We start from the raw sequence: 56,661 nt of genomic DNA, 5'->3' as shown, positions 1-56,661 counted from the left end.
GCGCGCCACGCGCTCGGGATCGCGTGCCAGTTCGCGGCCGTAGCCTTCCCAGGTCTTCCCGGCGAGGCGACGGATGTGCGGCTCCAGCTCGTCCAGCGGGATGTCGCGCTCGAAGGTGTCCTCGGAGGAGATCTGCAACGTCGGGCGCTCGGGCTCGACCGGGTTGTGGTCGATGCCGAGCGAGAGCTCATGCAGGCGTCGGCCCCATCGGCCGAAGCGCAGTTCCAGTTCCGCCGCGCCGAGCTCGCGCAGATGCGCGACGGTCGCGATGCCGAGTTCCTCCAGCCTGCGCTCCATCACCTTGCCCACGCCGGGCAGGCGCCCAACGGGCAGCGGCGCGAGGAAGGCCTCAACCTGGTGCGGGCGGACCACGAACAGGCCGTCGGGCTTGCGCCAGTCGGAGGCGATCTTCGCCAGGAATTTGTTCGGCGCCACGCCGGCGGAGGCGGTGAGCTGCGTTTCCTCGCGGATGGCCTCGCGGATGGCCTGCGCGGTGGCGGTGGCGGTCGGCAGGCCGGTCTTGGTTTCACTGACGTCGAGGTAGGCCTCGTCCAGCGAGAGCGGTTCGATGAGGTCGGTGTGGCGCGAGAAGATCTCGCGCACCTGCCGCGACACCGCCTTGTAGCGGGTGAAATCCGGCGGCACGAACACCGCCTGCGGGCACAGGCGCTCGGCGCGGATCGCGGGCATCGCCGAGCGCACGCCGAACTTGCGCGCCTCGTAGCTGGCCGCGCACACCACCGACCGCGCGCCGCGCCAGGCGACCACGACGGGCCGCCCGCGCAGCGTGGGGTCGTCGCGCTGCTCCACGGACGCGTAGAACGCGTCCATGTCGACGTGCAGGATCTTGCGGGGCGGTGCGGACACGGGCGGTGGGCGGTCGCGGGTGCTTGTTAGTCAAAATGCTAACAAGCGCGGGCGGTGCGGTCACGTGTCGGAAGGTGCATGCCCTTGTAGCCCGGGTAAGCGAAGCGCACCCGGGGCTCCGTCACGCCCAACCCGGGTGCGCTTCGCTTACCCGGGCTACAAAAGCGTTCACAGGGGCTCAACGATCAGGCCGCATCCTCGCTTCTCGGCGCCGCCGCGCGCTTCGCCTCGTCGCGCACGCTGCGCACGTGGTCGGACACCTGCCGCTGCATCGCATCGAACGCATCGCGCACGGCGACGTAGGCGTCCTCGTGCGAATGATCCTTCGCCGGCGTGCGGCCCGCCTCGAACGTGGCGCCGCGCATCACCGCGTGCACGTGCACGATGTAGCGGTTGCCGTGCTGGTGGCGGTGTTCGGCGTGGCGGATCGCGACATCGCAGGATTGCAGCCGCGGGGCGATCTGCCACAGCTTGTGCGCGTGCCGCAGGATGTCCTCGCGCAGCGCTTCGGAAACGGGAAGGCCTTCGAAGCGGATCGTGACGTCGTGTTGCATGGGGGCTCCGTTACGGTGGGACTGGCGTTCCATATACGGAGCCCGCCGATGCGCTGTCAGCTTGAAACTTGCACATGGCCGCGGGCATCGTGGTGGCGCATGATGTCCGACTGGCAGCGCGCCCGATGAGCACCTGGTCCCTTCCATCGCTGTTCTCGCCCGCATCCGTCGCCGTGGTCGGCGGCAGTCCGCGTGAGCGCTCGATCGGGCGCGCGGTGCTGCGCAACCTGCAGTCCGGCGGGTTCGGCGGGCCCATCGGCCTGGTGAATCCCCGTCATCGCGAGATCGAAGGCGTCGCCGCCGTGGCGCGCCTGGCCGACCTGGCGTTCGTGCCCGAACTGGTCCTGATCGCCACGCCCGCCGCGATGGTGCCGCGCTACGCGAAGGCTGCCGCCGAACGCGGCACGTCCGCCGCGGTCGTGCTGAGCACCGGCCTGGAGCAGGGCGAAGGTTCCCTCGCCGCGGAACTGCAGGACATCGCGCGCACCCATGGCATGCGCCTGGCCGGGCCCAACAGCCTGGGCGTGATCGCGCCGCACGCGCGGCTCAATGCGAGCTTCGCCGCGCACTCGCCGCTGCCGGGCGACATCGCGCTGGTGTCGCAGTCGGCGGCCGTCGCCGCCGCGCTGGTGGAATGGGGCGCGGGACGCGACATCGGCTTTTCCGCCGTGGCTGCGCTCGGCGACGCCCTCGACGTCGATTTCGCCGACCTGCTCGACTACTTCGCGCGCGACCGCCATTCGCGCGCGATCCTGCTGTACGTCGAATCGATCCGCGATGCGCGCAAGTTCGTGTCGGCCGCGCGTGCCGCCGCGCGCCTGAAGCCGGTGGTCGTGGTGAAGTCGGGCCGGCACGCGCCGCGCGGCGTCGTGCCGCAAACGCACGCGGCGGCGCTCGCCTCGCCGGACGCGGTGTACGCGGCGGCGTTCCATCGCGCGGGCATGCTGCGCGTGCGCGCGCTCAACGAACTGTTCTCGGCCGCCGAAGCGCTCAGTCGCGTGGAAACGCTGCCCGGCCGGCGCCTGGCGATCTTCGCCAACGGCCGCGGCACCGGCACGCTCGCCGCCGATCGCCTGCTCGACATGGGCGGCACGCTGGCCTCGATCTCCGACGCCGCGCGCGAGCGCATCCGGCCGATCGCTCCGACCGCGTGGCCGGGCACGAATCCGGTGGATTTCTACGGCGACGTCGATCATGCCTCGTACACGGAGGCGTTCCGTGCGCTCGCGATGGACGACGGCAACGACGCGCTGCTCGTGCTCAACACGCCCACCGCGTTGATGGACGCGCACAGCCGCGCCGATGCGCTGGCCAAGGCGCGCGAATCGTTGCCGTGGCACACGCGGAAGAAGCCCGTGTTCGCCGTGTGGCTGGGCGCGGACGATGCGGCGGTGGATCGACTCAACGCGGCGCGCATTCCCAACTATCCGACCGAGGCCGACGCGGTGCGCGGCTTCATGTACCTGGTGCGGCATCGCGAAGCGCAGATGACGCTGATGGAAACGCCGCCGAGCCTGCCGGACGATTTCGTGGTCGATACCGACACCGCGCGCGGCATCGTCGATGCGGCGATCCGGTCGGGCCGGCGCTGGCTCGATCCCGTCGAGGTCACGCGCGTGCTCGGCGCCTATGGCATTCCGATCACGCCGGTGGCGCGTGCGGTCGATGCGGACGAGGCCGCACGCGGGGCGGCACCGTGGCTCGCGGACGGATTGCAGGTCGCGGTGAAGGTGCTGTCGCCTGACATCGAACACAAATCCGATGTCGACGGCGTGCGCCTGAATCTGTTCAGCGAACAGGCGGTGCGCGATGCGACCGCGTCGATCCTGCAACGCGCGCGCGACCTGCGGCCGGACGCGCGCATCGAAGGCGTGACGGTGCATCCGATGATCGTGCGGCCCAAGGCGCGCGAGTTGATTGCCGGCGTCGCGGACGATGAAACCTTCGGGCCCGTCATCGTGTTCGGCCGTGGCGGCACGGCGGTGGAAGTGATCGACGACAAGGTGCTGGCACTGCCGCCGCTCGACCTGCGCCTAGCCCACGAGATGATCGGCCGCACGCGCGTGTCGCGCATCCTCAAGGCCTATCGCGACGTCCCGGCGGCCGATGAGCGTGCCGTCGCGCTGGCGCTGGTGAAACTGGCGCAGCTGGTGGTCGATGTGCCGGACATCCGCGAGGTCGACATCAACCCACTGCTGGCCGACAAGGAGGGCCTGATCGCCGTGGACGCACGCATCGGCGTCTCGCGCTCGCGCCGGCTGCACAAGGGGCGTGGGCATCCGCGGCTGGCGATTCGTCCGTATCCGAAGGAATGGGAGCGCCAGATCGTGCTGTCGGACGGCGCGAACGCGTTCGTGCGACCCGTGCGGCCGGAAGACGACGCGATGTTCCGCGAGTTCTTCGGTCGCGTGTCCGATGAAGACCTGCGCATGCGCTTCTTCCAGACGGTGAAGCATTTCAGCCACGAGTTCATCGCGCAGCTGACGCAGCTGGATTACGCGCGCTCCATCGCCCTGGTCGCCATCGACCCGCCCACGGGCGACATGCTCGGCGCCGTGCGCCTGCTGGCGGACGCGAACTACGACAAGGGCGAATACGGCATCCTGGTGCGCTCCGACCTCAAGGGGCACGGCCTGGGCTGGCGGTTGATGCAGATCATGATCGAGTACGCGCGCTGGCTGGGCCTGCGTTCGATCGAAGGCGAAGTGCTGCAGGAGAACCGCACGATGATCGAGATGTGCCGCGCGCTGGGGTTCTCCGTCGTCACCAATCCGGAGGATGCGAGCCTGGTGACGGTGTCGCTGCGGATCGGGGACATGCCGACGTAAGTTCGATGCAACCGTCGAGCACGCGCAGGTAACGCCGGGTAGGGCACGTCGCGCGGCGGCGTCGGCACAGGATGTGGCATCGACGGCGCTTTCCGCGCAACGCGTGACGAAAGAAGCGCCACGCGAGGTGCCGGAAGTGCCGACGCTGACGAACCAGGCGTCATGCGCGACGCTTTTTTGATTGCCCCGAGGCGAAGAAGGCGTCATCGATGGCACGCAAAGTGCCGCGCGCCCCGCTTCAAGTGCCGAGGCTGGCGAAAAAAGCGCCACGCGTGCCCCTTTCTTGATTGTTTCCGAACCAAGAAAGCGCCATCGCAGGCACTTCAAGTGCCGACGTTGCCGGCCACAGTGCCGGCGCTGGCACTCCACGCGTCACGCGCAGCGCTTTTTGCGCCACGAGAAGCACTTTCCGCAGGTCGCACGGCACAAACCCGGCGTAACCCCGCATTTGTAGCTGTTGTAGCCCGGGTAAGCGAAGCGCACCCGGGACCGCCCGCCCACCACGGCGAGCGAAGCCCGCCCCAACCGTCGACGCACCCGTCCACGGGCCACCGGAAAGCCCTCCACCGGCCCTTCATTTCCCGGGCGCCCTGTCGCAAACTCGGGGCGGGGACATTGGGGGATGGGGTATGGATACTCGCGCGGCATGGCGGGCGCTGTGTGCGGCGGCCGCACTTTTCATCGGACTGGCGCAGGCGGCGGAGCCGGTGCCCGACCTTGCGGGTGCGCAAGCGGGAATGGCCATCGGGAAGGTCGAGGAGGCCACCCAGCGCGCCTACGACGACGCGCTCGCCACGTTGGATGCCGCCATCAGGCAGGCGCCCGGCGACATCGAGCTCGCCGTTTCGCGATGCCGCTTCCTTCGGTTCTATGGCGATCCGGACGTCGGCCGCTGGATTCCCGCAGCGGAAGATGCCCATGCGTCCTGCACCCAACAACTGCGCGAGCGCTGGCCAAACGCGCCGCAGGTGGCGTTGTTCGAGATGGAAACGCTCTTCGGCGAAGAAGCCGCCAAGCGCGGCGAAGCCATCCTGAAGACCGCCGACCACTGGCCGTCGTCGTCCCGGCGCGAGCTGCTGAGCCAGACGTCGATGGGCCACGAGTTCAGCGGCAACCCGGAACGCGCCGGCGAACTGGCCCTGTTGGCGGTACGCCTGGGCGATGCCTCCCGTACCGGCGCCGCGGCACAGTATCTGGCGAGCCAGAAGAAGTTGGACGAGGCGGCCGACCTGCTGGCAAAGGCCGCGCCGTCGGAAAATCCGATGGATGTGGCCGCGCGCGTCAAGGCCGCCCTCGCATTGCCCGACCCGAAGGCGGGCGTGGCGCAACTGCGCCGCCAGCCGAACCTGATGGAGTTCGTCGACCGTGAAGCGGCCGCGCGCGCCTACATGCGAGCCGGCGATTTCGCATCGGCGCAGCGCGTGCTCAAGGACGTCTGCATCAAGTGCGAAGCGACCCGGTCGCTCAAGTTCGAGGCCGCCATGGGCGCCCGCGACTACGCCGGCGCGGCGAAGCTGGTGGACCTGACCGATCGCCCGAACTTCGCCATGCACCTTTCGCGCTTCGCCACGCTGGCGATGGCCGCGCCGCTCACGCTGGTCAGCCCGACCATGCTGCCGGGCGTGGCGATATTCGTCGCCTACCTGTTCGTCCTGCTGCTGGCGCCCGGCGTGGTGCTGGTGCCCGCGCACTACCGCGGGCTGGCACGGCGCCTCAAGGGCCGGGTGAGCGAACCGTTGTTCCCGGCCATTGGCCTGTGGCGCGCGTGGTACGCCGGAGCCGTCGCGCTCATCGTCCCGATGCTGGTGATGCTGCTGGTGTGGCCGGAGGCGATGGCCGACATGTTCAGCGGCAATGCGGAGGCGTCGGCGACGATGTTCCAGGCCTTCCTCATCGCCGAAATCACCGCGCTGGTCTTCATCGCGCCGGCGCTGGCCGGCATGACCCGACGCCAGTTCATTGGCGACCGCGCCGTGCTGCGCACGTGGTGGGTCGTGCTGCTGATGTGGGGCGCGCTGATCGCGTTGGGCTGGGCGCTGGCCCTCATCAACGGCGCGCTGGGCGTGAACCTTGAAACCCACCAGACGCGCATGGTGGCCGCGATGGCGGAAGGCGGCGCGCAGCTCGGCGGCCCGATGCTGTCGCTGCTGATCCTGGCGCTGGTGGGCCCCGTGTTCGAAGAGCTCGTGTTCCGTGGCCTGTTGCTGGGCGGCCTGTCGCGCCACATCAGCTTCGGCTGGGCGAACACGTTGCAGGCACTCGGCTTCGCCGCCATGCACGACGACCCGCCGCGCTTTCTCTTTTACTTCGCCATGGGGTTGTTTGGTGGGTGGCTGGTGAAGCGCACCGGCTCGCTGGCGCCGGCTGTGGCGCTGCATGTTTTGAATAATGCAGTGGCGGTGGGGGTGTTGTTGTGGGTGGGGTGATGCGGCGAGCATCTTCGGACTCGATCCGGTGGTCCGCTTACCCAGGTTCCGCGCAGAATAAATTGCAAAGGAGGGGTTATGGGATTGCCGCGAACCTTTGTCAGCTTTAGCTCGACTGACATCAAATTTTATTGGCTCATGCAGGCTTGGAAAGCGCACGAGCACATCGACTTCAACTTCACAGATTGTCAGCTGCAGCAAGAGATCAAATCAGAAGATGAGGCGTATATAAAACGAAAATGCAGGGAGCGGATTGACATGGCTGGAACGCTCGCTGTCCTCATAGGCGCCGACACGCGATACAAGCACAAGTACGTGCGCTGGGAGATTGAGGTCGCTATCGAGAAGGGTTGCAGGGTCATCGGGGTCAATCTCGACGGAGCGAGGCGATCCGTTCCAGAGACCTGCCCGCCCGTTATGAGGAATATCGGTGCGATCTTTGTTCCCTTCTCGCCTAAGATTGTCGCGTATGCGTTGAGAAATTACTCGATGCAGCCTCCGGACGATGACTATTTCTACAAAGACAGGGTTTACATAAGTCTGGGCTACTGAGGATGATCATGCGTGACGCGAATTTTCCAGGGATCTATCGCTCAGCGGATCAACTTTCTGCTGACAGTCAGCGACATTTCTTCTTGGCTTTGGGCGCGCATTTGTCGATGCTGGTCATCGCAGCGGCGCTATCGCTGATCACGTCGTCGAGTCATTGGGTCAGCGGAGCGCAACTAATAGCTCTCCTCGCGGCTCTTGCGTGTTCAATCTACTTGTTCAGTAAGCGCCCTGATCGTTACTGGTATGGGGGGCGTGCAGTCGCTGAGTCTGTGAAGACGCTAACTTGGCGATATGTAGCGAGAGCGGAGCCGTTCTGCGTGGAGAACGCCGCTGCCGATATCGACTTTCGTGAGAAGCTGAGGGGGGTCGTTAACCAAAACAGGGAAGTTGCCTCAGCTTTGACAAAGTATCTCGATGAGCGGCAGATCACTGAGGAGATGAAGGCGCTGCGGTCCCTATCTTTGGATGAACGGAAGCGCGCGTATGAAAGTGGGAGAATCCTCAATCAGCTTACGTGGTATGCCGATAAAGCAAGAGCAAATCGCGACGCATCCACGCTGTTCTTTTGGTGCTTGGTCGGTGTGAACTCCCTGGCGGTCGTGTGCGCCATCTTTAAGTTTGGTTCTGCAGGCTTGGGAATTTGGCCGACAGATGTTTTCGTAGCTATCGCGGCAAGCTTGCTAGGCTGGATGCAGGCGAGGAGATTTTCTGAGCTTGCCTCTTCCTATGCGCTGACTGCTCACGAGATTGGCTTCATACGCGAGCAGGCGTTTGCGGCAGAGACCGATCAGGAATTCTCCGCTTTCGTCAGTGACGCAGAGAATGCGTTTTCGCGTGAGCATACACAGTGGATTGCTCGGAAAGACGCGTAACGAATCGGTCGCTCTTTTATACTTAGTTGGGGATGATATGGCTGCACGAAAGTCGAGAGTCCAGAAGCCCGCCGTAGAGGTGGCGACGCGTGATGAGGCACAAAGCGATGCGCAGAATCTGGGCGTGAGGCCGCGCTCACTTGTTTTTATTAGCCATGACACGCGCGACGCGGATTTGGCAGAACTCTTTGCGAATCTGCTGTCCGACGTTAGCGGCGGCACATTGAAGTCCTTTCGTTCGTCTGACCGAAAGAGTAATGCCGGGATTGAATTCGGAGCGGAGTGGTACGCGTCAATCATGTCGCAGCTCGGGGATGCGACAGATGTTGTGGCGTTGCTCACGGCGCGCAGTCTCGATCGTCCATGGATCCTGTATGAAGCGGGTGTCGCAAAGGGGCGGCTTGAGACGACGTTCTCGGCCTTGCGCTTGGCGTACAGCTTGAAAAGGTAAGTACAGGTCCTTTCGGGCAGTTTCAGAACTGCGGTGATGACGAGGACTCGTTGACGAAATTAGTTATTCAGCTCATGCAAAGGAATCCAGATGCTGCACCTCGAGAGGCTGCAGTGCGGATGCAGGTTCGGCTATTCATAGAGCAGATTAAAGCGCTTCCAGCGTCAAAGCAGGAGCGGAAGGCGCCCTCCGGTGACGAGCAGGGAGTGGCTAAACTCTTTGAAGAAGTCAAAGCGATGGTCCGCGAACTTCCAGACCGTGTCGACCATCGCGTTCAATCGCTGTCACGCCGGGGTGGTTCGCTGAAGGGGCGTCGGTTCCATCCGGCGATGTTGGATGAAATATTATCTCTTTCCCGCGGCTCGCTTGGGAATGCGAGAGGAGTTGGTTTGCTACTCATATTCTCGATGTTTCGAGACGAACTTCCCTGGCTGTATGAGGTAGGGATGGAATTGTATCGAGCGGTCGCGAAGCGCGATGCTAAAGGCGTGCATACCGCGAGGAGGCAGCTTGCGGTGGTCCTCGATGTCGCTCTAAGTGGCCCGCTAATGCATGACATGGTTGGGCGAGACGAAGAGTTGTTTTACGTGGTTCGACATCTCCCGAAGCTTATCGACGAACATTTGCGTGCCTCCGGAGTACCCGGAAAGGCGATTGCGGATAACCCTGTCGCGTAATGGTGCGATTTGTGGACGGGGCAGCATCGCAAGTTCGTGCGGAACAGCACTGCGACAAAAGCTGATTGCTCGCCGCTTACCGGCGCCAGCACACTCGCTCTCAAGGAGTGTAGAAGCTCCGCAAGTAGCGGTAACCCGCCACCGAATCACAGGCGGGTTTCTTATGTCCGAACCTTGGGCATATGTCCGACGCGATGACGTTCTGCGTCGGGAGGGCGGCTAATACAACACCTCGCAAGAGGAAATACGCCCGCCGACTACTTGCGGCTTCTAACCTCCCGACACCCTTGCGCCGAATCCCCGGCGCAAGCCCGGCTGGTTTGCTGGAGAACCCCCGCATGAGCAAGGACACGCGTTCCATCCCCGCCGCATTTCGCGGCTATCTGCTGCCCCGTTCCGCCCACGATTCGCTGGTCCAGACGCGCGATCAATTGCGCCTGCTGGCCCAACTCACCGAAGCCCGCCGGGAGCCGACCGAGTATGTCGTCCTCTCGCTGGATGCGCTGTCCGAACTCTTCGAGCGAACCGCGTCCTACGTGGACGACGCGTTGTCCCTCGTCATCCAGCACGGTCCCGAGCCCGAGCCCGAGCCGGGTTGATGACGTCGGCCGTTGTAGCCCGGGTAAGCGAAGCGCACCCGGGTTGGGCGTGACAGGTCCCGGGTGCGCTAGCGGGCTCATGAGCGTGACAGGTCCCCGGGTGTGCTTCGCTTACCCGGGCTACAAAAGCGGGGACCGTAGCGTTGTGCGGGGAGGGCGAGAGTTCAGCGCTGCCGCTTGGTTCGGCTGAAGCGGGCTCATGGGCGTGACAGCTCCCCGGGTGCGCTTCGCTTACCCGGGCTACAACGACATCGGCGCTGTGGGCGTCACACCCAACCCGTCGCATAGAACACGCCAATCACCACGAACACCGCGATCGTCTTGATCGCGGTGATCGCGAAGATGTCCTTGTACGCCTGGCGATGCGTCAGGCCGGTCACCGCCAGCAGCGTGATGACGGCGCCGTTGTGGGGCAGGGTGTCCATGCCGCCGGAGGCCATCGCGGCGACGCGGTGCAACACTTCCATCGGAATGCCGGCGGCGTTCGCGTTGGCGATGAAGGTTTCGGCCATCGCGGCCAATGCGATGCTCATGCCGCCCGACGCGGAACCGGTGATGCCCGCCAGTGCCGTCACGGTCACGGCCTGGTTGATCAGCGGGTTCGGAATGGCGCCCAGTGCGTTGGCGACGACCAGAAAGCCCGGCAGCGCCGCGATCACCGCGCCGAAACCGTATTCCGATGCGGTGTTCATGGCCGCCAGCAACGCGCCGCCGACGGCCGACTTCGTGCCTTCGGCAAAGCCCGCCATCACCGGTTTCCACGCGAACACCAGCACCGTGGCGATGCCCAGCAGCAGCGCGCCCTGCACGGCCCAGATCGCGGCGACCTTGGTGATTTCCTGCACCACCGGCGTGGCGTTGCCGATCACCGCCGGATCGAAGCTGTGGCTTTCGCCGTAGAAACGCGGGATCGCCGTCGTCAGCAGCTTGTTCGCCACGCCCACCAGCACGAGCGGCGCGATGGCGATGAGCGGGTGCGCGAGCGTCTGCCCGGCGAACGCTGCCGGTTCGTTGACCAGCGCGGTGCCATATCCCTCACCGCGCGAACGCGCGACGCGGCGGCGCCAGTCGAGGTACGCGAGGCCGACGATCAGGATGAACACGCCGCCGATCGTGCCCAGCACCGGCGCGGCCCAGGTGTTCGTGCCGAAGAACGTGGTGGGGATGATGTTCTGGATCTGCGGCGTGCCCGGCAGCGCGTCCATGGTGAAGGTGAAGGCGCCCAGCGCGATGGTGCCGGGGATCAGCCGCTTGGGGATGTCGCTCTGGCGGAACAGTTCCGCCGCGAACGGATACACCGCGAACACCACCACGAACAGCGACACGCCGCCGTAGGTCAGCAGCGCGCAGACGACGACGATCGACAGCATCGCGCGTTGCGCGCCGAACAGGCCGATGGTGGCGGTCACTATCGACTTGGAGAACCCCGACAGCTCGATCAGCTTCCCGAAGATCGCGCCGAGCAGGAACACGGGGAAGTACAGCTTCAGGAAGCCGACCATCTTGTCCATGAACAGGCCGGTGAACATCGGCGCGACCAGCGTCGGATCGGTCAACAGCACCGCGCCCAGCGCCGCCACCGGCGCGAACAGGATCACGCTGTAGCCGCGGTAGGCCACGAACATCAGGAAGCACAACGCGGCCAGCACGATCAGGAATGCCATGAACGTCCTCGAAGACGGGATCGGATGAAGGGGCCGTCGCCTGTGCCGCGTTCGCGCCAACGACGAAGCAGGGTGGCCGCCATCGTCCCGCTCCGCAGGACGACCGATGCAGTCTCATTGGCGCGGGGATGGCCCGGCATTGTCCGAAGGTACAGGAGCGATTCTTGGACCTTGCGCCCTAGTCTTGCGGCAGGACGGGGGAGGGCCCGTTGTCCATTCCGCGCCGGCCGCGTGCCGGCATGCGCACAACGTTGGGGAAGGAGCGTTCAGATGAACCATCGCAGCACCCGTAACGGCCTGAGTCTCGCGATTGCGCTGGCGCTCGTCGCGCCGCTGGCGCACGCGCAGGACGCCGGCGCCACGGCACCGGGCGAGGAAACCACCACGCTCGGCGGCGTCACCGTCACCGCGCGCAAGCGCGAGGAAACGCTGCAGGAAGTGCCGGTCGCGGTGACGGCGTTCACCGCCGACGCGCTCGATCAGTTGAACGTTGAAGACCTCGGCGACCTCGACGCCCAGGTGCCGAACCTGACCGTCTATGCCGCGCGCGGGTCGTCCAGCACGGTCACCGCCTACATCCGCGGCGTCGGCCAGTCCGATCCGCTGTGGGGCGTGGACCCCGGCGTGGGCATCTACATGGACGATGTCTACATCGCGCGTCCGCAGGGTGCGCTGCTGGACGTGTTCGACGTCGAGCGCGTGGAAGTGCTGCGCGGCCCGCAGGGCACGCTGTACGGCAAGAACACGATTGGCGGTGCGATCAAGTACATCTCGCGCGGCCTGGGCGTCGAACCCGATGGTCAGGCGTCGGTCACCGTCGGCAACTACAACCAGCTCGACGTGCGCGCCGCCGCCAGCGGTTCGGTTGGCGACGGCGCGCTGCGTGGGCGGCTGGCGCTGGCGAGCCTGAATCGCGACGGTTTCGGCGAGAACCTCACCAACGGCCAGCCGGTGAGCGACAAGGAAATCCTCGCCGCGCGGGGCCAGCTCGGCGCGTACGTCAGCGACAACCTCGACATCCAGTTCGCCTTCGACTGGATGGACGACCAGTCCGGTGTGCGCGGCGCGAAGATGCTCGCGCCGAACCGCTTCGCGCCCGGCTTCGCGCCGCTGGACGACCGCTACGACATCCGCAGCGGCATGCCCAACGTCAACGACACCGAGATGAAGGGCGCCTCGGCGACCGTCAACTGGCGCGTCAACGACGACTGGGCGGTGAAGTACATCCTCGCCAAGCGCGAGTCCGACACCGAGACCAACATCGACTTCGACACGCTGCCCAACAGGATCGCCGACGTGAAGGCGTTCTACAGCGACGAACAGGTCACCAACGAATTGCAGGTGAACTACGACGCCGGCGGTCGCAGTCGCGGCGTGGTCGGCCTGTACTTCTTCGACGGCTGGGCCGGCGGCCAGGTGCTCAACAACTTCTTCGACGTGTCGTTCGGCGACACGCAGGGCACGGTCTACACCGACCAGTGGGCGCTGTACGCGGACTGGACGTTCGACTTGACCGAGAAGTTGAAGCTCGACGTCGGCGCGCGCTACACCGACGAGCGCAAGCACGCGGTCGTGCTCAACCGCTGCTACACGGACGCGACGTTCACCACGCTGGCGCCCGCATGCACGGCGAGCAACCCGACGCCGATCGCGGCCGACTTCGACAAGCGCATCGACTTCCAGAACACCTCGCCGAAGATCTCGCTGGATTACCAGGTCACGCCGGACATCATGGTGTATGGCCTGGCGTCGCGCGGCTTCAAGTCGGGCGGCTACAACATCCGCGCGCAGGCCACCGCCGTGCCACGCTCGGCCGAGCCGTTCGACGACGAATCGGTGGACAGCTATGAAATCGGCACGAAGATGGCGTTCCTCGAGCAGACGCTGTTCCTGAACCTGGCGGCGTTCCACAACAAGTACGAGGACATCCAGCTGTCGGTGTTCACCGCCTACGACAGCAATGGCGACGGCGTGGACGATGCGTTCTTCGGCGACTTCACCAACGCCGGTTCCGGCACGGTGGAAGGCGTTGAAGTCGAGTACCAGTGGCTGCCGACGAGGCACTGGCTGATCAGCGGCAACCTGGCGTGGCTGGATGCGAAGTACGACGAGTTCATGTACGCCGGCGTCAACATCGCCGACGAGCAGGAATTCACCAATGCGCCGGAGTTCTCGGGTGCGTTGAACGTGGAGTGGCGCACGCCGCTGTCGGGCGGCGGCGATCTCTCGGCGCGCGTGGGCTACAGCTACCAGAGCGAGGTGGTGGCGACGACGGAAATCGTCCGCACCGGCGCGCTGCCGATCACGCAGGACGGCTACGGGCTGGTGAACGCGGGCGTGATCTGGCGCCTGGACGATCACTGGTCGTTCTCGCTGCAGGGCACGAACCTGGCCGACAAGGAGTACCGCACGACGGGTTACAACCTCAATGCGGCGCTGGGTGTGCTGACGGGGTTCTATGGAGCGCCGCGGCAGTACAGTCTGGCGGTGCGGTACGACTTCTGAGGTTGGCGCTCACGCGTGATCCCGGGGGGCACGCTTGATGCTCGCGTCGAGGCAAGCCCCGGGTGCGCTTCGCTTACCCGGGCTACAAGAGCCAACCCTCACCGTCATCCCGGCAAAGGTGGGATCGAGGCAGTCGCGGCATCTCGCTTGTCACCGTCATTCCAGCGGAAGCTGGAGCCCATCGTGATCTTCGCTTCGAGGCAAGCCCCGGGTGCGCTTCGCTTACCCAGGCTACAAGGGCCAACCCTCACCGTCATCCCGGCAAAGGTGGGATCGAGGCAGTCGCGGCATCTCGTTTGTCACTGTCATTCCGGCGGAAGCTGGAGCCCATCGTGATCTTCGCTTCGAGGCAAGCCCCGGGTGCGCTTCGCTTACCCGGGCTACAAGGGCCAACCCTCACCGTCATCGCGGCAAAGGTGGGGATCGAGGCGGTCGCGGCATCTCGTTTGTCACCGTCATTCCGGCGGAAGCTGGAGCCCATCGTGATCTTCGCTTCGAGGCAGGCCCCGGGTGCGCTTCGCTTACCCGGGCTACAAGGGCCAACGCTCACCGTCATCGCGGGCCAAGCCTCACCGTCATCCCGGCGAAGGCCGGGCCCGGGCTGTCACGCTCCATGCGGGTGGCGTCGTAAGGGCCGTCCGTCCAGCTATCCTCCGCCCATGAGCCCCGCCGCATGCCCATGCTGAGCTTCACCAACGTCGCCGTCGCCAGCCTCGCGTGGCTCGCGTTGATGTTCGGCACGGCGTTGTACGCCGAGCGGCGGCCGACAGTGCTCGCACGACAATGGCGCCACGTCTACGCGCTTTCGCTCGCGGTGCACTGCACGTCGTGGACGTTCTACGGCACCGTCACGCAGGCCGCGCGCTACGGCTGGCCGCTGCCGCCGACGTTCCTCGGCGCGATCCTGCTGTACGGCCTGGCGATCGCCTTCATGGTGAAACTCGTGCGGCTCTCGCGCGAGACCAATGCGACCTCGCTCGCCGACCTCATCGCCACGCGCCTGGGCAAGGATGCGTGGCTCGCGGCGACGGTGACGCTGATCGCCGCGCTCGGGCTCATTCCCTACATCGCGCTGCAGCTGAAAGCGGTCGCGATGAGCTTCGCGATGCTCACCACGCGCACCGCCGAAGGCACCGCCGCGCCGGCCTGGCAGGACAGCGCGCTTTACGTCGCCTTGGCGATGGCGCTGTTCGCGATGCTGTTCGGCACGCGCCGCGCGAGCGCTGCCGAGCACAACCGCGGCCTCGTGCTGGCGATGGCGTTCGAGTCGGTGTTCAAGCTGGCCGCGATGCTCGCACTGGGCGCGTTCGTGTGGTTCGGACTCGGCGATCTCCCGCAAACCACCGCACCACCGCCGCCCGCGCGTGGCGCCGACGGCTTCGCGCCGCTGGTGCTGCTGGGCGCGCTGGCGATGTTCGTGTTGCCGCACCAGTTCCACGTCGGCGTGGTCGAATGCCGCGACGAGCGCGACGTGCGCACCGCACGCTGGCAATTCCCGCTGTACCTGGTGCTGATCGCGCTGCCGGTGCTGCCGCTGGCGACGGCGGGGCAGTCGCTGCTGGCGGGCACGGGCGTGCCGTCGGACCTGTACGTGCTCGCGCTGCCGCTGTCGCAGGGGCAGGAAGGGCTGGCGCTGTTCGCCTTCCTTGGCGGCCTGAGCGCGGCCACCGGCATGGTCGTGGTCAGCACGCTCACCTTGAGCCTGATGATCGGCAACCACTGGTTCGCGCCAGGCCTGCTGCGCGGCGCGTGGTCGCGCAACGACGGCAGCGACCTGCGCGGCAGCGTGCTCGCGCTGCGCCGCAGCGGCATCGTCGCGATCATGCTGCTGGCGTGGGCGTACAGCCGCCTGCTCGCCGGCAGCGATGCGCTGGCCGACGTCGGTGCGGTGTCGTTCTCGGCATTGGCGACGCTGGCGCCCGCGCTGTTTTTCGCCGTGTGGCGTCCGCAGACGCCCCCGCGCGCGGCGGTGGCCGGCATCGTCGCGGGGTTCGTGGCGTGGGCGTGGGTGCTGTTGCTGCCGATGATGGTCGAAGCGCGCGGCGCGGCGCCGTCGTGGGTCGTCGCCGGTCCGTTCGACCAGCGCTGGCTCGCGCCCGACGGCCTGTTCGGCCTGACCGGCTGGAGCCGCCTGGGCCGGGCGGTCGGCGCGAGCCTGTTCGTCGGCACGCTCGCGACGGTCATCGCCGCATTGTGGCGACGCGAAGCGCCGCGCCGTGCGCAGCGCGGCCTCGACCTGCGCACGCTGCGCGACGCCGGCCTGCGCTTCCTTCCGCGCGAGCGCGTGACGCAGCTGCTGCACGGCGTCCAGGCCGAAGGCGCGGTGCCGCCGTCGGTGGAGGCGCGCATCGAACGCGAGCTCGCCGCCGTGCTCGGCTCGGCGTCGGCGCGCGTGCTGCTGGACGCGGCGCGACGCGCGAGCAGCCACGACCTCGACACCGTCGCCGCGATCGTCGGCGAAGCCTCCGCCGACCTGCGCTTCAACCAGCGCGTGCTGGAAGCGGCGCTGCACAACATGAGCCAGGGCATCAGCGTGGTCGACGCGCAGCTGCGCCTGGTCGCGTGGAATCGCCGCTACGCCGAGCTGTTCGGTTTCCCGCCGGAACTGCTGACGGTGGGCCGCCCGATCGCCGAACTCTCGCGCTGGGCCCTGCAACGCCTGCCCACGCGCGGCTGGAGCGAGCGCGACTTGGAACGTGCGCTGGAACGGCGCCTGGCGTTCATGCGCGCCGGCACGCCGCATCTGTCCGAGCGCGTGCTGCCCGACGGAAGCATCGTCGAGATCCGCGGCAACCCCATGCCCGGCGGCGGCTTCGTCGCCACCTTCACCGACGTGACCGCGTTCCGCCGTGCCGAAGCCGGGCTGATCATGGCGAACGAAACGCTGGAGCTGCGCGTCGCCGGGCGCACCGCGGACCTGGAAGTCGCCAAGCGCGAGGCCGAACGCGCGAACGAGGCCAAGAGCCGCTTCCTCGCAGCCATCGGCCACGACCTGATGCAGCCGCTGCATGCGGCGCAGCTGTTCGCCGATTCGCTCGCACGGCAACCGCTGGATGCGCGGCAGCGCGAGACGGTGGCGCAGATCGGCGGTGCGCTGGATTCGACCAGCGACCTGCTGACGGGCCTGCTCGACATGTCGCGGCTCGAAGCGGGCGGGCTGGTGCCGCAGCCGCGTGCGTTCCCGCTGGGCGACGTGCTCGAGCCGCTCGCCTCGGAGTTCCGCGCGATCGCAACGGCGCGCGGGTTGCGGTTCCGTTTCGTCGGCACGCGCGCGTGGACGCACAGCGATCCGCAACTGCTGCGCCGCGTGCTGCAGAACTTCCTCGCCAACGCCGTGCGTTACACGGCGCAGGGAAGCGTGCTGCTCGGTGTGCGTCGCGATGGCGACGGACTGCGCATCGAAGTGCACGACACCGGGCCGGGCATCGCGCCCGCGCAACAGGCGGCGATCTTCGAGGAATTCCGCCGTGGCGAGGACGCGCCGGGGCAGGGGCTGGGCCTGGGCCTGTCGATCGCCGAGCGCATCGCGCAGCTGCTCGATGCGCCGCTGGCGCTGCGAAGCGGGCTCGGCATCGGCACGGTGTTCTCGGTGCGCGTGGCACAGGTGCCACTGCCGGCAGCGACGACGCACGCGTTCGCGCACGACGGCCGATCGCTGCGCGTGCTGCTGGTCGACAACGATCCGCTGGCGATGGACGCGCTCGCCGGCGTGCTGCAGCGGTGGGGATACGAGGTCGTCACCGCGCTGGATGGCGTCGGGGCCGAGGCCGCGCTGCGGCAGGCGCCCGCCGCGCTGTGGCTGTTCGACTATCACCTCGATGATGGCGATACCGGCGTGCGCCTGGCCGATCGCCTGGCCGCACGGTTCGGTGCGCGCCCGACCTTGATCCTCAGCGCCGATCGCGGCGAGGACGTGCGCCGCGCCGTGCACGAAGCGGGGCTGTCGTTGCTCGCCAAGCCGGTGAAGCCGCTGGCGCTGAAGTCGATGCTCGACCGGGCGCTGGCCGCGCGGGAATTCGCGGTCTCCTGAAGCCATCGTGCGGCTGAGTCCGCTTCCGCGTGGGCGGAAAGGATGGCAGCGCCTTCGTCACACGACGGATCGGCTGCGCGGGCGGGGCGGGGCGAGCCACCGTGCGTGCACGCAGCTTCATTGATGCCGGAAGCAATTTCATCCGACGCCGCCCCGGCGTTGCCGTCGCATAGGCGCGCGCAATGGCATGGAAATTGCGCCTTCCTCAGTCGCAGGCCGCGCCTCGCGGGCTGCGCCCACCCCACACGAGGACGCAACGATGGCCAACGAGCACCCACAGGAGAGTCGACGCGGCAAGAGCGAACGCGGTTTCGCGTCCATGGATGCCGGCAGGCAGCGCGAGATCGCCAGCAAGGGCGGCAAGGCCGCGCACGAGAGCGGACGCGCCCACGAGTTCAGCTCCGCCGAAGCGCGCATCGCCGGACGCAAGGGCGGCGAAGCGGTGAGCCGCGATCGCGAACACATGTCCGCGATCGGCCGCAAGGGCGGCGAAGCCAGCGGCGGCAACCGCGCCGCCCGCAACGCCGGCGAGTGAGCGCCGGCCGCATCGGAAGGATCGCGGGCTACGCGAGCTGGCGCGCCGGATCGGCCAGTTCGAGCTCGCGCAGGACCACGCTGGCCTGCGTGCGGTTGCGCACGCCCAGGCGCTCGAAGATCGCCGACAAATGCGCCTTCACCGTGCGCTCCTGCACGTCCAGGCGATCGGCGATCTGCTTGTTGAGCAGCCCCTGCGCCACCAGCGTCAGCACACGGAACTGCTGCGGCGACAGGCTCGCCAGGCGCGCGGCGAGGTCGGCGTCGCCGCTGTCGCTCTGCGTGCGCGCCACGGCGGCACGCAGCGAAGCGGGCAGCCACTGCTCGCAGGCGAGCACCGCGCGGATCGCATCGCGCAGTTCGTCCAGCCCCGCGCTCTTGGGGAGATAGCCCGCCGCGCCGTGATCGAGCGCGCGGCGCACCACGCGCGGATCGTCGTTCGCCGACACCACCACCACGGCCACGCCGGGGTACTGCGCGCGGATCGCGGCGAGTCCCGCCAACCCGTGGTTGCCGGGCATGTGCAGGTCGAGCAGGACCAGGTCGATCCCGCCGTCGGCATCGAGCGCGGCGAGCACCGCATCGAGGCTGCCGGCTTCCCGGATGTCGGCGCCGGCCACGGCTTCCATCGCGGCCTGGCGCAGCGCGGCGCGGAACAGCGGGTGGTCATCGGCGATCAGCAGGGTCGGCATCGCGCAAGCCTAGCAAGCGGCCACGGCCTCCGGCGGCGCGCTGGTACGAAAGTACGATGGGCGCCGCGGACGGGATTGCTAGGCTCGGCGCATGAACCTGACGCCTGTCCGCATCGCGATCGTCCTCACCGTGTCAGGCGCCGCGCTCGCGCTGGCCGCCTGCGCCACCCGGAATCCACGCACCGCGACGGAGGCCGCGCCGGTGTTCCTGCAAGCGCGCACGACCGAACATCGCGGCGACGACGACCTGCTCACCGGCGGCCTGGGCCTGGCCGGCTTGCGCGCGATGACGCCGCCGGCCTTCGCCGATGCGGAACGTCCCACGCCCGCCGAACTGCGCCGCCGTGCGCTGTGGAGCAACTGGCGCGGCATCGCCGATCTCGCGCCGGGCGGTGGCTACGGCGACGTGTACGGACGCGTGGAGTCGGTGCCCGGTCGTGAATTCAGCGCCTTCGCCACCGTCCCCGGCGCGCGCGAGCCGCATCGCGTGCTGGTGCAGGTGCCCGATACGTTCGACGTGGCGCGTCGTTGCGTGGTCGTGACGGCGTCGTCGGGCTCGCGCGGCATCTACGGGTCGATCGCCGTCGCCGGCGCGTGGGGGCTGCCGAACGGATGCGCCGTCGCCTACACGGACAAGGGCGCGGGAACGGATTACGTCGACCTCGACGCGGGTCAGGGCGTGCGCGCGGACGGCACGATCGGTGCGCGCGGCGATGGCCAGGCCTTCGATCCGGCGACGACCGCCGCCCCGGGCGTGGCGTTCAAGCACGCGCATTCGAAGGACAACCCCGAAGCGGACTGGGGCCTGCACGTGAAGCAGGCGGCGCAGTTCGCGCTGCGATCGCTGGACGCGGCGTTCCCGGACGCCGCGCCTTTCACCTTCGACAACACGCGGGTGATCGCCGCCGGCATTTCCAACGGCGGTGGCGCGGTGCTGCGCGCGGCGGAACTGGAGGGCGACTGGCTCGACGCCGTGGTCGCGGGCGAGCCGAACGTGTACGTCGAAGGTGCGCGTCCGCTGTACGACTACACGACCGAAGCGGCGCTGCTCATGCCCTGCGCGCTGCTGCACCTGCAGGGCCTGCCGCAGCCGCCGCTCGCGGCGCAGTCGGTGCCGGCGTGGACGCAGCGCTGCGCCGCGCTGCAGGCCACGGGCGTGATCGGGGGCGCCGATACCGCGGCGCAGGCGCGCTACGCGTACGAGGCGATGAAGGCGTCCGGCTGGACCGACGCGTCGCTGCGCGCCGGGGCGCTGTCGGTCGGCTTCGATCTGTGGCGCGCGGTCGCGGTGGCGTATGCCTCGGCGTACGGGCGCTACGGTGTCGGCGAGATGCCGTGCGGAAACCGGTATTCCGCGCTGGGTCCGGACTTCGCGCCGCGTGCCGCCACTGCCGCCGAGCGCGCGGCGTGGTGGTCGGATGCGAGCGGCATCCCGCCGGGTGCCGGCGTCCACATCGTCGAGGAGAACCCCACCGCGCCACTCACCACGCTGCATTGCCTGCGCGCGTTGTGGACCGGCGGGGAGGCCGATGCGACGCGCGTGAAGCAGGGCGTGGCAGAGACGCGCGCCGGACTCCCGCGCGCGGGATTGCCGGTGGTGGTGATCCACGGCACGGACGATGGCCTGATCCCGCCGGCCTTCAGCAGCGCGCCATACGTACGTGCCGCGCAGGCGGCGGGTCGCGACGTGCGTTACTGGCAGGTGCGCAACGCGCAGCATTTCGATGCGTTCCTGGGATTGCCCGGGTACGGTGCGCGCTACCTGCCGCTGCTGCCCTACGTGTACGAGGCGCTGGACCGGGTGAGCGCGCACCTGGACGGCGTGGCGCCGCTGCCGGCGGATGCGGTGATCGAAACGACGGCGCGGGGGGCGGGGAAGGCGTTGCGGGCTTCGGATCTGCGGATGCCGAGGTAAGACGCACTGCACGCTCCATGTAACCCGGGTACGCGAAGCGCCCCCGGGTTGGCCGCCTTGGTCGCGCTGCCCCGGGTGCGCTTCGCTTACCCGGGCTACAAAGGCTGGTGGCGGCGCGGTACGGTCCACGCGCGCAGCGTTTGGAGAAATCAGGATGTCACGCCGTCCGCGCGCTCACAGCCAGCTTTCCCTCCGTCATTCCAGCGAAAGCTGGAGGCGTTACAGAGCCACCTCTTGCTGGCTTCACACCCCTTTTGGCACGCTGGCGGTCTTCCCGGACACGGAGCGCCGCATGACGCGTCGCCATTTCTCGATGCTGCGCGAGTTCCACCTCGCCGACTGGTTCACGCTGGCCAACGCCTTCTGCGGCACCGGCGCGATCTTCGCGGCGATGCGCTTCCTGCAGGACGGCGTGGTGCGCGATCTGCTCATCGGCATGGCGCTGATCCCGCTGGCCTTCGTCTTCGACGCGCTCGACGGCCGCGTCGCCCGCTGGCGCAAGTCGGCCTCCACGCTGGGGCGCGAACTGGATTCGCTGGCCGATGTCATCTCCTTCGGCGTGGCGCCCGCCGCGCTGGCCTACGCCTGCGGCCTGCAGGGCGGATGGGACTGGATCGTGCTGAGCTACTTCGTCGGCTGTGGCGTGAGCCGACTGGCGCGCTACAACGTCACCGCCGAAGCGCTCTCGGGCGGCGACGACAAGGTGAAGTATTTCGAAGGCACGCCGATCCCGACGAGCCTGGTGCTGGTGATCGTGCTGGCGATCGCCGCCTCGCAGGGCGCCATCGGCGCGAACCTGTGGCTGGGCATGGTGCAGCTGGGGCCGTGGCAGTTCCATCCGCTGGTGCTGATGTTCGCGCTTTCCGGCTCGCTGATGATCAGCAAGACGCTGCGCATCCCCAAGCCCTGAATCCGGCCGCCGCCTCGTCGCGGCGGCGAAACACCGCGTTGGTACCATGACCGCCTTCCCCGACGGTGGCGATGGCGATGCAGGGCGTGGACGACTTCGAAGCGTGGAACCGGCGGTACTGGAACGCCTGGGGTGATGCGCTGCGCGCGACGCAGCCGGCGGCTCCGGCCATGCCGGGCTGGAACGAAGCGGTGGACTGGTGGTCGCAGCTCGCGCGCGGCGGCATGCCGCAGGGCGATGAGGCGGTGTCGCGCTTCAATGCGCAGGCGCAGGGCTGGTTCGGGCAGATGCAGCAGCTGGCGGCGCAGTTCGCCGGGCGGCCCGCCAGCGCCGGCGACATCGCATCGGCGTGGAAGCAGGCGCTGGGCGGCGAGGGCGCGAATCCGTTCGCGCAGGTGTTCGCGAACATGCCCGGCAGCGCGCAGACCGATCCATCGAAATGGTTCGAAACCTTCGCGCCGTGGCTGCAATCGATGCAGCGCGAAGGACGCTCGTGGCTGGACCTGCCCGCGTTCGGTTTCGCGCGCGAACACCAGGAACGCTGGCAGCAGCTCGCGCAGGCGCAACTCGAGCTGCAGGAGCAGAGCCAGGCCTACCAGGCGTTGCTGGCCGAAGCCGGGCAGGACGCGTTCGCGCGCTTCGAACGCAAGCTGGAGGAACGCAGCGCGCCCGGCAAGCAACTCGATTCGGTGCGCGCGCTGTTCGACCTGTGGATCGATGCGGCGGAGGAAAGCTACGCCGAGATCGCGCTGTCGCCGCGCTTCCGCGATGCATACGCCGCGCTGGTCAACGCGCAGATGACGCTGCGCGGGCGCATGCAGAAGGAAGTGGAACAGATCAGCACGCAGTTCGGCATGCCGACGCGCACGGAAGTGGATGCGGCGCATCGCAAGATCGTGGCGCTCGAACGCGAACTGCGGCGGCTTCGCGATGCGCTGGATGGGTTGTCGCGGCCGGAGTCGCGCGAAACGCACGTGCGGGAAGCGTCGCCGCCAGTGGGAACGAAGAAGGCCGCGACGAAGAAAGCCGCAACGAAATCGACGACGAAACCCGCGAAACCGGCATCGCCCCGCAAGCCGGGGAGGGCGCGCTGATGGACGCCTTCGGACCGCTGGGCTTCACGCCCGATTCGCTCGCGCAGGAATCGCTGCGCCTGCAGGCCAAGTTGCGCGCCGGGTTCGACACGCTGCACCAGGTGCACGACGTCGACTACGGCGCGACCGCGCGCGAGGAAGTCTGGCGCGACGGCAAGGTCGTGCTGTACCGCTTCCGCGGCAACACGCTGCCCCACGGACGCGCGCCGACCGCGCGCGTGCCGCTGCTGATCGTCTACGCACTGGTCAATCGCCCCTACATGGTCGACCTGCAGGACGACAAGTCGATCGTGCGCGGCCTGCTGGAACGCGGCGAGGACGTGTACGTGCTCGACTGGGGCTATCCCGACCGTTCCGACCGTTACCTCGAACTGGAGGACTACATCCAGCGTTACATCGGCGGCGCGGTGGACCATCTTCGTCGCGAATACCGCATGGATGCGGTCAACGTGCTCGGCATCTGCCAGGGCGGCGCGTTCTCGCTGTGCTTCGCGGCGCTGAACCCGCGCAAGGTGCGGAACCTCGTCACGATGGTGACGCCGGTGGATTTCCACACCAGCGACAACATGCTCGGCAACTGGACGCGCGGACTCGACGTGGACCTGTTCGTCGATACGCTCGGCAACGTGCCGGCGGACGTCATGAACTGGTGCTACCTGACGCTCAAGCCGTGGCGGCTGTTCGTGCAGAAATACGTGGGCATGGTGGACGTGCTGGACGATCCGAAAGCGCTGGAGGATTTCCTGCGCATGGAGAAATGGATCTTCGATTCGCCCGACCAGGCCGGCGAGGCGTTCCGCCAGTTCGTGAAGCAGTTCTACCAGGGCAACGGCTTCATCGAGGGCGGCATCGAGATCGGCGACCGCGCGGTGGACCTGCGCAGCATCGACATGCCGATCCTGAACATCTACGCCGAACAGGACCACCTCGTGCCGCCTGCGTCGTCGAAGGCGCTCGCGGGGCTCACCGGGAGCGACGACTACAGCGAACTGTCGTTCCGTGGCGGGCACATCGGCATCTACGTGTCCAGCCGCGCGCAGCGCGAGGTGCCGCAGGCGATCCACGATTGGCTGGCGCAGCGGGCCCGCTAGCGCTCGTCCGTCCTGAGCGCGAAGGACCGGGTTCGCGGTATCCGGTTGCCACCCCGGGTTCGCCGGAATGACGGTTCGAGCGTTCGGCGTGACGAACATCCCATCCGCGCACGCGACCTCGCGACATCCACGCACCGCATGGCACACTCGGCGCGATCCAGAAGGACGCGACCGTGACCCGAATCCTCCTCATCGCCTGCCTGGCGCTGCTCGGCGCCTGCGCCTCCCATCCCGCCGCACCGGAAGTGCCGGCCGCCGTCGTCAGCGATTCCGCGAAGTGGGAGCCCGACATCGTCGCGTTCGAGCAGGCCGACAGCGTGGTGCGGCGCATGCCCGGCGCGGTGCTGTTCGTGGGCTCCTCGTCGATCCGGTTGTGGGATTCGATGGCCGGGGACTTCCCCGGGATGGCGACGATCAACCGCGGTTTCGGCGGCTCGCGCGTGCGCGATTCGACCTACTACGCCGATCGCATCGTCGTGCCGTACCAGCCCGGCGCGATCGTGTTCTACGCCGGCGACAACGATCTGTTCGAAGGCCGCACGCCGCAGCAGGTGCGCGACGACTTCGTCGCGTTCGTCGAGAAGGTGCGCGAGACGATGCCGGAAACGCCGATCGGTTTCGTGTCGATCAAGCCCAGCCCATCGCGCGTCGCGCTGCTGCCGCAGATGCGCGAAGCCAACGCGCTCGTGCGCGAGTACGCCGAGCAGGCGCCGGGCGTGGATTACCTCGACGTATTCCTGCCCATGCTCGATGCGAAGGGCCAGCCGCGCGAGGAGTTGTTCGTGGCCGATCGCCTGCACATGAACGCCAGCGGTTACGCGATCTGGGCTGGCGTCGTGCGGCCGTGGCTGGCGGCGGTGAAGTAGGCGCATGAGCGTGCGGCGTGCCATCCGGTCAGTCGTGGTCGGCGCGTGCGTCGGCCTGGTTGCGGCACCGGCGGCCTTCGCCGAACCGCCGCCGCAGGCGCAGCGCGAGATCGAGCAACTGATCGATGCCCTCGGAAAGTCGGGCTGCGAGTTCCAGCGCAACGGCACGTGGTATCCGCCCGCGAAGGCGCAGGAACACCTGCGGCGCAAGTACGACTACCTGCGTCGGCGCGACCTGGTCGCCAGCGCCGAGCAGTTCATCGAGCGCGCGGCCACGAGCAGCAGCATGAGCGGCAAGGCGTATTCGGTGCGGTGCCCCGGGCAGCCGGTCGTGCCGTCGGCGCAATGGCTCGGCGCCCGGTTGTCGACGCTCCGTCACACGACGCCCTGACCGCCGGCGCTAGACTCGCGCGCGTCGGCAGTCCACGCCTTTGTCCGAGCACGCGCCATGAACGCCACCCGCACGCTTTCCCGTTCCCGCCACGACCGCATGGTCGCCGGCGTCCTGGGCGGCATCGCCCGGCGCTTCGGCTGGAATTCCACGCTGCTGCGCGTGCTGTACGTGCTGGGGTCGATCGCCTCGGCCGCGTTCCCCGGAATCCTGGTGTACCTGATCCTGTGGCTGCTGATCCCCGAGGGCGATTGACGCGGCGAAGTCGCGCATCGCGATGCGCTAGGCTTCGCGCATGCCGATGCCGCCAAGCCCGATGGTCCGACGAATGGCGATCGCGCTCGGCGCGGTCTGGACGCTGCCGAACACCTTGCTTGGCCTGCTGCTCGGCGCGGTCGGACTGGTGTTCGGCGCGCACGCACACTGGCGGCAGCGCGAGATGGCGCTGGTGTTCCATCGCTGGCCGTGGGGGCCGGGCGGCGCGATCACGTTCGGCAACGTGATCCTGCACACGGGCGACGATCTGGATTCGGCGTGCGTCACCTACGCGCATCGCGCCGGCCACGCCGAGGAGGCGCCTATCGTGCTGGCCGACCACGAACGCGCGCACGTCTACCAGTACCTCGCGCTCGGGCCGCTGTTCCTGCCGCTGTACCTGCTGTCCGGCGGGATCAGCGTGCGCAACCGCTTCGAGCAGGCGGCCGACCGCTACGCGAGCACGGGGCGCGGCTGGTGGCCGTGGTCGGCGTGACAGGCGTCATTCGAACGACACGAGGTGCCCGTCGTTCTTCCACGCATCGAACCCGCCGGCGAGCGGACGCACGCGCTTGAAGCCGCGCTTGTTGAGCGCGCGCGCCAGCACTGCGGCGGACGCTTCGTTCGGGCAGTCGCAGTAGACGATCACTTCCTCGCGCGGCATCAGCACGGCTTCCGGGACGGTCTGCACGAACACCGAGCCCGGTATCCAGCCGGTGAGCGCGCGCTGCGGCGCGGGGCGCACATCGAGGATCAGCGGCGGCGATTCGCCGTCCATGAGCTGGCGCAGCTCGCCCGGCGTGATCCGCGCCATGCGCAGCTGGCGCTGGAACATGCGCCGGCGCCACAGCTTCCACAGCACGAAGGCGGCGATCAGCGCCAGCACCACGGGGATGGTCATGCGGCCGAGCGTTTCGAGCCCGTCGAGCACCCCGTTCACCGCTTCATGGAAGATCGCGCCCAGCGCCACCGCGACACCGGCCCAGAGCACGGCGCCGATCCCGTCGAACAGCAGGAAACGGCCCGGCCGCGTGCCGGTTTCGCCGGCGAGCGTCGTCGCGACGGCGGCGAATCCCGGGATGAACTTGGCGACGATGAGCGACGGCGGGCCCCATCGGCCGTAGATGCCGCGGGTCATCAGCACGCACGAATCCGGCGACAGCGAAAGCCGGCACATCAGCCGCAGCAGTTTCGCGCCGAGCCGCCGTCCGCCGACGTACCAGAGCCAGTCGGCGATGATCGCGGCGAGCGCCGCGACGGCGACGATCGGCCACAGGCTCTTGCCCTGGTCGGTCGCCAGCGCGGCCGTGAGGATGATCGGCGGGTATGCCGGCACGGGGATGCCGCCCTGGTCCAGCAATACGCTGACGAAGACGACGAGCAGGCCGTAGACGGCGATGAGGTGGAGGAGGGTGTCCACGGGGGTGCGTGCGAACCCATGGCGCGCGCGGGCGATGACGCCATGGTAGGCCCGCGCGCCGGCACCGGGTAGCGCGCGACGTGCATCGCTGCGTGCCGCCGGTGCGGACTTGTGCGCGTTCAGCCGATGGCGAAGCTCGTCCGCGTCCGGCCCAGGCGCAGGCCGTTCGGACCGAAGCTTTGTTCGACGAAGGTCAGCCGCGCGTCCTCGACCAGGACGATCGAGCTGCAGCGCGTGCCGTAGCGCTCGCCGCGCACGAAGGGCGGCGACAGCAGGCGTTCCAGGTCCAGCCCGACACCGGTGTCGGGCAGCGTCGCGTCGGGCGCGGGCGTGGTGTCGGCGAGGGCGTCGAACAGCGGGGCGAGGGCGTCGTCGCCGGTCTGGCCTTCGAGCGCGGCGGGACTCGCCAGCCAGCGCTCCAGTGCCCGGCTCGCGTGCCCGCTCTTGGGCCAGGGGGCATCGAAATCGCCGTTCGACATGGCATGAAGGCCGGGCGCCACGTCGTAGGTCCGGAAGCCCGGATGGTTGCTCGCGAACGCCAGCCGCGTCCCGTCGAAGGCGAGCAGGTTGAAGCGGCCGAAGCCGGCGGCCTGCGGGGCGAGGCCGGCGAGGGCGCCGACCTGGCCGTTCCCGGACACGAACTCGCGCACCAGCGCGCCGCGGGAGCGGGGCATCGGCCCTTCGGCCGCGCCGGCGCGGACGTTGGTGACGGCCGCCAGCCGTCCGCTCGTGGACACCATCAGCCAGCTGCCGCCGGCAAGCAGGTCGCGCCCGCCGTACAGCGCCGGGTCGACCGGGTCCGTGGCGGCGGGCGAGGCCGGCCGGTCATGGGCTTCGTCGCGGTTGGCGATCAGCGCCAGCCGGTAGCGGGGATGCGTATTCCACGAAAGGGCAATCAGGCACATGCGGATGTATTGGCAGGGGGAATGGAAGTTGCGTTCAGCTGAGCCGGCTGAGTCAGTGTAGGGATAGTCCTACAAAGCGCCGCAGACCCCGCTGACTGCGGCGCCCGGGAAAGCTTGGCAGCCTATGAATCCTGTCCCCGCCCGTCCAATCCGGACGTTCCCCCAGCCGGGAGGAAGCCCCCGATGTACCGCGTCGAACTATCGCGCCACGACGGCGGCGTTCTGCACCAGCAGATCGCCGAAGCCTGCGCCGATTACGCCAGCGCCGAAGCCGCGCTTGCCGCGGTGTTGCCGAAGGCAAAGCGGTGCGCGGAGAAAAGCCGGCAGGCACTGTGGCTGCGCATCTACGATGAGCGCTCGCGCGTGGTGTTCGGTACGCTGCTGCCCTGACCTCGCGCCGGAGGGCGTCATGGGCAAGAAACAGTTCGAGGCTTCCATCGCGCAGGGTGGGCATCGGCGACTCGCGCAGATGATCGGCGAATGGGAAGGCACTTTCCGGCTCTGGTTCCAGCCCGATCATCTCGCCTGTGAAGCGCCGCAGCGCGGCACCGTCCGCGGCATCCTCGACGGCCGCTTCCTGATCCACGAATACCGCACGCGTTACCGCGACGATCCCATCGAAGGCGTTGCCATCTACGGCCTGCACCTGGCCGAAAACGCCTACGAATCGGCCTGGGTCGAAAGCTTCGGCACCGGCACCAGCATCATGTTCTCCGCCGGCCCGGCCACGTCGGATCACTTCAACGTGCTGGGCAGCTACGGCGACGGAAAAGGCGGCCCGCGCTGGGACTGGCGCACCGAAATCGAACAGCCCGACCCGGACCAGCTCATCATCACGATGACCAACATCTCCCCGCAGGGCGAGTCGGCGAAGGCGGTGGAGGTGCGGTATCGGCGTGTGGCGAATGCGGGGTTGTAGTTGCGCCAGGTCTCACGGTGACGCGCCGTTCGCCCTGAATCGGATCAACCGCCCACCGACCTGGTGCGCAAGGCGATCCCGCTGGCAACGATGGCGAACGACTCCGCATCGATGCGATCGACGGCAGCGCCATCGCTCAGGTGATACGAACGCATCCCTTCCACGACCCGCCGCTCACCCGAACCGCGCGCCTCGATCAACGTTCGACGCACGTGGATCGTGTACCTGTTGCCGTCATCGTCGTAGGCGCTGAAGGTTGCCGCGTCGTGCCAGTAGACGATGCCTTCTTCCGTCGCGAGACGATGAACGAAGCGGTCGTCGTGTTCCCTGTACTGGGTGGCGTATTCGCGCGGCTCGTGGTGGCCGAGATACGTCGTTTTCGTCCCTTGAAAGCGATGCTCTTTCAGGATTGTTTCCAGGATCTCCGGCGCATTGACCTGCTGGAAGATGCGGCTGTTGTGGCGCAGTGCCAGGCGCGCGAGCGGTGATTCGACGACCGCCCTGTAGCGGGTCAGCCGGAAGCCGGTCTCGCACTGCTCGAACGCGGTGCAGACGCCGTGCACCGTGCGCATCGGCTCACCGTCGCGCTCGATGGTGAACACCGCTTCGCGATCCAGCAATTCCGCCGTATCGATCGCGTCATCGATGCTGGAAAGATCAAGCTCCAGCCGGAGCGATTGCGAAACACCTTCGGTCAGCTCGAAACGGACCACATCCAGAGCCGGCCCTTCGCCCAACGCGAAGGAGAAGGCCACATCCGATTTCATACTTCTTGTCCCTGAAGTGAAAGCGAATGTCCTTTAAGCCATGCGAGATACTCGATCGCAATCGGAAGAAGTCGCGGGTTGGTTCATGCCCGTGGCGCGTGCCTGCGGCGAGCGGCACTTCGGCGGTGCCAGGATGGCAAGTGGCCGGACAAAACAAAAAAGGCCAGACCGCGAGGCCTGACCTTTTTTCTATGGTGCCGGAAGTGGGACTCGAACCCACACGCTTTTAAGGGCGGCGGATTTTGAGTCCGCTGCGTCTACCGATTCCGCCATTCCGGCGCGGCCGTGCAGTATAGCCGAGGGGCGGGCTGGCGGCAGGGGTCAGAGGCCCAGGCCGCCGTAGCGGGCCATGGCGGCGGCGAAGACGAAGATCGCGGCGAGCAGGACCAGTTCGAAGCGGACGATGCCGCGCATGCGGGCGACTTCGGACGCATCGGGCAGGAAGATCGGGTTCGCCGCCAGCGCCTTGCGCCAGCGCAGGAAGCGCATCGTCGGCAGGATCGAGAGCAGGCCGACCAGCACGAACGCGCCCATCTTGGCGTGGAACCACGGGTTGTGCAGGTAGAAGTCGTGGCCCTTGACGCCGTAGACAACGCGCGCGATGCCAACCGCGATGAGGGCCATCGCGCAGATGCCGTAGCCCATGTCGAGGCCGGTCAGGCGCTGGAGCGTCTGGCGGTCGAGGGCGCCGCGCAGGAGCACGGATTCGGCCACCAGCATCGCGGCCAGTCCGAAGACGAGGAGATGGTGCAGGGAAGCGAGGAGGAAGTCGGTCAGCACGTGCGCGCTCCAGGCGGAGAAAGCGCCAAAACTAAGCCGGCCGCGCGCCGCGGCCAAGGTGCCGGAGGTCAGTCATTCGATGAACCGCGACGGGTGCCCGCCGCGATCAGGCCGCTTCGTCGGTGCGCAGCGCCTTGGACACGCGCGAGAACCACTCGCCCTGGTCAGGAACGAAGGTCGCGCAGGCTTCCATCGGCGCCTTGTAGATGTGCAGCGAGACGGCCACCGCGTCGGTGCTGGCGTTGCGGATCGTGTGGTACTCGTGCGGCGGGATCAGGCTGCCGGCGCTGCCGGGGCCGGCGTGCATGCCGCCTGCGGCCCGGAAGCGGAAGCGGTCGCCGGCGCGCTCGAGCAGTTCGTACTGGGTGATTTCCAGCTCGCCGTCCCATACGCCTTCCACGCACCACAGGCCGCAGTGGTCGTGCACCGGCGTGCCCTGGCCGGGCCCCCAGGTCATCGCGACCACGCTGTAGCCGTGTTCCGGGCTGCGGTAGAGCTCGCGGCGCGCGTAGTGGTCGGCGATGGGCTGGTGGACGCAGGCGGGCAACTGCACGTCGCGGTCGCGGATCATGCCGCACAGCGTGCTGCGCAGGGCCGCGGTGACCGCGTGTTCATCGCCGGCACCGACGGCGGCGTCGATGGCGGCGACCAGCTTTTCGTGGCCGGGGAAGGCGATTTCGGGCAGCGCGGCGGTGGCGTTCATGCCGCGATTCTACCGCGCGGCTCCGAACTCATTTCTTGCGTTGCATCAATCCGCGGCGTTACGCGGGTTTAACGCAACGAATCGAGGAAATCCGCGACCGCCGGCCCGAAGCGCGCGATGTCCACCAGGAACGCGTCGTGCCCCTGCGGCGAGGGAAGCGGCAGGAACGTGGCGTCCGCGCCGCCCGCACGCAGGCCTTCGGCGATTTCCTCCTGCTGCTGCAGGGGGAAGAGGATGTCGGTGTGCACGCCGATCGCCAGCGCCTTCTCCACGCGGATGCTCGCCAGCCCTGCGCGCGTGTCGGCCTCGCCGTTCTGGCGCGACGCGCAGTACTCGCCGATGTCGAACCAGTCCATCGACCGGCTGAGATAGAGGTAGCAGTTGGGATCGAACCGGCGCACGAAGCGGCGCGCGTGGCCTTCCAGGTAGCTTTCGACTTCGAACTCCAGGCCGAAGGGATCCTCGTCGGCGCGGTCCGAGTCCAGCCGCACGCGACCGAACCGGCCGTCCCATTCCAGTGCCGAGCGATAGGTGATCACGCCCAGCTTGCGCGCCATGCGCATGCCCGATTCGGGGTAGTGCGCGTCGTCGTAGCGGCCGTGGTTCCAGTTCGGATCGAGCCGGATCGCCTCGCGCTGCAGCGAGCGGATCGCGATGGAGAACGGCAGCGCCTTCGCCGCGCCGGAGATGTTGATGTGGGTGCGCGCCAGTCCCGGGTGTCGCAGCAGGAACGCCAGCGCCGTCATGCCGCCCATCGAGTTGCCGATCAGGCAGGCGAGGCGATCGATGCCGAGTCCACGCACGAGATGCGCGGACGCGTCAGCGCCGTCCTCCACCGAAAGGTCCGGGAAATCCAGCCGGTACAACTCCCCCGTGCGGGGATCGATCGACGCCGGACCGGTCGAACCCTTGCAGCTGCCCAGCGAGTTCACGCAGATCACGAACCAGCGATCGGTGTCGATGGGCTTGCCGGGACCGAGCATCGCCTCCCACCAGCCCGGTTCCGGATTCCCGTCGTTGCTCGCGGCGTGCGCGTCGGGCGAGAGGCCGGTGACGATCAGTACGGCGTTGTCGCGCGCGTCGTTGAGCGTGCCCCAGGTTTCGTACGCGACGCGGGCGCCGTGCAGTTCGCCGCCGCGCTTCATCGCAAAGGGGGAGGGGAGATCGAACCAGCGGGTGCCGGGCGGGATGAATTCGGTCATGGGGCAAGCTTACCGAGCGCGATGGGCCGAGGGCATTACCGTTGCGCTTGCGGGCATGTCGGAAAATCCGCTTACCGGCGTCGGAAACATGCCGCCGGGAGTCCGCCCGCGAGCGTCACGGGCGAACGCTGTCGATCACCAGTTCGACCACGCCCGACTTGTCCGACACCCGCGCCTTCGCTTCCAGGTCGCCCGGCTGAGGCGTGGCATCGCCGCTGGCGGAAATGCGTGCCAGCACGTCGACCTTGTCGAGCTGCGACAACTTCATCGTCGGCATCGGGCTGTCGGCGTCGTCGAGCACGACCTCGCGCGGGAATTCCTGCGCCGGCAGCTTCTCGACCGCGACCGGCATCGGCGGGCCGCCGGCCTGGCGCGCGATCACGAACAGGCTCGCGTTCGCGGGCACCTTCGCAGCGAGTTCCGGCGCCACGGTGACCCTCACCTTCAGCCCGGCCGTTGAAGGCGTCGCGGCTGCGGCCTGCGGCAGCGGCGGCAATCCGGCCTCGGCGCGTGCCGCGTCGATCTGCGCGCGCAGCGGCACGGCCGCGGCGGCATCGACGATGGTCAGCAACGGCTCCCACGTACGCGCGGCTTCCGCCGGCTGCGCGGCCTGACGCTGGGCGATGCCGAGGAACCAGCGCGCACGCTGGTGCATGGGCTGCAGTTCGATCGCGCGGCGGAGCATGGCCACGCCTTCCGCGTCGAAGCGGCGTTCCGGGGCGGCGAGGGCACGCATCTCGGCGGCTTCGGCGAGCAGGTCCGGATCGTCCGGCGCGAGCTTGATCGCGCGCCCGAGCGCGTCGGCGGCCTTCGCGCTGTCGCCCTGCGCGATGTACGCGCGGCCGAGCAGGCGCCAGCCTTCGACCTGGTTCGGGTCGCGCTGCAGCTCGGCTTCGAGCTTGGCGATGGCGTCCTCCAGCGTCCTGGGCATCTCGCGCTGCGCGTCGTCCAGCGCGGCGGGCGTGCCGATGGCGACGTAGGCCAGCGCGGTGGCGAACGTCAGTCCGGCGATCACGGCGATGCCGGCCATGCGCCGCGTGCGCCACAGCGGACGCAGCACGTAGGTCAGCGTCAGCACGGCCAGCACGAGGCCGGCGATCACGAAACCCCAGCTTGCACCGCTCATTACCACTCCTGCTCTTCGTTGCGCTCGTCCGCCGCCGATGCGGACGGACGCGGTCGGCGTCGCAGCACGCTGGCGACGATCACGCCGCCGGCCAGCAGCACCAGCGCCGGGCCGAACCACAGCAACCATGTCCTGCTTTCGACCTGCGGGCGGTACAGCACGAATTCGCCGTAGCGCGCGACGAGGAAATCCTTGATCTCCGCGTCGGACCTGCCCTCGCGCATGAGTTCCAGCACTTCGCGGCGAAGATCCACCGCGATCTGCGCGTTGGAATCGGCCAGCGACTGGTTCTGGCACATCACGCAGCGCAGTTCGCTCACCAGCGCGTGGAAGCGCTTTTCCTCGGCCGTGTCGTTGAACGTCAGCGGCGTGGCGTCGGTGGCGACCTGCGCGAACACGCAGGCACTCGACAGCATCAGCGCGAAGGCCAGCAACACGGCGCGCATCACAGCGGCCGGTCCTTGCCGGACTGCGCGTCGATCTGCGCGAGCTTGGGCAGCAGTTCGCGCTCGATCACCGCGTCGGTGAGCGGGCCGACGTACTTCCAGCGGATCGTGCCGCCGGCGTCGACGAGGAAGGTTTCCGGCGCGCCGTAGATGCCCCAGTCGATCGCGGCCTTGCCGTCGTAGTCGGTGAGGACCATGAGGTACGGATTGCCGAACTGTTCCAGCCAGCGCAGCGCGTCGGCGTGTTCGTCCTTCCAGTTGAAGCCGATCACGCGCACGCGCTTGGTCTCGGCGAAACGCGTGAGCACCGGATGCTCGTCGCGACAGGCCGGGCACCAGCTGCCCCACACGTTCAACAGGTACGGTGCGCCGCGCAGGTCCCGGTCGGTGACCAGGCGCCCCGGTTCGTGCAGCACCGGCAGGCTGAACGCCGGCGCCGGCTTGCCGATCAGCGGCGAGGGCAGGGCGTCGCGATTGGGATTGCGGCTGAGCATCACGCCGGCGAAAAGCAGCACGCCGAGTGCGGCGACGACGATCAACGGGAGCCAGCGGGCCTTGTTCACGCATCGTCTCCATCGTTGTCGAAACTGGCATCGGGGCCGCCGGCGTTACGCTTGTGCCATTCGTGTTCCCAGAACGCCGAACCATCCGCGGCGGCAAGTGGCGTGGCCGCCGGTTGGAGCACCGGTTCTTTCGCTGCGACGGCGCGCGCGCGGAAACGCCGATCTGTCGCCGTCACGAACCCGCCCAGCATCATCAGCAGCGCGCCGGCCCAGATCCAGCGCACGAACGGCTTGATGTGCACGCGCAGCGCCCACGCATCGTTGCCGAGTGGCTCGCCCAGCGCGACGTAGAGGTCACGCGTGACGCCGCGCGCGATGGCGGCTTCGGTCATTACCTGGCCGCCGCTCGCGTAGGCGCGCTTTTCGGGATGCATGACGGTAAGCGGTCGGCCGTTCTCGAAGACGGTGACGGTGCCGCGGTCGGCTTCGTAGTTCGGTCCCTGCGAATGCGTTGCGCCGTCGAAGCGGAAGGAATAGCGGCCCAGTTCGACCGTTTGCCCCGGCGCGACGGCGAGCTCGCGCTGCGTGGTGAGGCCTTCGGTCAGCAGCGCGCCGACCAGGAACACGGCGACGCCGAAATGCGCCAGCGTCATGCCGAGCATTTCCGCGGTGAAGCGCTGGCCCGTGGTCTGGCTGCGCACGCGCGTCCACACGAAACGCGCGGTGCCGAACAGCACCCACGCCGCGCCGAGCACGCCGGCGGCGACCTTCACCGGTCCCTGCGGCGCCATGAAATACGCGATGACGGCGAGGGCGATCGCGAGCCCCGCCCACGGCAACAGCATCGCCAGCGGCTTCGAGACCTGCTCGCGCTGCCAGCGGGTGATCGGGCCGAACGGCAGCAGCAGCACCAGCGGCGCCATCAGCAGCACGAACATCAGCGCGAAATATGGTGGGCCGACGGAAATCTTGCCCAGTTCCAGCGCATCGGCGAGCAGCGGATACAGCGTGCCCAGCAGCACCATCGCGCACGCGGTGGACAGCAGCAGGTTGTTGGCCAGCAGCAGCGTTTCGCGCGAGAACAGTTCGAACGGTTTGCCGGCGTCGTCCGACGACGGCGCCTTCAACGCGTACAGCAGGAGCGACCCGCCGACGACGATGCCGAGGAAGATCAGGATGAACAGTCCGCGCGCCGGATCGGCCGCGAACGCATGGACGCTGGTCAGCACGCCCGAACGCACCAGGAACGTGCCCAGCAGCGACAGCGAGAACGTGGCGATGGCGAGCAGCAGCGTCCAGCCGCGGAAGCTGCCGCGTTTTTCGGTCACCGCCTGCGAATGCAGCAGCGCGGCGCCGGCGAGCCACGGCATGAAGCTCGCGTTCTCGACCGGATCCCAGAACCACCAGCCGCCCCAGCCGAGCTCGTAATACGCCCACCACGAACCCAGCGCGATGCCGAGCGTCAGGAACGCCCAGGCGACGTTCGTCCACGGACGCGTCCAGCGCAGCCAGCGTGCGTCGATCTTTCCGTCGAGCAGCGCGGCGATCGCGAACGCGAACGGCACCGCGAAGCCCACGTAACCCAGGTACAGCATCGGCGGATGGATGATCATCCCCGGGTCCTGCAGCAGCGGGTTGAGATCGCGACCTTCGGCGGCGGCGGGCAGCAGGCGCAGGAACGGGTTGCTGGTGAAGATCAGGAACGCGAGGAAGCCCGCGCTCACCAGGCCCATGACGCCGAGCACGCGTGCGATGACCGGTTCCGGAAGGCTGCGCGAGAAGCGCGCGACCGCTCCGGTCCAGGCCGCCAGAATGAGCGCCCACAGCAGCAGCGAGCCTTCGTGCGCGCCCCACACCGCGGTGTAGCGGTACATCAGCGGCAGCAGGGAGTTGCTGTTCTCGGCGACGTAGCGCAGCGAGAAGTCCTGCGTCACGAAGCCGTGCGTGAGGATCAGGAATGCCAGCGCGACCAGCGCGAGCTGCGCGTAGGCCGCCGGCCGCGCGATCGCCATCCACGGCGCGACGCCGCGCTGCGCGCCGGCCAGCGGCATCGCCGCCTGCAGCACCGACACCAGCAGCGCGAGGATCAGCGCGACCTGCCCGATTTCGCCCAGCACTTACTTGGCTTCCTGCGAGGTGGGCGCCGCGCCGCCGGGCGCCGCGACGTCGTGCTTCCTGTGCGCCATGCCCATCTTGTCGGCGACTTCCTTCGGCATGTAGTTCTCGTCGTGCTTGGCGAGGATTTCCTCGGCCACGAACACCTCGCCCTGCATGCGGCCGGTCGCGACGACGGCCTGCTTCTCGCGGAACAGGTCCGGGAGGATGCCGGTGTATTTCACCGGCATCTGCGCATCGCCGTCGGTCACGCGGAAGGTGGCGTCCAGCGAACCGGGTGCGCGCTGGAACGAATCGGCGGCGACCATGCCGCCCAGGCGGAAGCGTGCCTGCCCGCCGGCTTCGCCGCGCAGCACTTCGCTGGGCGTGTAGAGGTAGGCGATGTTGCGCTGCAGGGCCATCGCGACCAGCGCGGTGGCGATGCCGGCGGCCACGACCAGGGCGATGACCCAGAGCAGGCGGCGGCGACGGACGGGATTCATGCGGAAAGCACTCTCGAACGGAATTCGGCTAACGGGTCAGTTCGGCGTCGCGGCCGGGGCGCGCGGCTTCGCGCGCGGCACGCAGGCGGGCGCCGCGCAGCTCGCGGCGGATCTGCAGCTTCGTGCTGGCGAAGTCCCAGCCCAGCACGATCACGAACACGGCGTAGGCGGCGATGACGTAGTTGAGGTAGGTCATGCGCGGTTCCCCCCGGCAAGATCGGCGACCCACGCCTTGCCGCTCTCGCGACGCAGGTTGTCGGCGCGCGCACGCGCGAGCAGGGCACCGATGAACCACAGCTTGGTGCCGACGATCATCCAGACCAGCGGGCCCATCATGCTCGAATCCATGCTCGATTCGCCGAACACGCGGATCGTCTGCCCCTGGTGCAGCGAGTTCCACCACACCACCGAGTAGCGGATCACCGGCAGCAGCGCGACGCCGACGATCGCCAGCAGCCCGGCGGCACGCGCGGCGGCGCGGCGGTCGTCGATCGCGTTGTAAAGGCCGATCACGCCCAGGTACAGGAACAGCAGGATCAGCTCCGTCGTCAGGCGCGGGTCCCAGTCCCACCACGTGCCCCACATCGGCTTGCCCCAGATGGCGCCGGTGAGCAGGGTGATCAGGGTGAAGGCGGCGCCGATCGGCGCGCAGGCCATCGCCAGGATCTCGCACAGCTTGATCCGCCACACCAGTGCGATGGCCGCGTACAGCGCCATCAGGCCGAACACCGCCATGCTCATCCACGCGCTGGGCACGTGGATGTAGAGGATGCGGAAGCTGTCGCCCTGCTGGTAATCGGCCGGGACCTGGAACAGCGCGCCGTACAGGCCCCACGCCATCACCAGCAGGCCGAGCCCGTAACCCCAGGGCGCCCAGCGCGCGGCGAAGCGGTCGAAGTAGGGCGGCGAACCGAGTTTGTGGAACCAGCGGATGATCGGGTTCATCAGTTTCTCTGCACACGTCCGGCCGGACGGCCGGGCAGTGGCGGGTTTGCGGCGGATTGTCGCGTCGGCCGGAAAGGCGGCCTTGATCTGGCTCAAAGCTCCGTGCGTCGTGCCGATCGGCAGGTCAGCTCAGTGCGATGCGGATCGCCGCAGCCGCGGCCAGCGGGGCCAGGACCAGCGCCACCGCCAGTCCGGCTCCGAGCAGCAGCAGCGCCCCGATCGGATCCAGCCCCTGCGCCGAGGCAGCCACGCTGCCCGCGCCGAACACCAGCACCGGCACGTACAACGGCAGCGCCAGCAAGGCCACGAGTATACCGGAGCGCCGCATCCCGACCGTCAGGGCGGCGACCACCGCGCCGATGAGGCTCAGCAGCGGCGTGCCGAGCGCCAGCGACATCATCAGCACGCCCAGCTGGTCGCGCGGCAGGTACAGCAGTTCGCCCAGGAAAGGCGCGGCGATCAGCAGCGGCAACGCGGTCGTCGCCCAGTGCATGAACGTGCGCACCCCGACCAACCACGCCAGCGGGACCGGCGCGAGCATCCATTGCTCCAGCGAGCCGTCCTCGGCGTCGCCACGGAACAGCGTGTCCAGCGACAGCAAACCAGCCAGCAGCACCGCCAGCCAGAGCACGGCGGCGGCGACCTTCGACAGGGCGGTCTTCTCGCCGCCCAGCGCGAGCGCGAACAGGACCACCACCAGCAGCGCGAACAGCGCCGGTTGCAGCGCATCGCCGCGTCGGCGCCAGAGCAGCCGGAGGTCGCGGACGAACAGGGCGCGTGCGGCCCCGGCCAGGCTGGGCGAGGTGGAGGCGGTCATGCGACGCCCCCCTTGTTCAGCACCAGCATGCGCGTGCGCACCGGCGGGGCGGCGTAGGCGCCGTGGGTGGTGACCAGCGCCGCGCCGCCTTCGCGCAGGTGCGCCTGGACCATGCGGTTCACCAGTTCGATGCCTTCCAGGTCGAGGTTCGCGTACGGCTCGTCGAGCAGCCACAGCGGTGCCGGCGACATCCACAGCCGCGCCAGCGACAACCGCTTCTTCTGCCCGGCCGAGAGCTGGCGGGCCAGGGCGTCCTCGTAGCCGGCCAGGCCGACGATCGCCAGCGCGTTCTCCGGCAGCTGCGCGCGGCGGCGGCCCTGAAGACCGCAGAGGAAGTCGAGGTTTTCCAGCGCGCTCAGGTCGGCCTTCAGGCCCGGAAGATGGCTGAGATAGGCGATCGCACGGGCCCGTCGGGCGTGGCCGGCGGGCTCGCCATCGAGGTCGATCGCGCCGCCATCGGCCCGGAGCAGGCCAGCGAGCACGCGCAGCAGCGTGGTCTTGCCGGCGCCGTTGTCGCCCTGGACGAGCAGCGCCTCGCCGGCATCGACGCTGAAATCGAGCGGGCCGAACACCGGTTCGTCGTTGCGCGCGAAGCGCAGGCCGCGGGCGGCCAGCAGCGGCGGGGCGGGGCGGTCGTTGGGCGTCATCAGGAAGGCTGGGCGCAGGCGCCGCAAGGGGCGGCCATTCTATGCGGTTCGCGAAAGATGCCGCTTGCCGTGACGGGGTGCCTCGCGGCAGCCGGGCGGTTGTAGGCCGGGCAAGCCACGCGCACCGGGGGCCATCAAGCTCGGACGAAAGCGCTGTCGGGCCCCACACCCCTCACGCCGGAATCCACTCCGTATGCGCGACCTCATCCCCCACCGGCCGCGGCGCCAACATCCTCAACCGCACCGGCTCGCCGGCTTCCCAGTCCAGCACGCCGGCCTGGCCGAACTCCTGCGCCAGCCGCAGCACCGCGCTTTCGTCCAGCCCCGCGACCAGCCAGCCCGGCTCGCGCCAGCGGCCGGCGGAATCCTGCGCCCAGCCGGCGTGCCGGCTGGCGCCGAGCGTGTCGAGTTGCGCGACCAGCAGCGCATCGGCCGCTTCGTTGGCCGCGTCCGAGCGCGGCTCCGAAGCCGGATTCCACGCGGTGATGAACGAATAGCGCGACGCCGGGACATACGCTTCCAGGTCCCGCGCGGGCTCGCCCACGCGCAGCGGCAGGGGATCGCCGTCCAGCACGACCACGTACTCCGCGGCGGCGTAGGCGGTGGCGAGCTCGGCGGCGTCGACGATTCGCAACTCATGCATGCGCCCAAGTGTCCACGGCGACCATGACCGGCGCAATGCAGCCGGCCGGCGGAGCAGATGAGCGTTCGTCATGACGCCGCCGGGCCCGCGTCCTTACACTTGGCGGCCCCACACTCCGACGTCGAGTTCCGCCCGCGATGACCCTGCAAACCAAACTGCCGAAGGTCGGCACGACCATCTTCACCGTGATGTCGCAGCTCGCGATGGAGCACGACGCGGTCAACCTCGGCCAGGGCTTCCCGGACTTCAACGTGCCCGAGCGCCTGATCGAAGCGCTCGACCGCGCCATGCGCGAGGGCAGGAACCAGTACGCGCCGATGACCGGCATTCCGGCGCTGCGCCAGGCGATCGCCGCGAAGACCGAACGCTGCTACGGCCATCGCCCCGATGCGGATACCGAAGTGACGGTCGTTTCCGGCGCGAGCGAGGCGATCTTCGATGCGGTTGCCGCGGTGGTGCGGCCGGGCGAGGAAGTGATCGTGCTCGATCCCTGCTACGACTCCTACGAGCCGGCGATCGACCTGGCCGGCGCACGCGCGGTGCACGTGCCGCTGGATCCGGAAACCTTCGCGCCCGACTGGCAGGCGATCCGCGCCGCGGTCACGCCGAACACGCGCCTGCTGATGATCAACTCGCCGCACAATCCGTCCGGCGCGATGTTCACCGGAAGCGACATCGAACAGCTCGCCGCGCTGCTGCGCGACACGAACCTGTGGCTGCTGTCGGACGAGGTGTACGAGCACATCGTGTTCGACGGCCGCCGTCATGAATCCGTGCTGCGCTATCCGGAACTGCGCGAGCGCGCGTTCGTCGTGTCCAGCTTCGGCAAGACGTACCACTGCACCGGCTGGAAGGTCGGTTACTGCATCGCGCCGCCGCTGCTGTCGGCCGAGCTGCGCAAGGTGCACCAGTACAACACCTTCTGCACGTTCGCTCCGGCGCAGTGGGCGTTCGCGGAAATGATCGAAGCCGATCCCGCGCATTACGAACAACTCGGCGCGTTCTACGAAGCCAAGCGCGACCGCTTCCGCGAGCAGCTGCTCACCACGCGCCTGAAGCCGCTGCCGGTGCCGGGCGGCTATTTCCAGCTGGTCGATTACTCCGATGTCAGCGACCGCGACGATGCCGACTTCTGCCGCTGGCTGACGGTGGAGAAGGGTGTCGCCGCGATCCCGTTGTCGCCGTTCTACGAATCGCCGCCGGCGGGCCAACGCCTGGCGCGGTTGTGCTTCGCGAAGAACGAGGCGACGCTGGACAAGGCGATCGAACGGTTGCAGAAGTTGTAGCGGCACGCGCGGTCATTCGCGCGAAGGCGGGAATCCAGGCGTCCGGCGCGTCATGCCTTCCGACGGGCATGATACGTCCGGAAACCGGATCCCCGCTTTCGCGGGGATGACGGCAAACAACAACATCCATCTCCTGGCGAACCCATGAACGACCTCCGCGTCACCCTCGTCCAAGGCGACACCCGCTGGCACGATCCGGCCGGCAATCGCGATTACTACGGCCGCCTGATCGCGCCCCTGCGCGGTGCGACGGATCTGGTGATCCTGCCGGAGACGTTCACCAGCGGCTTCTCCAACGAGGCCATCGGCAGCGCCGAGACGATGCAGGGCGCCACCGTGGAATGGATCCGCGAACAGGCCGCGCGCCTGGACGCCGCCGTGACCGGCAGCGTGCAGCTGCGCGACGGCGAGGGCGTCTACAACCGCCTGCTGTTCGCCACACCGGACGGCGCGATCAGCACCTACGACAAGCGCCACCTGTTCCGCTACGCGCGCGAACACGAACGCTATGCGGCGGGGCGCGATCGCCTCACGCTCGACTGGCGCGGCTGGCGCATCTGCCCGCTGGTCTGCTACGACCTGCGCTTCCCGGTGTTCTCGCGCAATCGCTTCGACGTCGAGCGGCCGGGACAGCTCGATTTCGACCTGATGATCTTCGTCGCCAACTGGCCGTCGGCGCGCGCGTACCCGTGGAAGACGCTGCTGCGCGCGCGTGCGATCGAGAACCTGTGTTACGTCGCGGCGGTGAACCGCGTCGGCACCGACGGCAACGGCCTGCATTACGCAGGCGACAGTGCGGTGATCGATTACGTCGGCCAGCCGGTGACCGAATGCGCCGACGTCGAAACCGTCGTCACCGTGACCCTGTCGGCGGCGGACCTCGCCGCGCATCGCGAGCGTTTCCCGGCGATGCTGGACGCGGATGCGTTCGAGCTGCGCTGAGCGCCGCCTGCCCTTGTAGCCCGGGAAGCGAAGCGCAACCGGGGAAGTGCATGCACGTTCATGCGTGAGTGAGCCCCAGGTGCGCTGCGCTTGCCCGGGCTGCAAACGCGCGAATCCCCCAGTCACGCTTGCCGCGCCGATTCCATGAATCGCGCCGATACGCACCGCGTGAACTCCGTCTTGACATCACTGAACCGTGCGCGGCTTCGCAATTGGCGGCGTCCTTTGGCCTGTTCATGAAACGGGTTGTTAACGATTGCCGTGTCATTGATTACCGCACCTCAACAACGACACGTCGCAACACCCCGCGCGCCCGCGCACAGAACAACACCACAAACGTTCCAAACGCGCCCGCGCTCGACTTCCCCCGGTCACGCAGGCATTGCGTGCGCGACGCCGCGCACGTTCATTGAAAGGAGATTCCATTGGTTACTCGTACGATCCGTAATGCCGGTTTCGCCGTGGCGCTGGGCGCCGTCGCGCTGACCGGGTGCTCGCAGTACATCAAGCGCGACGAATTCGACGCGACCATCGCCGACCTGCGCGCCACCGACCAGCGCCTGCAGTCGCAGCTCGACACGCTCTCGCAGAAGCACGACGCGCTGGTGACGCAGCTGGCCGGACGCACCCGCGTGGACACCGCCGCGCATTTCGGGACCAACGACGCCACCCTGAGCGATCAGGACAAGCCCCTGCTGGACGACTTCGCCCGCGTGATCCGCGAAAGCCATTCTCAGGCCGTGATCACGGTGGAAGGCTTCGCCGACCCGTCGGGTTCGGCGGCGCACAACCGTCGCCTGGGCCTGCAGCGCGCGCAGTCGGTGCGCGACTACCTGGTCGGCGCCGGCATCGGCGATGCCCGCGTGCGCGCGGTCAGCTATGGCGAGGACCGCAACCGCCAGGTGCAGGAAGGCGCCGTCGGCGAGGCCGGCCAGGCCAATCGCCGCGTCTCGCTGGTGGTCGATTACGCCGGCCCGCGCACCGACGCGCAGCAGCAGGCCACGGCATCGCTGTGAAAGATCGCACCGCACAACGGGCGTAGACTCAACGGGCCGCGCTTGCGCGGCCCGTTTTCGTTGACACCGATGCCCCGCGCGCCGCAGCCGCGTCGCGACGCGCCCGGCCTCCGACCAGGGAGCCGTGCCATGTCGTCCGAAACCCTATCCCCGCGCCTCCAGGAATTCCTGGCGTCCAACCACGTCAGCTACGACACGATGACGCACCCGCACGCCTTCACCGCGCGCGACACCGCGGCGTGCGCCCACATCGACAGCCACGAGATGATCAAGACGGTCATGGTGCGACTCGATGGCAAGCTCGCGATGGCGGTGCTGCCGTCCGACGAGTGGCTCGATCTCGCGCAGCTGCGCAAGGTCAGCGGCGCGCGCGAAGTCGCATTGGCGACCGAAGCCGACTTCAAGGACCGCTTCCCCGAATGCGAGGTCGGTGCGATGCCGCCGTTCGGAAATCTCTACGCGATGGACGTGTACGCCGCCGCAAGCCTCGCCGAGGACGACGACATCGCCTTCAATGCAGGCTCGCATCGCGAACTGATGCGCATGGGCTGGGACGACTTCGAACGTCTCGTGCATCCGCGCATCGTCGACCTCACGCGCCACTGATCGCATCACGCGGCCATGCACGGCGCAAGGTTTCCGCCGGACTCAGGTCCGGCGGCGGCGATGCGCGGTCAAGCTGACACGGACAGGGCCTGCATGAGGGGAAGGCATCGATGGATCGCAGCTTCGTGACGCGTTCGTGGCAGCGCGTTCCGCCCCGTGCGCAACAGTGGACCCGGCGCGTCGTATTCGCGCTTGTGGCCGTGTACGCGTTCTACCTGCTGGCCGGCAACATCTTCATCAACACGCCGCTGGGCGAGTGGACGGCGAACCGCAAGCCGGAGAAGTTCCAGATCCAGTGGGGCCTCGGCTACACGCTGTGGCCCGGCCGCGTGAGCGTGTGGGACGTGCGCATGAAAGGCCATGCCGGCCGAACGACATGGTCGGCCGATGCCGGACGCGCCAAGGGTCGTATCGCCATCGCGCCGCTGTTCCGCAAGACCGTGCGCGTGCCTGAGGTGGTCGCGTTCGACGTGACCGGCGCGGTCGATATCGGCGGTCCGCGCAAGCCGCCGTTGCCGGCGCGCCCGGGCGGCTGGGTGCTCCAGTTCGACCGCATCCACAGCGATTCGATACGTGGCGGGCGCCTGGGCGATCTGGTCCTCGAAGGTGTCGGCCGCGCCGATGTCGGTTTCTTCAAGCAGCTGCGTGGCGGTGCGCTGGAACTGATGCCCTCGACCGCGCACTTCGAGAACGTGCAGCTCCGCTACGGCAAGCAGGCGATGCTGCGCGAGGGCCGCATCGATGCGGACTTCGCCATCGCCCGCCACACGCGCGACCAGGCGCGCGGCATCGCCAAGCTGCTGCTGACCGATGCGAAGCTGAAACTCGAGGGAAAGGCGCCGACGCTGGGCGTGAACGTCGACCCGCAAGGGCGCATCGCGCTGTCCAATCTGGCCGGCGACGGCCATGCGCGGATGGAGGTGGGTTTCGCGCGCGGATCGCTGACGCCCGGCAGCCGCCTGCGCTGGCATACGCCGGTGCGCGGCCGGGACGCGCATGGCGTGCAGTTCGCCGATGCGCTCGATGTCGCACTCGACGTGGATCGCGACATGCATCTGGTCGCGCGTGCGCCAGCGCAGGCGCAAGGGCGGCTTTCGCTCGATGCCGACGTGGTCGTGCGCGGCACGCAGGTGCCGCTGAAGGACCCGCGCAGCCTGTTGCCGCGTACTTCGGGGCACGTGGTGGGGCGCTGGCATTTCGGTTCGCTGCGCTGGCTCGGCAACTTCTACGACGCGCCGTGGCTGTCGCTGGACGGCGCGGGCGTGGTCGATGCCGACGTGCGCGTGGTCGATGGACGCATCGCCGGTGGCAGTCGCGTCGGCGTGCCGGACGTGCAGGCGGTCGCGCACGTGATGGGCAATCGCATCGCCGGACGTGCGCGCGCCGAAGGGCGGCTGGACACGGGCCCGAACGACGAACTGCTGCCGAAACTGGACCTGACGATGGAGCGTTTCGACATCGCTGCCGACGATGCGCCGACGAAGCCGTTCGTGCAGGGGCAGGGCCTGCGCATGAAGCTTGAAACGTTGTCGGGCGTCGAACGCCAGGCGCTGCGCCAGCCCGGCGCGATGAAGCACGTCGGCCAAGCGATGCGCGCGCGCCTCACCTTCGCCGATGCGCAGGTGCCGGACCTGCGGGCGTACAACCGCTACCTGCCCAACGAACACCTGCGTTTCGACGGCGGCGCCGGCACGCTGTCGGGCGACCTGACGCTCGATGGTGCGGGTGCGATCGGACAGGGCACGCTCGGCGTCGATGCGCGCGCGGCCCGCATGCATCTGGCGGGCATCGCGCTGCGCACCGACGTGGACATCGACACGAAGCTCCATCGCGCCGACCTGAAACGCCACACGTTCAACATCGACGGCACGCGCATGGCGCTGCAGAACGTCAGCTTCGCCGAACCCGGTGGCGAATCGCGCACCGGCTGGTGGACGCGCATCGACCTGCAACGCGCGCGCATGGACTGGGACCGCCCGGTGAGCATCGACGGTCGTGCGCGGATCGCGATGAAGGACGTCGGCTTCCTGCTTGCGCTGTTCTCGCGCAAGAAGGACTACCCGAAATGGATGTTCAAGCTCATCGACTCCGGCCAGGCGCAGGCCAACGCCAACGTGCGGCTGGCCGGGCAGACGCTGCTGCTCAACGACGTGCACGCGAGCAACCAGCGCTACGACGTGATGGCGCGGTTGCGCCTGCATGGCAAGCGGCGCGATGGCAGCCTGTACGCGAAGTGGGGTGTCCTCAGCTGCGCGGTGGCGGTGGACAACGGGCAACGCGACTTCCACCTGATCAAGGCGCGCGAGTGGTATGACGCGCAGCCGGCTCTGTCGCGTTGATGGCTTCGCGTTTGTAGCCCGGGTAAGGCCGAAGGCCGCACCCGGGTGGGCGGCCGGGATCGCCGACGCACCCCGGGTGGGCGGCCGTGATCGGCAAGGCACCCCGGGTGGGCGGCCGTGATCGGCAAGGCACCCCGGGTGCGCTTCGCTTACCCGGGCTACAAACGCCGGGGATCGATGAGGAGCCGCTCTTGTAGCCCGGGTAAGGCCGAAGGCCGCACCCGGGGTGGGCGGCCGGTATCGCCAACGCACCCCGGGTGGGCGGCCGGTATCGCCAACGCACCCCGGGTGGGCGGCGGTGATCGGTAAGGCACCCCGGGTGCGCTTCGCTTACCCGGGCTACCAACGCGGGAGATCGATTGATGGGGCGCGTCCGCGACTACCGCACTGCCCTCGACCGCATACCCGACTGCCCTCGATCGACTCCCGGCGAGGTTCGCGCGGGCGCGGCGAAGGATCGCGCGGGCACCCGGTCGCCCTCGGACGGGGCCCCTCGCTCCCTCCGCTGCGACTTTGTCGCAATCGCCGGGCACGACGCTGCCCGCGCGCGGACACAGGGCGAGGCCCGTACGCCCTTCGCGAAGGGGCGCGCTGCGACAAAGTCGCAACGTGCGGGCACACGACGCCCGCGCACGGGCATCGACGTCTCCCTTCGAGTGCGCCGCGCACTCGTTCGAGGGCACGCGCATACCCTTCGGAGGCTGCGCGCATGCCGTGCACGGGTTCCGCGCAGAGGCGACCACCACGACGCGACACGACGTCACCGCGAGGCACCGCGCTCAGAACGTCACCGTCACCGTGATCGTGTCGATGTAACTCCCGGGGCGCGGCGGCGGTTGCACCGGCAGCGTCGCGTAGACGGTGGCGGTCTGCGGCGTTCCGGTGCCGGTGTTGGAGACGGTTCCCGATCCACCCGTCCCGTCGCCCCACACCTGCGTGCGACCGCTGTCGCGGTAGAGCCCGTAGGCGAGGGTGTCGCTGCCGCCCGAGCGCGTCATAAGCCGGGATGCCACCGTGGCGCCCGCCCCGCTGCCGGCACTCAGCGCGAGTGTGTAGGCGCTGCCCTTCGTGCACGTCGCGGTGATGACGCCGGTGCTGGTCACGGCGCTCTGCAGGAAGCCCTGCTGGCCGAAGTCGATGTTCGTGCCGGAGATCGTGCAGTCGCTGGCGACCATGGCCGTGGTGGAGACCTGGAAGCTCTGCCAGGACGTCTGTCCCGACGTGCTGCACACGGGCGGCGTGGTCGTATAGCCATAACCCAGCAGAATCGTGCTGGTGATCGTGACGGTATAGCTGCCGGCGGGCGCATTGGTCTGGCCGGTGAACACGGTGCCGTAGAAGCTTTTCTGGGCCGTGCCGGCGCCGCCGCTCAGCGGAATGTCGACGTACAGCGGCGGGTTGCCGTGCCAGGCGCTCCCCCAGATGGTGGTTCGCGTCGCGTCCTGGTACAGCTCGTAGTGAAGGCGCGCCGAAGTCGGGCCCACCATTTCGCGCGGTGTCTGGTCGTCGCCCAGATTCGCGCACACGCGCACGTACGGCGTGGCGAAGCCGGTGCAGTTGAACGTGGCGGTGGACTGCCCTTGGGCGGGCACGCTGGACAGCGGGTTGATCGTGCCGAAGTTCAGCGTCGCCGAGAGCGAGCAGGACTGCGCGATCGCGCCGCCATGCCAGAGCCCGGCCAGGAGCAGCATGAGGACGAACACGATCCTGTTCATGGCGACCGCTCGCACGCGAACGGACCCAGGGTCTTCATCGCATCCTCGCTGCGGAACTGGATGTCCACGTCGCAGGTGCCCCCATCGAGTTGCGCGCGCAGCCGCGTGACGGGCGCCATGTCGGGCAGGAACACCTGTCCGTCGTAGCCGACCGTCTGCACCTCGCCGGTGGCGACGACCGTGACCGCCGTGCCCACCGGCAACGGCCTGCCGGTCCCGTCGACGAGCACGACCGTCGCACCCGTGTAGCGGCCCATCGGGAACGACGCGAGCGCGCCCGACAGCGCACGCGGCGCGATGTCCAGCCGGTCGGCGTCCACACGCACCTCGGGTGGCAGGTCTTCGCTGCGGATCGCCAGCCGGTTGCCCTGCCACGACAGCAGGTCGGGGATCAGCAGGTGTCCCTCGTCGTTCGTCGTGCCGGCGATGCGGTTCTCGCGCAGCACCGGCACGTCCGGCAAGCCGTTGGTGTCCACCAGCGCGAACGCGTCGTAAACCGTGCGCGTGGCCATCAGGTCGCCGTCCATCCACACCAGCGCGCCGGTGGCGTACAGCGAGGCGTTGTCGTAGGTGAAGTCATCGCGCGTGGCGTGTTCGAGCGTCAGCGAGGCTTCGCCGTAGCGCCCCCGGTAGTCCAGTCGGCCCGATCCGTGCCGGTAACCGTCGTTGCCGCCGTCGAGCGTTGCGTTCCAGGCGAAGCCCCCGGCGTCGTAGTCCATCGAGCGGTTCGCGGCGATCGTCGCCGTGCGCGCCTCGCCGTAGCGGCTGAAGCTGGAGGACACGCTGACGCGGCGCTCCAGCGACAGCGAGGCGCCGATGTAGAGGCCGGCGGAATCGGCGACGTCGACGTCGCGGAACGCGCTGGCGAACACGCTCAGCCGTTGCCCGAACGTGCCGCTGTAGCCCATCGACACGATGCGCGAGCCGCCGAGGTCGGAGGCTTCCTGGCGCGTGTAGGTGAAGGTGATCGAATGCCGTTGGCCGATCGGGATGCCGAGCGAGGCATGCGCCTGCCGCTGCGGCACCGTCACGCCTTTCACGCTGCCCAGGTCGCGGTAGCCGCCGTCGGCGCGGAGCGCCTGCAGGTCGATGTTGAATCGTGGCGACTGGTACTGGTAGCCGAGCCCCCACTGCATGCCGTGCTGGCCATCGCCGCCGCTGCCGGTGGCCGATGCGTTGAGCACGCCCGCGCCGCCCAGTTCGAGCAATCCGCCGACGCCGAGGTTGGTGAGCCCGCGCGTGAGTTCGGTATGCGCTTCCAGCGTGAAGCGGTCGCTGATGCCGTGGCGCAGCGATGCGTTGGCCGCCGGATCGCCGGCGTAGTCGAACGATCGGCTGCCGTAGTTGCGGCGCGGATAACCCACCTCCACCGAATAGTCGGTGAGCCCGTCGCCGAGCAGGCGCGTGTCCAGATAGAGCGGCCGACTCAGCGTGACCTGCCGGCCCTGCGCGTCCTGGAACACGACGGTGGCCACGCCCGCGCCGGTGAGCGCCGGTGGCGAGGCGATCACGAACGGGCCGCCGGTCGCGTTGCCGGTGAACTGGCGCAGCCCGTTGACGTAGAGGTCCACCATCGTCGGCACGACCGCGTCGCCGCCGAGAACGGGCAACGGAAAGGTGATCAGGTCCGGGCGCACGTCGAAATTGCGCGACAGGCTCGCGCCGCCCATGTGGATCGCGCGCGACCACGTCAGCGACGAAGACACCAGGTCGCCCACCGTCCACGTGCGCAGCGCGTCGGGGTTCGTGTAGGTCCAGTACGTGTCCTGACGCACGTAGTCGTACTCGCCGTTCTCGATCGTCGCGTAGCCGGTGTTGACGAACACGCCGGCCGGCGAGAAGAAACGCAGCTCGGTGTTGAGCGCGAAGGTGCGGTTGTGGCGGTCGTACTTCGCTTCGAACTCCTCCTCGCCCAGTACCGGCAGCCGACCGTAACGCGCCGATCCCAGCAGCGGCGCGCGCAGGCGGCGCCCCAGGCGCTTCTGCTCGAAATCCACGCGGGAACTCTGCAGGCGCGCGGTGTAGTTGAGCAGCAACCCGGTGCCGGAGCGGCTGGGCGGCGGCGGAGGCGGCGCCTCGCCCAGGCGCTGCGGCGTCAGCATCGACTCGGGCAGGGTGAAGTCGATGCGCTGCGCATCCTCGATGTACTCGAACGAAAGGTCCGGAATGGCGTCGAGCATCACCTGGCGATCGGCGTCGAGCGGCAATGCGTCCTCGCGCAGGCCGATCTGCGTCAGTTCGTCGGCGGGCATGCGGAAGCCCTCGCGTACGCGGTCCACCTGCACGACCAGGCCGGTCGCGCGGCCGTTCACCGTCGCCTCCAGGTAGTAGGACGTTGGTGCGTCATCGGCCGGCTGCGCCGTTGCGGGCGCGAGCGCAGCCACGCGCATCAGCGTGGCGGCGGCGCAGATCGTCACGGTCGTCCGCATGCGCGCGCGCATCGGCTGCCTCTCCCGCACATCGCCGCAGGGACGACGGAGCCGTGGCCGCGCGGCCTCCCTGCCGGGCGATTACAGATCGACCGCGATCGGCTGGCCGTTGAACATCGCGACCACGCGCGTTGGCCGTCCCTTGGCCGCCGCGTTCGCCGGAATGGGCACGCTCCAGCGCATGCTCCGCCCCGGCAGCACGTAGCCGAGCAATCCGCCAACGACCGGCGTGGAGGTACCGCCGGCGTGTTCGATCGCCACCTCGGTCGCCTGCATGTGCGCGTCGCTCTTGTTCTGCGCATCCAGCGTGAGCGTGTTGCCGGATATCTGCGCCGCGAAAGTGACCGCGCCGGGTGGCATCGTCGCCTTGGGCAGCACGAACACCGGCACCGAATAGCGCATCTGCACCGATACGCCGACGTCCGGCGCGCGCGTGGCGTCGGGGATCTCGTCCACGATCAGGCGATAGGTTTCCTCGGCCGCGACGGGCGACTTGTCCACGCGCACGATGCGGATCGACTGCGTCTGCTTCGGCGCCAGCGTGGCCATCGGCGGGCTGGCGACGACCTGCTGCGTCGGTGTCAGGCGGTCCTCGTTGTCCTTCTGGTCCCAGGCGAACACGCGCACCTGCGTCCTGATCGGCGCATCGCCTTCGTTGGTGATCGTCATCACCGCCGTCGCCTTGCCGGGGCCGAGCGTGATCGTGGTCGGCATGACGTGGATCGAGCCGGCCATCGCCGTGCCGCCGGCGAGCGCGAAAGCCAGTGCGAGCGCGGGAAGAACGCGGTTGAGCCTCATGTCGGATCTCCTTGCAACATGGTGGGGGACGCGTTTGCGCCGAAGGCGCGTTCGCTCTGATCGGATGCTGCGGCGACGCGGCGACCTCAGTAGTTGACCGTGACCGTGACGGTGCTCGCGTACGAGCCCGGGGCGGGCGCGGACTGCTCAGGCACCCGCGCGAAGATCACGTGGGCGATGTTTCCCCCGTTGCCGGTGCCGCCGACGGTGTCCGTGCCGATGGTGTTGCCCCAGTTCTGCGTGCGCATGGTGTCGCGGAACAGCTGGTACTTCAGTGAACCGCCGCCGGCGCTGGCCATGCGCCGGTCGGTGATGGTCGAACCGGTGCCCGTGCCGGCGTCCAGGGCCACCGAGTACGCCGTGCCGGGCGTGCAGGCGACGATCAGCGTGCTGGTGGTGTCGGCGTTTGCGGTCATGACACCGAGCGTGCCGAAGTCGATGTTCGGCGCGCTGATGATGGTGCAGTCGCTGACCATCGTGGCCAGCACCTGGAAGGTCGCCGTCTTGGTGGCGGCGGATGAGGCGAGGGGCGCCATCGCGAACGCCGCGATGGCGGCCAGCGATGGAAGACGGGAAGCGGGCAGGGTACGCATCGAAAACCTCCTGGCAGCGATGGCGCCGGATCGCGGATCCGGTTTCAGTACGTGACAAGGACGAGAAGGCGCCGCGGTGAAGGGGCGCGGCGAACGTCGGACGTGGCCTGGAGGCCGATGGCGTACGGCGCGCCCGAGGTGCAGCGGATATCGATCGCGGCTGTCGTCGCGGCGAAGGCCGGCGCGTCGATGCGACAGGACGAAGCGACCGTTGCGGTCACCCGAAAGGCAGACACGTGCGTTGCTGCCGAGGCGGCACACGCGAACAGTGCGGCGACCGCGCAGGCGCCCACCCTTGCCGTGTCCGATATCGCCACGATGCGATCTCCCGGCTTGTCGTCCGGTGAGCGGCCGCGAGGCGAGGCGGGCATCGGCCGCAGGAGGCCCGCGCTACATGCTTGGCCCGCGTTCGTTCAGTGGGAGTGAAATCGCGCGCCGTATGTCGCCGGCCTTCGCAGGCACGATTCGCAGAAACAGAACGGGGCGCTCGCGCGCCCCGTCTCGTGTCGTTCGATCGCTGGAATCAGCCGCGCGGACCGCGACCGCCGCCCGGACGTCCACCGCCGCGCGGACCACCCGGACGCGGACCGCCTGCCGGGCGATTGCCACCGGGACGGTTACCCCCCGGACGACCGCCGGCCGGCTTCGGGCCGCCCGGACGACCGCCCGGACGCGGCGCACGCGGCTTGTCGCCGTACGGATTGAAGCTGCCGGGGTTGGCATGGTCGGAGGGGAAGCTCGGCGCATTGCCCGGATGACCGTAGGGACGCGAGGCGCGCTGGCCCTGGCCCTGTCCGCCGCGCGGCCCCTGGCCGCTGCGCTGGCCACCGCCGCCGCTGCGTTCGCCGCCGAAACCGCCGCCGAAACCGCCACCGCTGCGTTCACCGCCAAAGCCGCCACGCTCGCCGCCGAAACCACCGCCGGCACGACCGCCACCGCCACCCGGACGCGGGCCCTTGCCGGCGTGCGGCTTGCGCGGACCGCGCGGGCCGTCGGGATTGCGATGACCGCTCGGGCCGGTGCTCACGCCGTCCGGCACGTACCACGTGCGGAACGCGGCGGGATTGCCTTCCGGCAGCGGCTTCGGACCTTTTTCCTTGCGCTGCTTGAACGGCTTGTTGCTGGCCTTCGCCGCGGCTTCGCCGCTGACGGTCAGGCCGCCGTGCTTGCGCGGACCGCCACGGCCACGACCACCGCGATCCTCGCGCACGTGGTCGAAGCGGCGCAGCTCGCGGCCTTCATCGGCGGTGTTGTGGCCGCCGACGTAACCGTGCGAGCGGCTCTTGCCGGTGAGGTCGATGGTCGCCTTGGTCGCCTTGCGCTGGCCGATCACCGGCTGCAGCGTCAGCGCCGATGGCGTGCCGTCTTCCAGGCCGAGCTTGCCGCGCAGCGATTCGACCGCATCGGATGCGAGTTCGCGCGACTGGCCGCGCAGCAGTTCGCGCGGCAGCGACACCTCGCCGTAGCGGATGCGCTTGAGGCGGCTCACCTGGCAGCCCTGCGATTCCCACAGGCGGCGCACTTCGCGATTGCGGCCTTCCTTCACCACGACGCGGAACCAGTCGTGCGAGTCGGTGCCGCCGATGCGTTCGATCTCGTCGAACTTCGCCGGACCGTCCTCCAGCGCGACGCCGCGCGCGAGGCGGTCGACGATGTTGTCCGGCACCACGTCCTCGCCTTCCGGCGCACGCACGCGGCAGACGTATTCGCGCACGACCTCGAAGGAGGGGTGCATCAGCGCGTTGGCCAGCTCGCCGTCGGTGGTGAGCAGCAGCAGGCCGGTGGTGTTGATGTCCAGGCGGCCGATCGCGATCCAGCGGGCGCCCTTCAGCGCGGGCAGGGCCTCGAACACGGTCGGACGGCCTTCGGGATCCTCGCGCGTGGTCACTTCGCCTTCGGGCTTGTTGTACATCAGCACGCGCGAGGGATCGGTCAGCGCGCTGGCGACGAACTGGCGTCCGTCGATCTCGATGCGGTCGCCGCTCTTCACGCTCACGCCGATCTGCGCGGTCTCGCCGTTGACCTTCACCAGGCCGTCGGCGATGCGCTGCTCCAGCGCTCGGCGCGAACCCAGGCCGGCCTGCGCGAGCACCTTGTGCAGGCGCTCTTCCAGGCGCGGGGCCTCGGTGGCGGCGGGATCGGCGGCGCGTTTGAGGGTGAGCTTGCGGCTCTTTTCTTCAGTCATGTTTGTGTTGCTCCGACTCGGCCGTCAGGGCCTCGTCATCTTCGGGAACGGTCGTCGTCTCGACGGCGTTGTCTTGCTCGTGATCGTTCGCGTCCGCCGCGCGCTCACCCGGCGCGGCTTCGGGGTCGCCCTGCGGGGCGTATTCGTCTTCGTCTTCGTTGACGTCGAGATCGGCGACCTCGGCGTCGGCGATTTCGTTGTCGTTGTCGTTGTCGATATCGGACGCCGATTCGTCGTCCGTCGCATCGACGGTGTTCTGCTCTTCGTCGGCTTCGATGCCGGAGCCGGCGTCGGTTTCGTCGTCGGGCGGCATCGCGCTGCCGGCTTCGGCTTCCTGCTGCGAAGCGGCGGATGCGTCGGCATCGGCATCGCCGGCGTCGGCGTCCGCTTCGTTCGCCGCCGCCAGATCGGCCGCGCCCTCGTCGCCTTCCGCGTTCGACGCTTCGCCTTCCGCCAGGCCGGCGGCGATCGGCGCCGTCTTGCCTTCGAACTCCAGCTGCGGCTCCAGCTCGCCGATGTCCTTCAGTTCCGACAGCGGCGGCAGTTCGTCCAGGCGCTTGAGGCCGAAGTAGTCCAGGAACGCCTTCGTCGTGCCGAACAGCGCCGGCTTGCCCGGCACGTCGCGATGGCCGACGACGCGGATCCACTCGCGTTCCTCCAGCGCCTTGATGATGTTGCTGCTCACCGCCACGCCGCGCACCTGCTCGATCTCGCCGCGCGTGATCGGCTGGCGGTAGGCGATCAGCGCCAGCGTTTCCAGCGTGGCGCGCGTGTAGCGAGTCTGCCGCTCGGTCCACAGGCGCGCGACCCACGGGTGCACGTCGGCCTTCACCTGGAAGCGGAAGCCCGACGACACCTCGACCAGCTCGACGCCGCGGTCCTCGCAGCCGGCGCGCAGGGTTTCCAGCGCCTGCTCGACGCTGTCCGGCGGCGCGGGCTGGTCCTCGGGGAACAGCGCGTGCAACTGCGCCAGCGTCAGCGGCTGGTTGGCCGCCAGCAGCGCGGCTTCGACGATGCGGGTGATCAGTTGTTGGTCCATGGATCGATCGGTTTCCAGCCTTGGGGCGTCATTCCCGCGAGCGCGGGAACCGGGTGCCTTTGGAACGGTTGAGACCCGAACGAGAATCGCCGGAGCGAACGTCGCCGGGTTCCCGACTGCGCGGTGATGACGACAGGGCGTCGTCAGCCATCGTTCGCCGCCGGCTCGTCGAACTCGCTGCTCAGTTCGATCTCTTCCCCGTCCTTGAGCAGCGCGAGCGACTTGACGTAGATCGGTGCGAACGGTGCTTCCTGCACGATCTCCACCAGTTGTTCCTTGGCCAGCGTGAGCATGCCCAGGAACGTCACCACGATGCCGAGCTTGCCTTCCTCGGCAGTGAACAACGTTTCGAAGCGGTAGAAACTGCCGTCCTTCAGGCGTTCGAGCAGTTCGCCCATGCGCTGGCGGACGCTGAGCGCATCGCGCTTGATCGCGTGCTGGGTGAACAGCTCGGCGCGCTTGAGCACGTCGTGCAGCGCAAGCAGCATTTCCTTCAGGTCCACCGGCGGAGGCAGGCGGACCGACGCGCGGTCGGGCACGAACGCCTGCACCGGTGCGGTGTCGCGATCCTGGCGGGGCAGGGCGTCGATGTCCTCCGCCGCCTTCTTGAAGCGCTCGTACTCCTGCAGCCGGCGGACCAGTTCGGCGCGCGGATCCTCTTCCTCGCCTTCCTCGTTGACCGCGCGCGGCAGCAGCATGCGCGACTTGATCTCGGCCAGCATCGCGGCCATCACCAGGTAGTCGGCGGCCAGCTCGAAGCGCATCTCGTGCATGGCCTGGATGTACTCGACGTACTGGCGGGTGATGTCCGCCACCGGGATGTCGAGGATGTCCAGGTTCTGCCGGCGGATCAGGTACAGCAGCAGGTCGAGCGGACCTTCGAACGCCTCGAGGATGACCTCCAGCGCGTCCGGTGGGATGTACAGGTCCTGCGGGATCTGCAGCACGGGCTGGCCATGCACCACCGCCAGCGGCATTTCCTGCTGCTGTGGCGCGGTGGAGGCCGGGGCGGCCACGGGTTGCGGATCGCTCGCGTCGGCTGCGCGTTCTTCGGTCATTCGGAGCCGGCCCCTCCGGGCCGTCGGCACTGCTATCGCTCAGGCTGGCGGTCGCATGGACCACCGTGGATGCAACGGACTTGCTGGACGAACTGGGTCGCGACGTCCCCTGTCGGAACTTTCCTAAGCAGGAACCTTACCTTTCGGAACGTCAGGCCTGGCCCGGACGGCCAACGCGGCGCGTCACGCGGGGGCGTGGCGGGCGGTGGGTTCGGGCGCGAGGCCGTCGGGGGCAGCGGCGCATCGTGGATGCGTGCGAGGCGACGGTGTGGGGAGCCGGTCGCGTCGGGCCGCTGCAGCCGGCCTTGTGAAGGCAAGGGTACGGCCTCGTCCGGGTCATGTCCAGCCGCGCGGCGCGACTACAATTCAGCCTGGTTTCCCATTGGTATGGAAGGACGCGCGAACGCATGTGGTACGTGATCGAAGGTTACGACGGCCAGGACGTGCTGGCCCGACGCATGG

Annotated in this window: 52 protein-coding genes, 1 tRNA gene and 1 pseudogene (2 of these 54 only partly in view); 26 read left to right on the top strand and 28 right to left on the bottom strand. The window is 68.5% G+C overall.

The window, feature by feature from the left end; all coding sequences use genetic code 11:
• Positions 1-867: the 5' portion of a DNA polymerase IV gene (gene dinB, locus I4U41_RS01675; protein WP_206859147.1), read on the bottom strand. 240 nt of this gene lie to the left of the window's left edge; 867 of the gene's 1,107 nt are visible here — the first part of the coding sequence; the start codon lies at positions 865-867; the stop codon falls past the left edge of the window.
• 185 nt (positions 868-1,052) lie between these two features.
• Positions 1,053-1,421, bottom strand: coding sequence for an HPF/RaiA family ribosome-associated protein (locus I4U41_RS01670; RefSeq protein WP_206859145.1), 369 nt, complete (start codon positions 1,419-1,421; stop codon positions 1,053-1,055).
• Positions 1,422-1,546: 125 nt separating this feature from the next.
• On the opposite strand from I4U41_RS01670, the gene I4U41_RS01665 reads away from it, so the two are divergent.
• From I4U41_RS01665 to I4U41_RS01635, 7 genes are all read left to right on the top strand, one after another.
• Positions 1,547-4,249, top strand: a complete 2,703-nt coding sequence (locus I4U41_RS01665; RefSeq protein WP_206859144.1) for a bifunctional acetate--CoA ligase family protein/GNAT family N-acetyltransferase — start codon at positions 1,547-1,549, stop codon at positions 4,247-4,249.
• 737 nt (positions 4,250-4,986) lie between these two features.
• Entirely contained in the window at positions 4,987-6,675 is a 1,689-nt protein-coding gene (locus I4U41_RS01660) for a CPBP family intramembrane glutamic endopeptidase (protein ID WP_206859142.1), read from the top strand.
• Positions 6,676-6,753: 78 nt separating this feature from the next.
• Positions 6,754-7,227, top strand: a complete 474-nt coding sequence (locus I4U41_RS01655) for a TIR domain-containing protein (RefSeq protein ID WP_206859140.1) — start codon at positions 6,754-6,756, stop codon at positions 7,225-7,227.
• Positions 7,228-7,235: 8 nt separating this feature from the next.
• Positions 7,236-8,099 (top strand): DUF4231 domain-containing protein, encoded by an 864-nt coding sequence (locus I4U41_RS01650; protein ID WP_206859138.1) that lies wholly within the window; start codon positions 7,236-7,238, stop codon positions 8,097-8,099.
• A 79-nt stretch (positions 8,100-8,178) separates the two neighbouring features.
• Positions 8,179-8,550 carry a toll/interleukin-1 receptor domain-containing protein gene (locus I4U41_RS01645; RefSeq protein ID WP_206859136.1) on the top strand — a complete coding sequence of 124 codons (372 nt, stop codon included), beginning with the start codon at positions 8,179-8,181 and terminating at the stop codon, positions 8,548-8,550.
• A gap of 50 nt (positions 8,551-8,600) precedes the next feature.
• Positions 8,601-9,227, top strand: coding sequence for a hypothetical protein (locus tag I4U41_RS01640; protein ID WP_206859134.1), 627 nt, complete (start codon positions 8,601-8,603; stop codon positions 9,225-9,227).
• Positions 9,228-9,565: 338 nt separating this feature from the next.
• The gene (locus I4U41_RS01635; RefSeq protein WP_206859132.1) at positions 9,566-9,826 is read left to right on the top strand and encodes an XAC0095 family protein; all 261 of its coding nucleotides are present in this window, start codon (positions 9,566-9,568) and stop codon (positions 9,824-9,826) included.
• A 266-nt stretch (positions 9,827-10,092) separates the two neighbouring features.
• Here the strand turns inward: I4U41_RS01635 and I4U41_RS01630 are convergent, their stop codons facing one another.
• Entirely contained in the window at positions 10,093-11,490 is a 1,398-nt protein-coding gene (locus tag I4U41_RS01630) for a GntP family permease (protein ID WP_206859131.1), read from the bottom strand.
• Between the two features lie 270 nt (positions 11,491-11,760).
• On the opposite strand from I4U41_RS01630, the gene I4U41_RS01625 reads away from it, so the two are divergent.
• The 3 genes from I4U41_RS01625 (at position 11,761) to I4U41_RS01615 (ending at position 18,560) form a co-directional block, all read left to right on the top strand.
• Entirely contained in the window at positions 11,761-13,995 is a 2,235-nt protein-coding gene (locus I4U41_RS01625; RefSeq protein WP_206859130.1) for a TonB-dependent receptor, read from the top strand.
• Positions 13,996-14,674: 679 nt separating this feature from the next.
• A complete protein-coding gene (locus tag I4U41_RS01620) occupies positions 14,675-18,025 on the top strand; it encodes a hybrid sensor histidine kinase/response regulator (protein WP_206859204.1) in 3,351 nt (1,116 codons plus the stop codon).
• Positions 18,026-18,284: 259 nt separating this feature from the next.
• On the top strand, positions 18,285-18,560 hold the full coding sequence (locus I4U41_RS01615) for a KGG domain-containing protein (RefSeq protein ID WP_206859128.1): 276 nt from the start codon (positions 18,285-18,287) through the stop codon (positions 18,558-18,560).
• A gap of 28 nt (positions 18,561-18,588) precedes the next feature.
• Here I4U41_RS01615 and I4U41_RS01610 read toward each other — a convergent pair whose 3' ends face one another.
• On the bottom strand, positions 18,589-19,251 hold the full coding sequence (locus tag I4U41_RS01610; RefSeq protein ID WP_206859126.1) for a response regulator transcription factor: 663 nt from the start codon (positions 19,249-19,251) through the stop codon (positions 18,589-18,591).
• A 91-nt stretch (positions 19,252-19,342) separates the two neighbouring features.
• Between I4U41_RS01610 and I4U41_RS01605 the strand changes: the two genes are divergently transcribed.
• The 8 genes from I4U41_RS01605 to I4U41_RS01570 all read left to right on the top strand — a co-directional run bounded on the left by I4U41_RS01605 (position 19,343) and on the right by I4U41_RS01570 (position 26,269).
• Positions 19,343-21,166: a 3-hydroxybutyrate oligomer hydrolase family protein gene (locus I4U41_RS01605; protein WP_206859124.1), complete on the top strand. Its 1,824-nt coding sequence runs from the start codon at positions 19,343-19,345 to the stop codon at positions 21,164-21,166.
• Between the two features lie 292 nt (positions 21,167-21,458).
• Positions 21,459-22,076 (top strand): CDP-alcohol phosphatidyltransferase family protein, encoded by a 618-nt coding sequence (locus tag I4U41_RS01600; protein WP_206859122.1) that lies wholly within the window; start codon positions 21,459-21,461, stop codon positions 22,074-22,076.
• Between the two features lie 71 nt (positions 22,077-22,147).
• Positions 22,148-23,170 carry a class III poly(R)-hydroxyalkanoic acid synthase subunit PhaE gene (gene phaE, locus I4U41_RS01595; protein ID WP_206859120.1) on the top strand — a complete coding sequence of 341 codons (1,023 nt, stop codon included), beginning with the start codon at positions 22,148-22,150 and terminating at the stop codon, positions 23,168-23,170.
• Positions 23,170-24,261, top strand: a complete 1,092-nt coding sequence (locus I4U41_RS01590) for a class III poly(R)-hydroxyalkanoic acid synthase subunit PhaC (protein WP_206859118.1) — start codon at positions 23,170-23,172, stop codon at positions 24,259-24,261. Before phaE ends, I4U41_RS01590 begins: the two co-directional genes overlap by 1 nt.
• A gap of 173 nt (positions 24,262-24,434) precedes the next feature.
• Entirely contained in the window at positions 24,435-25,127 is a 693-nt protein-coding gene (locus I4U41_RS01585; RefSeq protein WP_320415125.1) for an SGNH/GDSL hydrolase family protein, read from the top strand.
• Between the two features lie 4 nt (positions 25,128-25,131).
• A complete protein-coding gene (locus I4U41_RS01580; protein ID WP_206859117.1) occupies positions 25,132-25,518 on the top strand; it encodes a YfeK family protein in 387 nt (128 codons plus the stop codon).
• A gap of 57 nt (positions 25,519-25,575) precedes the next feature.
• On the top strand, positions 25,576-25,773 hold the full coding sequence (locus I4U41_RS01575) for a PspC domain-containing protein (protein WP_206859115.1): 198 nt from the start codon (positions 25,576-25,578) through the stop codon (positions 25,771-25,773).
• Positions 25,774-25,846: 73 nt separating this feature from the next.
• Positions 25,847-26,269 (top strand): hypothetical protein, encoded by a 423-nt coding sequence (locus I4U41_RS01570; protein ID WP_425492449.1) that lies wholly within the window; start codon positions 25,847-25,849, stop codon positions 26,267-26,269.
• Positions 26,270-26,275: 6 nt separating this feature from the next.
• On the opposite strand, the gene I4U41_RS01565 is transcribed toward I4U41_RS01570, so the two are convergent.
• On the bottom strand, positions 26,276-27,193 hold the full coding sequence (locus tag I4U41_RS01565) for a rhodanese-like domain-containing protein (protein WP_206859114.1): 918 nt from the start codon (positions 27,191-27,193) through the stop codon (positions 26,276-26,278).
• Positions 27,194-27,312: 119 nt separating this feature from the next.
• Positions 27,313-28,098 carry an NRDE family protein gene (locus I4U41_RS01560; RefSeq protein WP_206859113.1) on the bottom strand — a complete coding sequence of 262 codons (786 nt, stop codon included), beginning with the start codon at positions 28,096-28,098 and terminating at the stop codon, positions 27,313-27,315.
• Positions 28,099-28,281: 183 nt separating this feature from the next.
• Between I4U41_RS01560 and I4U41_RS01555 the strand changes: the two genes are divergently transcribed.
• On the top strand, positions 28,282-28,488 hold the full coding sequence (locus I4U41_RS01555; protein ID WP_206859111.1) for a hypothetical protein: 207 nt from the start codon (positions 28,282-28,284) through the stop codon (positions 28,486-28,488).
• A gap of 19 nt (positions 28,489-28,507) precedes the next feature.
• The gene (locus I4U41_RS01550) at positions 28,508-29,017 is read left to right on the top strand and encodes a DUF1579 domain-containing protein (RefSeq protein ID WP_206859110.1); all 510 of its coding nucleotides are present in this window, start codon (positions 28,508-28,510) and stop codon (positions 29,015-29,017) included.
• Positions 29,018-29,061: 44 nt separating this feature from the next.
• Here the strand turns inward: I4U41_RS01550 and I4U41_RS01545 are convergent, their stop codons facing one another.
• From I4U41_RS01545 to I4U41_RS01475, 15 genes and pseudogenes are all read right to left on the bottom strand, one after another.
• Entirely contained in the window at positions 29,062-29,784 is a 723-nt protein-coding gene (locus tag I4U41_RS01545) for a contractile injection system protein, VgrG/Pvc8 family (RefSeq protein ID WP_206859109.1), read from the bottom strand.
• Between the two features lie 192 nt (positions 29,785-29,976).
• Positions 29,977-30,063 (bottom strand) — tRNA-Leu (locus I4U41_RS01540).
• Positions 30,064-30,105: 42 nt separating this feature from the next.
• A complete protein-coding gene (locus I4U41_RS01535) occupies positions 30,106-30,564 on the bottom strand; it encodes a DUF2214 family protein (RefSeq protein ID WP_206859108.1) in 459 nt (152 codons plus the stop codon).
• Positions 30,565-30,670: 106 nt separating this feature from the next.
• Positions 30,671-31,267: a cysteine dioxygenase family protein gene (locus tag I4U41_RS01530; protein WP_206859107.1), complete on the bottom strand. Its 597-nt coding sequence runs from the start codon at positions 31,265-31,267 to the stop codon at positions 30,671-30,673.
• Positions 31,268-31,335: 68 nt separating this feature from the next.
• Positions 31,336-32,469 carry a homoserine O-acetyltransferase MetX gene (gene metX, locus I4U41_RS01525; protein ID WP_206859106.1) on the bottom strand — a complete coding sequence of 378 codons (1,134 nt, stop codon included), beginning with the start codon at positions 32,467-32,469 and terminating at the stop codon, positions 31,336-31,338.
• Positions 32,470-32,584: 115 nt separating this feature from the next.
• The gene (locus tag I4U41_RS01520; protein WP_242524941.1) at positions 32,585-33,595 is read right to left on the bottom strand and encodes a tetratricopeptide repeat protein; all 1,011 of its coding nucleotides are present in this window, start codon (positions 33,593-33,595) and stop codon (positions 32,585-32,587) included.
• Positions 33,595-34,044, bottom strand: a complete 450-nt coding sequence (locus I4U41_RS01515; RefSeq protein ID WP_425492448.1) for a cytochrome c-type biogenesis protein — start codon at positions 34,042-34,044, stop codon at positions 33,595-33,597. Before I4U41_RS01515 ends, I4U41_RS01520 begins: the two co-directional genes overlap by 1 nt.
• Complete coding sequence (locus I4U41_RS01510; protein ID WP_242524958.1) at positions 34,041-34,535, bottom strand: DsbE family thiol:disulfide interchange protein; 495 nt, start codon at positions 34,533-34,535, stop codon at positions 34,041-34,043. The genes I4U41_RS01515 and I4U41_RS01510 overlap by 4 nt, the downstream gene beginning before the upstream one ends.
• Positions 34,536-34,753: 218 nt before the next feature.
• Positions 34,754-36,661 (bottom strand): annotated as a pseudogene (locus I4U41_RS01505) (heme lyase CcmF/NrfE family subunit); the annotation flags it as partial.
• A complete protein-coding gene (gene ccmE, locus I4U41_RS01500; protein ID WP_206859095.1) occupies positions 36,662-37,141 on the bottom strand; it encodes a cytochrome c maturation protein CcmE in 480 nt (159 codons plus the stop codon).
• 28 nt (positions 37,142-37,169) lie between these two features.
• Positions 37,170-37,337 (bottom strand): heme exporter protein CcmD, encoded by a 168-nt coding sequence (gene ccmD / locus I4U41_RS01495; protein ID WP_206859093.1) that lies wholly within the window; start codon positions 37,335-37,337, stop codon positions 37,170-37,172.
• Positions 37,334-38,086, bottom strand: a complete 753-nt coding sequence (ccmC, locus tag I4U41_RS01490; protein WP_206859090.1) for a heme ABC transporter permease CcmC — start codon at positions 38,084-38,086, stop codon at positions 37,334-37,336. Before ccmC ends, ccmD begins: the two co-directional genes overlap by 4 nt.
• Before the next feature lie 124 nt (positions 38,087-38,210).
• On the bottom strand, positions 38,211-38,903 hold the full coding sequence (gene ccmB / locus I4U41_RS01485; protein WP_206859084.1) for a heme exporter protein CcmB: 693 nt from the start codon (positions 38,901-38,903) through the stop codon (positions 38,211-38,213).
• A complete protein-coding gene (gene ccmA, locus I4U41_RS01480) occupies positions 38,900-39,550 on the bottom strand; it encodes a heme ABC exporter ATP-binding protein CcmA (protein ID WP_206859083.1) in 651 nt (216 codons plus the stop codon). The genes ccmB and ccmA overlap by 4 nt, the downstream gene beginning before the upstream one ends.
• A 172-nt stretch (positions 39,551-39,722) precedes the next feature.
• On the bottom strand, positions 39,723-40,193 hold the full coding sequence (locus tag I4U41_RS01475) for a DUF3293 domain-containing protein (protein WP_206859082.1): 471 nt from the start codon (positions 40,191-40,193) through the stop codon (positions 39,723-39,725).
• Between the two features lie 137 nt (positions 40,194-40,330).
• Here I4U41_RS01475 and I4U41_RS01470 point away from each other — a divergent pair, with 137 nt between their 5' ends.
• The 5 genes from I4U41_RS01470 (at position 40,331) to I4U41_RS01450 (ending at position 46,382) form a co-directional block, all read left to right on the top strand.
• A complete protein-coding gene (locus I4U41_RS01470; protein WP_206859081.1) occupies positions 40,331-41,479 on the top strand; it encodes a pyridoxal phosphate-dependent aminotransferase in 1,149 nt (382 codons plus the stop codon).
• 144 nt (positions 41,480-41,623) lie between these two features.
• Entirely contained in the window at positions 41,624-42,421 is a 798-nt protein-coding gene (locus I4U41_RS01465; protein ID WP_206859079.1) for an amidohydrolase, read from the top strand.
• Positions 42,422-42,846: 425 nt separating this feature from the next.
• Positions 42,847-43,437 (top strand): OmpA family protein, encoded by a 591-nt coding sequence (locus tag I4U41_RS01460; RefSeq protein ID WP_206859077.1) that lies wholly within the window; start codon positions 42,847-42,849, stop codon positions 43,435-43,437.
• A gap of 129 nt (positions 43,438-43,566) precedes the next feature.
• On the top strand, positions 43,567-44,043 hold the full coding sequence (locus I4U41_RS01455; RefSeq protein ID WP_206859075.1) for an aminoacyl-tRNA deacylase: 477 nt from the start codon (positions 43,567-43,569) through the stop codon (positions 44,041-44,043).
• A 110-nt stretch (positions 44,044-44,153) separates the two neighbouring features.
• Entirely contained in the window at positions 44,154-46,382 is a 2,229-nt protein-coding gene (locus I4U41_RS01450) for a hypothetical protein (protein WP_206859073.1), read from the top strand.
• 779 nt (positions 46,383-47,161) lie between these two features.
• Here the strand turns inward: I4U41_RS01450 and I4U41_RS01445 are convergent.
• The 7 genes from I4U41_RS01445 to I4U41_RS01415 form a co-directional block, all read right to left on the bottom strand.
• Entirely contained in the window at positions 47,162-48,097 is a 936-nt protein-coding gene (locus I4U41_RS01445; RefSeq protein WP_206859071.1) for a Csu type fimbrial protein, read from the bottom strand.
• Positions 48,094-50,538 carry a fimbria/pilus outer membrane usher protein gene (locus I4U41_RS01440; protein ID WP_206859069.1) on the bottom strand — a complete coding sequence of 815 codons (2,445 nt, stop codon included), beginning with the start codon at positions 50,536-50,538 and terminating at the stop codon, positions 48,094-48,096. The genes I4U41_RS01445 and I4U41_RS01440 overlap by 4 nt, the downstream gene beginning before the upstream one ends.
• A gap of 69 nt (positions 50,539-50,607) precedes the next feature.
• Positions 50,608-51,324, bottom strand: coding sequence for a fimbrial biogenesis chaperone (locus I4U41_RS01435; protein WP_206859068.1), 717 nt, complete (start codon positions 51,322-51,324; stop codon positions 50,608-50,610).
• Positions 51,325-51,410: 86 nt separating this feature from the next.
• Positions 51,411-51,917, bottom strand: coding sequence for a Csu type fimbrial protein (locus I4U41_RS01430; RefSeq protein WP_206859067.1), 507 nt, complete (start codon positions 51,915-51,917; stop codon positions 51,411-51,413).
• 523 nt (positions 51,918-52,440) lie between these two features.
• Positions 52,441-54,102, bottom strand: coding sequence for a pseudouridine synthase (locus tag I4U41_RS01425; RefSeq protein ID WP_206859065.1), 1,662 nt, complete (start codon positions 54,100-54,102; stop codon positions 52,441-52,443).
• On the bottom strand, positions 54,095-55,141 hold the full coding sequence (scpB, locus tag I4U41_RS01420) for an SMC-Scp complex subunit ScpB (RefSeq protein ID WP_206859062.1): 1,047 nt from the start codon (positions 55,139-55,141) through the stop codon (positions 54,095-54,097). The genes I4U41_RS01425 and scpB overlap by 8 nt, the downstream gene beginning before the upstream one ends.
• A gap of 143 nt (positions 55,142-55,284) precedes the next feature.
• Entirely contained in the window at positions 55,285-56,199 is a 915-nt protein-coding gene (locus tag I4U41_RS01415; RefSeq protein WP_206859056.1) for a segregation and condensation protein A, read from the bottom strand.
• 407 nt (positions 56,200-56,606) lie between these two features.
• Here I4U41_RS01415 and I4U41_RS01410 point away from each other — a divergent pair, with 407 nt between their 5' ends.
• Positions 56,607-56,661: the 5' portion of a YciI family protein gene (locus tag I4U41_RS01410; protein ID WP_206859055.1), read on the top strand. The gene runs 245 nt beyond the window's last position; only the first 55 of its 300 coding nucleotides appear in the window; it begins with the start codon at positions 56,607-56,609; the stop codon falls past the right edge of the window.

Source organism: Lysobacter changpingensis (assembly GCF_017308985.1).
Lineage (GTDB): Bacteria > Pseudomonadota > Gammaproteobacteria > Xanthomonadales > Xanthomonadaceae > Lysobacter_J > Lysobacter_J changpingensis.
This window is presented reverse-complemented; position numbering and strand designations above follow the sequence as displayed.

Bases quoted from the DNA above. Each gene is read 5' to 3' on its own strand.
- I4U41_RS01455 (WP_206859075.1), top strand. From the start codon at position 43,567: ATGTCGTCCGAAACCCTATCCCCGCGCCTCCAGGAATTCCTGGCGTCC.
- ccmB (WP_206859084.1), bottom strand. From the start codon at position 38,903: ATGACCGCCTCCACCTCGCCCAGCCTGGCCGGGGCCGCACGCGCCCTG.
- I4U41_RS01670 (WP_206859145.1), bottom strand. From the start codon at position 1,421: ATGCAACACGACGTCACGATCCGCTTCGAAGGCCTTCCCGTTTCCGAA.
- I4U41_RS01425 (WP_206859065.1), bottom strand. From the start codon at position 54,102: ATGACTGAAGAAAAGAGCCGCAAGCTCACCCTCAAACGCGCCGCCGAT.
- I4U41_RS01660 (WP_206859142.1), top strand. From the start codon at position 4,987: ATGGCCATCGGGAAGGTCGAGGAGGCCACCCAGCGCGCCTACGACGAC.
- I4U41_RS01605 (WP_206859124.1), top strand. From the start codon at position 19,343: ATGAACCTGACGCCTGTCCGCATCGCGATCGTCCTCACCGTGTCAGGC.
- I4U41_RS01520 (WP_242524941.1), bottom strand. From the start codon at position 33,595: ATGAGCGGTGCAAGCTGGGGTTTCGTGATCGCCGGCCTCGTGCTGGCC.
- ccmE (WP_206859095.1), bottom strand. From the start codon at position 37,141: ATGAATCCCGTCCGTCGCCGCCGCCTGCTCTGGGTCATCGCCCTGGTC.
- ccmA (WP_206859083.1), bottom strand. From the start codon at position 39,550: ATGACGCCCAACGACCGCCCCGCCCCGCCGCTGCTGGCCGCCCGCGGC.
- I4U41_RS01510 (WP_242524958.1), bottom strand. From the start codon at position 34,535: ATGCTCAGCCGCAATCCCAATCGCGACGCCCTGCCCTCGCCGCTGATC.
- I4U41_RS01610 (WP_206859126.1), bottom strand. From the start codon at position 19,251: ATGCCGACCCTGCTGATCGCCGATGACCACCCGCTGTTCCGCGCCGCG.
- I4U41_RS01650 (WP_206859138.1), top strand. From the start codon at position 7,236: ATGCGTGACGCGAATTTTCCAGGGATCTATCGCTCAGCGGATCAACTT.
- I4U41_RS01450 (WP_206859073.1), top strand. From the start codon at position 44,154: ATGGATCGCAGCTTCGTGACGCGTTCGTGGCAGCGCGTTCCGCCCCGT.
- I4U41_RS01435 (WP_206859068.1), bottom strand. From the start codon at position 51,324: ATGAGGCTCAACCGCGTTCTTCCCGCGCTCGCACTGGCTTTCGCGCTC.
- I4U41_RS01575 (WP_206859115.1), top strand. From the start codon at position 25,576: ATGAACGCCACCCGCACGCTTTCCCGTTCCCGCCACGACCGCATGGTC.
- I4U41_RS01445 (WP_206859071.1), bottom strand. From the start codon at position 48,097: ATGAACAGGATCGTGTTCGTCCTCATGCTGCTCCTGGCCGGGCTCTGG.
- I4U41_RS01545 (WP_206859109.1), bottom strand. From the start codon at position 29,784: ATGAAATCGGATGTGGCCTTCTCCTTCGCGTTGGGCGAAGGGCCGGCT.
- I4U41_RS01625 (WP_206859130.1), top strand. From the start codon at position 11,761: ATGAACCATCGCAGCACCCGTAACGGCCTGAGTCTCGCGATTGCGCTG.
- I4U41_RS01655 (WP_206859140.1), top strand. From the start codon at position 6,754: ATGGGATTGCCGCGAACCTTTGTCAGCTTTAGCTCGACTGACATCAAA.
- I4U41_RS01615 (WP_206859128.1), top strand. From the start codon at position 18,285: ATGGCCAACGAGCACCCACAGGAGAGTCGACGCGGCAAGAGCGAACGC.
- I4U41_RS01530 (WP_206859107.1), bottom strand. From the start codon at position 31,267: ATGAACGCCACCGCCGCGCTGCCCGAAATCGCCTTCCCCGGCCACGAA.
- I4U41_RS01580 (WP_206859117.1), top strand. From the start codon at position 25,132: ATGAGCGTGCGGCGTGCCATCCGGTCAGTCGTGGTCGGCGCGTGCGTC.
- I4U41_RS01430 (WP_206859067.1), bottom strand. From the start codon at position 51,917: ATGCGTACCCTGCCCGCTTCCCGTCTTCCATCGCTGGCCGCCATCGCG.
- I4U41_RS01415 (WP_206859056.1), bottom strand. From the start codon at position 56,199: ATGACCGAAGAACGCGCAGCCGACGCGAGCGATCCGCAACCCGTGGCC.
- I4U41_RS01570 (WP_425492449.1), top strand. From the start codon at position 25,847: ATGGCGATCGCGCTCGGCGCGGTCTGGACGCTGCCGAACACCTTGCTT.
- ccmD (WP_206859093.1), bottom strand. From the start codon at position 37,337: ATGACCTACCTCAACTACGTCATCGCCGCCTACGCCGTGTTCGTGATC.
- I4U41_RS01665 (WP_206859144.1), top strand. From the start codon at position 1,547: ATGAGCACCTGGTCCCTTCCATCGCTGTTCTCGCCCGCATCCGTCGCC.
- I4U41_RS01475 (WP_206859082.1), bottom strand. From the start codon at position 40,193: ATGCATGAGTTGCGAATCGTCGACGCCGCCGAGCTCGCCACCGCCTAC.
- I4U41_RS01555 (WP_206859111.1), top strand. From the start codon at position 28,282: ATGTACCGCGTCGAACTATCGCGCCACGACGGCGGCGTTCTGCACCAG.
- ccmC (WP_206859090.1), bottom strand. From the start codon at position 38,086: ATGAACCCGATCATCCGCTGGTTCCACAAACTCGGTTCGCCGCCCTAC.
- I4U41_RS01620 (WP_206859204.1), top strand. From the start codon at position 14,675: ATGCTGAGCTTCACCAACGTCGCCGTCGCCAGCCTCGCGTGGCTCGCG.
- I4U41_RS01560 (WP_206859113.1), bottom strand. From the start codon at position 28,098: ATGTGCCTGATTGCCCTTTCGTGGAATACGCATCCCCGCTACCGGCTG.
- I4U41_RS01600 (WP_206859122.1), top strand. From the start codon at position 21,459: ATGACGCGTCGCCATTTCTCGATGCTGCGCGAGTTCCACCTCGCCGAC.
- I4U41_RS01440 (WP_206859069.1), bottom strand. From the start codon at position 50,538: ATGCGCGCGCGCATGCGGACGACCGTGACGATCTGCGCCGCCGCCACG.
- I4U41_RS01630 (WP_206859131.1), bottom strand. From the start codon at position 11,490: ATGGCATTCCTGATCGTGCTGGCCGCGTTGTGCTTCCTGATGTTCGTG.
- I4U41_RS01550 (WP_206859110.1), top strand. From the start codon at position 28,508: ATGGGCAAGAAACAGTTCGAGGCTTCCATCGCGCAGGGTGGGCATCGG.
- scpB (WP_206859062.1), bottom strand. From the start codon at position 55,141: ATGGACCAACAACTGATCACCCGCATCGTCGAAGCCGCGCTGCTGGCG.
- metX (WP_206859106.1), bottom strand. From the start codon at position 32,469: ATGACCGAATTCATCCCGCCCGGCACCCGCTGGTTCGATCTCCCCTCC.
- I4U41_RS01590 (WP_206859118.1), top strand. From the start codon at position 23,170: ATGGACGCCTTCGGACCGCTGGGCTTCACGCCCGATTCGCTCGCGCAG.
- I4U41_RS01470 (WP_206859081.1), top strand. From the start codon at position 40,331: ATGACCCTGCAAACCAAACTGCCGAAGGTCGGCACGACCATCTTCACC.
- I4U41_RS01635 (WP_206859132.1), top strand. From the start codon at position 9,566: ATGAGCAAGGACACGCGTTCCATCCCCGCCGCATTTCGCGGCTATCTG.
- I4U41_RS01465 (WP_206859079.1), top strand. From the start codon at position 41,624: ATGAACGACCTCCGCGTCACCCTCGTCCAAGGCGACACCCGCTGGCAC.
- phaE (WP_206859120.1), top strand. From the start codon at position 22,148: ATGGCGATGCAGGGCGTGGACGACTTCGAAGCGTGGAACCGGCGGTAC.